Raw genomic sequence first — 43,164 nt, forward strand, 5'->3', positions numbered from 1 at the left:
ATTCCGACAACTACATCATGCGCAGGGCTTTTCCGTTCAGTGATTTTTCCTTGTTGTGAGGCGCATAGTTCACCATCAATGAGCATATGTCCTTGATATGGTTGTTCAATTACGGGAGTATGATTTGCTAAGTTTAAGAATTTCATTTTATATTCCTTTATATTCAGCTGGACGGCGTTCACTAAAGCTTGCTAAACCTTCTTTTGCATCTTCAGTGGTTGCCGCAAGAGCACCAGCCATTCCTTCTAAAACCGCTGCTAAATTATGCCCCTCACCTGCATCGATAAGCTGTTTCGTCAGTTGTATTGATATTGGTGCTTTGTGACTCATTTCTTCAGCGATACGCATAGCACTGGATAAAACCTCGCCAGAATGACTAATTTCTTGTACGAGGCCAAACTTTAAAGCTTGCTCGGCATTCATTTTTCGGCCAGTCATGGCTAAGTATTTAACCTGACTAGAACCGATTAAACGGACCAGTCGCTGTGTGCCCGACCAGCCAGGGCAAGTTGCTATCCCAGCTTCAGGTAAAGCAAATGTTGCATTTGGGTCAGTCACTCGAATATCAGCAGTGGCTAAGAGTTCTAACCCACCTCCGAATGCATGACCATTGATGGCTGCAATGACAGGTAAGCGTAAGCCTGCCCATAAATTAAAAACGCGATGACCTTTTCTGGTCCAGTGACGCCACATATCAATAGGTTGTAGCGCTGCCCATACATGAATATCAGCACCCACACAAAACGCGCGATCGCCAGTCGCCGTGATGATGACGGCTATAAGATCTGTTCGTTGATCAAGTGACTTTGCAATATCCTCAAGTTGATCAATCATTTCAGGTGTCAAAGCATTGAGTTTCTCTGGCCGCTCTAATTGAACAATGGCAATCGCATTTTCAAAACGGATACTGACTGAGCCTGATGAGGTATTCATGCTGCATACTCCTTAAGCTCTAGTCCCATGACTGCATCTGTGAATAAGCTCGGTCTCATGATTTTTAAATCAGCAGAGACGAGTAATGGAAATTCAGCTTGGGAAAGAATGTCTTTTTCTAAATTAATTCCAGGCGCAATTTCAGTGACAATTAAGCCCTCAGAAGTTAGTTTCATGACACAGCGTTCAGTGACATAAATGATGTTTTGCCCTCGTTCTAAGGCCATACGACCACTAAAAGTGACATGATCAACTTTATTGACCAACTTGCGTGATTTACCTTCTTGATTAATTTTTAATAAACCCGTACCAACGGTGAGTTTTGCCCCAGCAGTAAAGAAGCCAGAAAAAACAATATTTTTAGCATGCGTGGTAATGTCAACAAAGCCACCACAACCCGCTGTTAGATAGGGCTTGCTGGGAAGTTTGGAGACATTTACATTTCCTTCACGGTCTATTTGTAAAAAAGACAACAGTGCAAGATTAAAGCCGCCGCCCTGAAAATAGGTAAATTGTGCGGAAGAAGACATAATTGCATCTGCATTTACAGCACAACCAAATGCAAAATCGAGTAAAGGCATTCCGCCAACAGCACCTTGTTCAATCAGCCAAGTAACATCATCGTGGTATCCTTCTTCGAGAAGAATCCGTGGAACATTGGCAGAAATACCAAAACCTAAATTAACAGCCATTCCTTGCTCGACTTGCATCGCAGCTCTACGGGCAATGACCTTTTCAGCTCCCCAAGGCGTCATATCGAATACAGAGTCTGGTTGTTGAATTTCACCACTGATGGCTGGGTCATAGCTGATTTGGGTGGTTTGCATCTGATCTGGTGCAACCACAATATAATCCACCAAATTACAGGGTATATGGACATGGTGTGGTTTGATTGAGCCTGCTCGAACAACGCGTTTAACTTGTACGATCACAATTCCACCATTGTTGCGGACAGCAAGTGCTTGATCGAGTGCGCCGAGTAAACCACCTTCATGCTCAAATGAAAGATTGCCTTTTTCATCGGCTGAGGTTGCTCTAATAATCGCAACATTTGGTATGATTTTGGGAAAGAACAACCACTTTTCACCAGCAAAATTTACTTTTTCAACAATGGGTTGAGCTTCAGCCTTCGCATTCATCGCACAACCTTGTAAATCTGGGTCAACAAAAGTGTTAAAACCAACTTTTGTTAATACGCCTGGACGTTTTGCGGCAACATCTCGATGTAAATCAAACATGATGCCACTTGGAACGTTATATGCGGCAATTTCATTGTTTACGATCATTTTCCATATTTCTGGCATGGGGAGTGAAGATGGACCACTTGGGAAAGAGCCAGCAATCACTTTTTTGATTAATCCTGATTGGGCGAGATGTTCAATCCCCTTAATTCCATACATATCTCCAGCTGCAATAGGGTGAAGTAAAGTTAAGTCTTTGGGCTGAGCGGCATGTTGATAGCGCTTTCCAATCGCAGCAAGAATATGATCTGGACAGGCCAACCCACTTGATGAGCTCACCGTCACAACATCGCCATCGACGATTAATTTTGCAGCTTGTTCAGCACTAATAAGTTTGTTCATGACTTTTTCACTTTTACACAATAATTTTTAGATTGCTGCAAATGGTTCTGTTCAACGTGAATCAGCGCGATAAACCAGAAACCAAAACGATTTGAGCAGGTATTGTTAAAACAAAGAAGGAAATCTGGTATCTATTGGTTTTAAGCTGGGTGGTATATTTTTTAGCATCATAAGTTCCTTCTTATGTATTTATAGGAACGTTCCAAATATAATTGGAACGTTCCAAAAATATAGAATTACTCTCTGATGATGTCAATATATTTTTTTAGGAATAGAAAATTAAATAAAAAAGAAATGGTATGCTACTAACACTTCTATGCAGGTTAATGAGGTATCTCACTTGAGTAGCAAAGCGCCAAAAGGTAAAGCCACTATCATGGATATTGCTAAGGTTTCGGGTGTTTCCAAATCTACAGTCTCTTTAGTATTGAATAATAGTGAACTGGTCAAACCAGAAACCGCTGAAAATGTGCGAAAGGTCGCTGCTCAATTAGGTTATATCTACAATCGTAGTGCTGCCAATTTGCGTCAAGGTGTGAGCAATATTATTGGAGTGGTGGTTAATGACTTAACCAACACCTTCTTTGTTGAGTTATTAATTGGCGCTGAAAGAAAACTTCTAGAATCAAACTTTACCACCTTACTTGCGCATACTGCTGAAGATCATGCTTTACAGCAGCAAGTCATTGTCACCATGCGTGAACATAAAATTGCAGGTCTGATTATTTGTCCTACCTTTGATACCTCATCTGATCTCGTATCCATGTTAAAAAAATGGGGCGTGCCTTTCGTGACAGTGATGCGTTCTTTGGAAGGGGAAGTGTGTGATTTTGTGGGTGCAGATAATCGACTGGGTATTCAACTTTTGACCCAACATTTGATTGATTTAGGGCATAAGGATATAGGATTTATTGGTCGTCATACAGGCTATTCGGTGAGTCTAGAACGTTTACAAGGATTTAAGGAATGCTTAGAAAAGAATGGGTTAAATTATAATGAGCAGTGGATTATTGATGGACCCATTAGCCGCGAAGGTGGAAAATTAGGTATTGCTCAACTGCTTGATTTAGAAGACAAGCCTTCAGCCGTGATTTGTTATAATGATTTGATCGCAATCGGTGTTTTGAGTGAATTAGATCGCCGTGGTTTAAAGGCAGGGAAAGATATTGCTGTGGTTGGGGGAGATGGAATTTCTGAATCAGAATATTGTAGCCCACCATTGACCACAGTCGCACACCAGCCAGAAAAACTTGGTGAAATTGCGAGTGAATTATTACTGACTAGAATAAAAAAACCAGATGCACCACCTTTAAAATTCTTACTGAAGCCAAAATTAATTGTACGAGAGTCTTGTGGGAGTAAGAAATTAACGCCTCACACTGCGATCGATTGAATCTAAAAAAATCAAAAACCATCAATCAATCTGATATTAAGATCATGATTTAGATGGTCTTTTATTAGAAACGACCAACGCTAAAACTAACATGCTTCCATAAATAGATATTGACAGAATAAATTTGTATATTTATATTTTGGAACGTTCCAATTGATTATGGAACGTTCCAAAATGAGAAGTTTAACATGAATATTTCCATTGTTAAATTTATGCTCATTGAACTATAAGAATTTTATTAAAAAGGAATTTTAATGAAAAAATTAATTTGGTTGATCGGAATCACCAGCATTTTTAGCAGCTTTCCAGCACAGGCATTAGAACTACATGGCTATTTTCGTACCGGGATTGGAAACAGTGAAAAGGGTAATACTCAAGAATGTTTTCAATTAAGTGGTGCGCCGACCAAGTATCGTTTAGGAAATGAATGTGAACAATATGCCGAGTTCTCGGCTAAACAACCTATAACGAGCTTTCAAGATGGATCACAATTAAGCGTCAATGGTATGCTACAGTTTTATAACCCTTATGGACAATCACTCAAGTTTAGTGGGGAGGATGGTTATACGCGCTTGAATCAAATTTATCTCGATTGGCGCAATGTCTCATTCCTCAATGGCGGGAATATTTGGGCTGGGCGCAGATACTATAATCGTAATGATATTCATATGACTGACTTTTTTTATTGGAATCAAAGTGCAACTGGTTTTGGTATAGATAGTTATGATTTGAATGATTATAAAATCAGTTATTCATTTTCTCGGAAAGACAATCTATTCCAAGAAAAAATGATATCTAAGCATGATCTCACTGTAAAGGGCATAGAAATCAACCCTAATAATGAGTTGCAACTAGGTGTTTCTTATATTGATCATAAACAAAATAATGGGTGGTCGATGATTGTTCAAGACATCCAAAAACATCGCTTCAATGGCAAGAATACAATTGCTTTTCAATATGGAGAAGGACCGGGAACGGGGTTAAGTTATACGGGTGATCCCAATTTAAATCGAAATAATACAGTTTTTAGAGCGCTTGAAATGTTTGATTGGCAGTCACAGTCAAATCGCTTGAATGGGCAAATGCAAGCTGTCTACCAAAAAAGCAATTTTAAGGATTTGCCTGATATGGAGTGGATTTCAATTGGTTCACGAACTTCTTATGTGCTAAATGATACAATTAAAATTACTGGAGAAATTGGATTTGATCAGATCAAAGACACTGAGAATAGAAACTTAACCAAACTTACAATTGCCCCTACATGGTCATTAAAAGGGACTCAATATTACGACCGGCCTGAACTTAGGGTCTATTACACTTATGCAAATTGGAACAATGCTGAAAGAAAATTAAGAGATCAAATTGTGCCTAATAGTGATTTTTTTGCGACAAATCATGGCTCAAATTTTGGTATCCAGTTGGAAAATTGGTGGTAGTTAAGTTCAAACATGATCATAAGAGAACTTGATCGTTTTTACAGGCATTGCATAACCTATTGCAATGCCTGTTTTATTTAGTTTGATAAGTAAGAATCTATTAACTGTTTCATATGATCTATATGCTTAAGTTTAGTATTTTATTTACATTTTAATGTTCTCTATCTGATTCTAAGATTGAGTTCCATATCCTTTTAATAAGTATGATGTTAATATTAACTGATTTTTTTAATATCAATAGTATAATCAAGTGTATCAACCATATTTGAAATTTTTAGTGATATAAAATTATTAAATATTGAAGTTATTTGAAAAAAGAAAACTATAAATATTATAGCGTAAAAATAAAATTGAAAATTTGGATTCAACTTTAAAAAGTTTTGAACATTAATGTTACTTAATTGGGTTAGAACAAGTACGAAAGTAGCTAAAATTGTTGGAAAAATCCCTATCTTATCAATGCTACCAGTAATCATAGAAGTTCTTTTATCAAAATGTTCTTTTTCATGCATTATTTCTCTTTTTGATAATTCAAGATCATCTTGGTTAAATTTGATTAATTCGGGTAAAAATTTAATCTTTGATCTAGTATTTATTTCAGCATTACGTAATAACATGGAAGATGGATTTTTGAAAAATAGGAATAGATCTTTGCGTGAGTTATAAATTTCAACCAATGTACTTGCCAATAAAAATATTTCAGAAACTAAAAGAAATATTAATGAAGTTAAAATAATACCTTGATTTTTAGAGTACGCACCTATTCCTATTAAAACTAAGGAAAAAATAAAAGAAATAGCACATATAGATATCACACCATAATAAACTCCATTATTTTTTTTGTTTGATTTTTTTCTTAATAAATATTGATGATTTTCTATTTTTAATAGAATTTCTTTAATTTTTTTCTGATTTGAGTTTAACAAAATAATCTCCCTGCGGGGTATGGTGAAGAGTTGGAAATAGACGTTGTTGAATTTTGCCCATTTCTTAAAGTTAGATTTAGCATGTTATTTATCTTCTATACGTCATAGCTTTAATTCTAAGATTGAGTTCCCCGATATGACAAGGCTTCGGTTAAATGGGTACTTTGGATTTGCTCACTTTGAGCCAAATCTGCAATGGTCCTTGAAACACGTAAAATTCGATGATATGCCCGCGCGGATAAATTCAAACGTTGTTGTGCCATTTCCAATATTTGCTTGGATGTTTCATCTAAAATCACATATTTTTCTAAGTCTTTTGGCGATAAGTTGTGATTTAAATAGCCTTGTCTTTGGATTTGAAAATCGCACGCATCAATTACCCGTTCCCGTACAGTTGCTGAATCTTCGACAGGCGTTTGATCCTGCAATTCTTGGGCTTTTAATGGTGGCACATCGATATGTAAATCAATACGATCCAATAATGGACCTGAAATTCGATTTTGATAGCGCTTAATTGCTTCAGCCGAACATTGGCAGCGACTGTCTTGATTAAATGCATAACCACAAGGGCAGGGGTTCATTGCTGCAATCAATTGAAAGTTGGCGGGAAATGTAATTTGGCGTGATGCTCTAGAGATAACGATTTCTTTAGATTCAAGCGGTTGCCTTAAAACTTCGAGCACTTTTTTGTCAAACTCAGGCAGCTCGTCTAAAAATAGTACACCTAAGTGCGCCAGCGTAATTTCTCCGGGTTTTGGATTTGAACCGCCACCGACGAGAGCGATTGCAGACGCGGTATGGTGTGGGGCGCGAAATGGGCGCTGTCCAAAATGGTGTTTAGTCTTGGCAATTGAATAAATACTGGCAACTTCAAGATTTTCTTGTGGATTTAAAGCTGGCAAAATACTCGGTAAGCGTGACGCTAACAGGGTTTTACCTGTACCCGGTGGGCCTTTAAATAAAAGCGAATGTCCACCTGCTGCTGAAATTTCTAAAGCGCGTCGTGGGCGTAATTGCCCTTTGACATCTGCCAAATCAAATTTGTAGGTATTGTCTTGCGGTATTTTTTGCCGAGCAGTTGCATCAATTTTTTGTAGATTTAAGAAATGCTCACAGACTTGTTTTAAGTGCTGTGCAGCAAATACCTGAAATTCAGGCAATTGCGCTGCTTCAGCAGCATTTTCCTGCGGCAACATCAATTGATGCTTGGCCATTTGACATGCCATTGCAATGGTTAAGGTCCCTGTAATTGGTCTTAAGTGTCCATCCAGTGCTAATTCACCAATAAACTCAAAATGATCTGTGACATTTTCAGGAAGTTGCCCTGTGGCAATCAAGATACCGAGTGCAATGGGCAGATCTAATCGAGAGCCATCTTTGGGAAGATCCGCAGGTGCGAGATTGATGGTTAAGCGCTTGGTAGGGAATTGATAACCACTATTGATAATGGCAGATCGAACTCGATCCTTACTTTCACGAACTGCTGCTTCAGCTAAGCCAACAATTGTTAAAGAAGGCAGCCCTGCACTAACATGGACCTCAACTTCAATTAAAGGTGCATGTAGCCCGAGCAAACCTCGGGTATAAATTTTGGCTAAAGACATTGTTGTTTTCCACTTTTGCTTTATTTTTAATCATTATTATATTTTTTGCACCAATAATGTGCAAATTTAGTTTATTTTTTATCCTGAATCAGCACCTCAAGTGCTTTGACCTGTTCTTGTAAATCGGTCAAACGTAAATTGGCATTATTTAGTGCAGTCTTTTGACGTTCAATTTCGTCTTTTGAAACGATATCCATTTTAGAAATGGCTTCATTCAGCAAGGCGCGTAAATTATGTTCTATGTCTTTTTTAGGCTGATCAACCTGTTCCAAAATTGCTTGTAATAATGTTTCAATCATGAGGAATCCAAATGAGTAATGTTCTTTGCCTAGTGTAACATCGCGTATTGATTTTATTTAAGTAATTTTTTATCCGATGCGTAAAGCATGATGTCTCCTATAATTTAGCAATGAAATCTAAAAAAACACGCAATATTATGTGTTTTTTAAAGTTGCAACTTCACCTAAGTATATACAATAGGTTATAAAGGCAATGCATGTTGATTGAATTAATCACCCCAACCATTAATAAGATTGGCATGAAAATTGAACATAAAACCTTACTGGTGAAATAAGCCGAAGGAAAACAATATGAAGCTCGTAACTGCAATTGTAAAACCGTTTAAATTAGATGACGTGCGTGAAGCACTGTCTGATATAGGCGTTCAAGGGATTACCGTAACTGAAGTTAAAGGTTTTGGTCGTCAAAAGGGGCATACTGAACTTTATCGTGGCGCTGAGTATGTTGTTGATTTTCTGCCTAAAGTGAAAATCGAAATCGCAATCAGTGATGACATGGTAGATTCAGTGATTGAATCTATTACACGCGTTGCTAGCACTGGCAAAATTGGTGATGGAAAAATTTTCGTGACTAATTTAGAGCAAGTAATTCGTATTCGTACAGGTGAAACAGGTCCAGACGCTGTTTAATTTGGCACGAAGATTGCTGGTTATGTATATCAATACATAACTCACAAAATTAGGTTGGGGGATACGAATGAAAAAAATGCTATTAGCGCTCAGCCTGTCTGGCGCACTTCTTGGCGGATCAGTTGCGTGGGCAGAAGAAAACGTAGCTGAGCCTGCATCTACAGCTGTTGCAACGGCAAGTGATGTGACTGCAACAGTCGCCGATACATCGGCAACCGTTGCGCCTGAAACGGTGACTGCCGCAGCTGCGCCAGCAGCAGAAGCAGAAAAACCAACTTTAAATACAGGTGATACAGCGTGGATTCTTGTATCTACAGCACTTGTATTGCTAATGACAATTCCCGGTTTAGCATTGTTCTACGGCGGTATGGTTCGTAAGAAAAATGTGCTTGCCACCATGGCGCAAAGCTTTACTGCCGCAGCAGTGGTCAGCATCGTATGGGTGGTCATTGGTTATTCACTTGCATTTGGTTCTGGTAATGCTTTTATTGGTGGTTTCGATAAAATCATGTTATCTGGAATTACAACAGATGCGCTGAGTGGCACAATTCCAGAAATTCTTTTCGTTATTTTCCAAATGACTTTTGCGATCATTACCGTTGCCATCATCAGTGGTTCTGTGGCTGATCGTATGAAATTTAGTGCTTGGATCACATTCATTACGATTTGGGTCATTATTGTTTATGCACCGATTGCACACTGGGTATGGGGTGGTGGCTGGTTAATGAATGATGGCGCACTTGATTTTGCTGGTGGTACGGTTGTTCATATTAACTCGGGTGTTGCTGGTCTAGTTGCTGCGTATTTACTGGGTAAACGTATGGGCTTAGGCAAAGAATCTATGGCACCACATAACTTAACTTTAACTGTATTGGGTGCAAGCTTGGTATGGGTTGGTTGGTTTGGTTTCAATGGTGGTTCTGCTTTAGGTGCCAATGGTTCAGCAGCGTATGCTTTGGTCACAACTCAAATCGCAGCCGCAGCGGCAGCAATTGCTTGGTTAGTGGTTGAAAAAATTGTTCGTGGTAAAGGTTCAGTATTGGGTGCAGCATCTGGTGCAGTTGCTGGTCTGGTTGTGATTACGCCAGCAGCAGGTTTTGTGACAGTAAGCGGTGCGTTGATCATGGGCTTAATCGGTGGTGTAGTGTGCTTCTGGGGGATCTCTGGTCTTAAACGTATCCTTAAAGCAGATGATTCATTGGATGCATTTGGTTTACATGGTGTAGGTGGTATTGTTGGTGCGATTTTAACAGCTGTATTTGCCAGCTCATTCATTATGGGCGACAAAGCACCGACAGATGTTATGCATCAATTATGGGTACAAGTTGAAGGTGTGTTAGCAACAATCGCATACTCAGCAGTTGTGACCTTTATCCTACTTAAAATTATCGATGTGGTGATTGGGATCCGTGTTGAATCTGATGATGAACGTATGGGGCTTGATTTAAGCCAACATGGCGAACGTATCGAATAATCAATCTAATTAGAATAATAACTATATATAGTATAAAACAGTCCGTAAGGGCTGTTTTTTTTCCATATCTTGCGAAAGGCTCAACAAAATCAGGTTTTTTTGCTACACTAGCTGAAATCATGAATTTTGTTCAATAAAACCACTATGCATTGTCCATTTTGCAACGCTGCAGATAGTAAAGTAATCGACTCTCGTTTGGCCGCTGAAGGTAGCCAGATTCGTCGACGTCGTGAATGTATCAGTTGTGGCGAACGTTTTACGACATTTGAGAGTTATGAAGTGGTGATGCCACGCGTGACCAAGTCAGATGGTAAAAATGAACCGTTTGACGAAGCAAAATTACGACGCTCTTTAATGCACGCCTTACAAAAAAGACCCGTGACTCAAGAACAGATTGAAACCGTCATTAGTGATATTCAATTGCAAATTCGCCGCCTCGGTGAACGTGATGTACGTTCACGCACCATTGGTGAAATTGTCATGAAATCTTTGTTTGCATTGGATCATGTGGCTTATGTACGTTTTGCGTCGGTGTATCAGGATTTCCAAGATATTGATGCGTTTCGTCATCAAATTGAACAAATGCAAGATCGTGGGCAAGACCACTAATTTTATTTTTGAACGTTATTGATTAGGAATTTTATGTCTGAGTTTGATTCAAATTCTAAACCCGAAGATTATGTCAACATAGATCAGGTTTGGATGCAGAAAGCAATTGAGCTCGCGAAGCTTGGACAATATTCCACACGACCAAACCCGAACGTCGGTTGTGTCATTGTAAAAGATGGGCAATGGGTGGGAGAGGGTTTTCATCCTAGAGCCGGTCAGCCACACGCCGAAGTTTTTGCCATGCGTCAGGCTGGCGAGTCTGCCAAGGGTGCAACCGCTTATGTTACTTTGGAACCTTGTGCGCATTATGGTCGTACACCACCTTGTGCCAAAGGGCTGGTTGAAGCGGGTGTCAGCAAAGTTGTTGTTGCATGTGCTGATCCAAATCCTTTGGTGGCGGGAAAAGGCGTGGATATCTTACGTCAGGCAGGGATTGAGGTTGAAACAGGGGTTTGTGAGCAACAAGCGGCTCAACTCAATCAAGGCTTTTTAAAAGCAATGGCAACGGGTGTGCCTTATGTGCGTTTAAAGGTTGCGTCAAGTTTAGATGGCCGTACGGCAATGGCGTCTGGTGAGTCTAAATGGATCACTGGGGCTGAATCACGTCAAGATGTTCAGCATTGGCGGGCTATTTCAGGTGCAGTGATTACCGGTATCGATACCATTTTGGCAGATGACCCTCAATTAAATGTGCGTTCATTGGACGATATTGATATTGCAACGATTGTCCAGCCTAAGCGGGTGATTTTAGACCGACAAGGGCGTTTGCCACTCAATGCTCAAATTCTTAGCACGCCTGAAACAGTGATGGTCATGGGACCATTTCGTCAAGAACTTGCCAAGCTGGGCGTGGTACAATTAGAAGTGCAATCTTTAAAAGATTTGCTTGCAACTTTAAAAGATTTCCAAATTTATGATGTGTTGGTTGAAGCAGGTGCGACATTATCCACTGCATTTTTGCAGGAAAAACTGGTGGATGAATTAATCAGTTATGTTGCGCCAACCTTTTTAGGACAATCAGCACGTGCCATGTTCAATGCCGAATTTGAAACGATGGCACAACAATTACGTTTTAAGTTACAAGATGTTCATCAGTTTGGTGATGACATTCGCTTAAGACTTATCCCTTCACAAGAGTCAGTATGAATCCAGAGTCAACATCATCGGTTTACCATAAACGTCGTCATGCTGCGCGTACAACAGATGAATATCTTTTTCATCAGTTGGTTCCCTATCTGGGAAACAAACGTCGTTTGTTGCATCTGATTCTTGAAGCGCTTGAAATCACAGGTACTTTGAATCCTAAGGGTAAACGCGCCCCGATTTTTGCCGATTTTTTTGCAGGCAGTGGGGTGGTTTCACGTTTAGCACGTCAAAATGGCTATCGGGTGATTGCCAATGACTGGGAACCGTATAGTCATGCATTAAATCATGCCATTTTGGCATGCACAGATGCGCCTGCATTTAAAGAATTGGGTGGGTATCAAAAAGCTATCGATTATTTAAACCGTTTACCTGAAGTGAAAGGATGGGTTACGCATAATCTTTGTCCACGGAATGATGAAATTTATGACCCTGCACGAGACCGTTTGTTTTTTAAACGCCGTAATGGGATGCGTATAGATGCAATTCGCCAGCAAATTGCCACTTGGCAAGCACAGGGCGCAATTGACGATGTGGAAATGAGTGCCTTATTGGCACCTTTGCTCTATTCAGCAAGTTTTGTCAGTAATACCAGTGGTGTATTTAAAAGCTTCCATCATGGTTGGGGCGGTAAGACCCAAACTGCTCTGGAACGGATTGAGTCGTTATTGTGGCTTACCCCCAGCCGCTTTAGTGAAGTTGGGCAGAATAAACAGAAAACCCCGATGGCAGAAGTGTGGTGTGTAGATGCACAGCATTTGGCAAATCAAATGAGTGGTTTTGAAGTCGATGTGGCCTATTTAGATCCACCGTATAACCAACATGCTTATAGTAGTAATTATCATGTACTTAACTCGCTAACACTGTGGGATCAAGTTGATTTACCGACACCAGATACCAAGGGTTTTAAAAGCGGGATTGACCGTGCATGGCGTAAAGAACGCCCAAGTCCTTATAATTCTTCTAAGCATGCACAAGAAGCTTATGAGAATTTGTTGGAAACCATCAATGCGCGCTATATTCTCACCAGTTACTCAACTGATGGAAATATTGAGGCCAAAGACTTATTGGCAGCCAATCTGAAGCGTGGCAAAGTCACCTTATTGACTCAGGATGTGCCTCGTTATCGTGTCAGTAAGCAGCGTCAGTCTGAACGCGCACGTGTGCTTGAGTTTATTGTGATCACTGATACCCATGCCAAGTCTGGACCACCATTGCGTCAGCTGTTGGGACAACTTTATCATTTTGCGGAATTGGGTGGTGTGGATACTTCGGGGGTAAGTACACAACTGGCCTTATGGTAAGAATACGCCTTTGTCTTTAAAATATGGGGCGAGTGCAAAATAAACACGATTGAACTTCATCAGTTCCTCTCACTGCAGCAGTAGGTAGAATTATGTTTACAGGTATCATTGAAAGTTTGGGTAAAGTTGAGAGTTTACAAAATGTAGGCGGTGATGTGCGCTTGCGTATTCAGACAGACTTGGATATGTCTGATGTACATTTGGGCGACTCTATTGCAACCAATGGCATCTGTTTAACTGTAATTGACTGGGGTGAAAACTGGTACGCTGCGGATGTATCCCGTGAAAGCTTAAATCGTTCGACTTTAGCAAGTTGGAAAGCGGGGCAAGCGGTCAATGTGGAAAAAGCAATGTTGCCGACAACACGCTTCGGTGGACATATCGTCAGTGGACATGTCGATGCTGTGGGTGAAATCACTGTAGTGCGCTCAGATGCGCGTTCGCTATATTTTGAAGTCACTGCACCTGTTGAAATTGCTAAATATTTGGCTGAAAAAGGGTCTGTGACTGTAGATGGAATTAGCCTCACCATCAATCATTTACGTGGAAATATCTTAAGTTTAAATTTAATACCACATACTGCTGAACGGACCAATATTGCAACGTGGAAAGTGGGCTCTCAAGTCAATTTAGAAGTCGATGTATTGGCACGGTATATTGAAAGATTGTTGCTTGGTGATAAAGCTGCTGAGCCAAAAGCAGAATCTAAACTCAGTATGGAATTTCTCGCAGCCAATGGTTTTTTAAAGTAAATAAAAACCAAACCCGATTAAAAAAAGCCTAATTTATTTAGGCCTTTTAATATATACATGATTAAATTAGGCTAATATATCGTGAATTCTTCTGTAAGAGAGTTGAGTATTGCTTGAATTTTTATTGCATTTAGAACAATTATTGCCCACTTTTTTAGAAAATTACGGGCTGTGGATTTATGCCATTTTGTTTCTAATCATTTTTGCAGAAACTGGCTCAGTCTTTATGTTTTTTCTCCCAGGCGATAGTTTATTGATCGCTGTTGGTGCTTTATGTTCTACCGCTGAATCTGTGCATTTGCACTATATGGGTGTGTTGCTGATTATTGCTTCAATTTTGGGGTATATGGTGAACTATTATACTGGGCGTGCGCTAGGTTTTAAGTTTTTCCACGCGCATTCACGTTGGTTTAAGCCAGAATATATTAAAAAGACCAACCATTATTTTGAAAAGCATGGTGGGAAAACTATTCTGGTTGCCCGTTTTGTGCCTTTTGTTCGTTCTTTTGCTCCTTTTGCAGCGGGTGCAGGGCATATGAAAATGCCAGTATTCATGTTGTATAACATTTTAGGCGGATGGATTTGGATTGCGCTGTTGCTTGGTGCGGGTTATGGCGCGGGCAATTTATTATCTTTGCTGCTCGATTCATTTTAATCAGATTCAAACCGTCGTAAACTGCCCCGATGAATAAGCCGAATGCTGATCCTCAATATTCGGCTTATTTATATTGAGAGTAGAATAAAAACGCGAGTGGTTTCATTTAAAAAATCAGCGGTATTGCTCAAAATAATCTGCTGCTATTTTTACGCACTGACACAAAAAAATATCCAGAAAGTGCAAACAGAAAAAGCTTTCAAATCGCCAAAGTGCTAACATTTTGCAAGTTTTAAAATCTTAATGCTGGTGAGCAAAAATGTTAATACAACGTGGTGGGTTAAAAGTTGTGGCTGGGCTTGGAATTTCAGGCGTTTCAGCCGTAAATTTTCTTCATGAAAATGGCTACCGTGTTGCAGTCACAGATTCTCGTGAAGTTCCACCAGGACATGAGCAAATTCCAGCAGCAGTTCAAACCAGCTTTGGTCAACTCGATCAAGATTTACTTTTACAAGCTGAAGAAATTGTCATTAGTCCGGGGTTAGATCCTCAACAGCCAGCAATTCAAGCTGCGATTGCAAAAGGTATTCCCGTCATCAGTGAAATTCAAATTCTCCGCCGCGCTACAGATAAACCGATTGTGGCGATTACTGGTTCAAATGCAAAAAGTACCGTGACCACGTTAATTGGTTTAATGGCACAAGACGCAGGGGTTAAGGTTGCGGTAGGGGGTAACTTGGGGCGTCCTGCTTTGGATTTAACCCATGATGATCCAGATGTTTATATCCTTGAACTTTCCAGCTTTCAATTGGAAGCAACCTCAAGTTTAAATGCAGAAGTGGCTGTGGTCCTGAACATGAGTGAAGATCACTTGGACCGTCATGGGGATATGGCAGGTTACCATGCGGCAAAACATCGTATTTTCCAAGGTGTGAAAAAAGTCGTATATAACCGTGATGATTCATTGACGCGTCCATTGGTCCCAGATGTCACACCAATGCAAAGCTTTGGGCTCAATGCACCTGATTTAAAACAATACGGTATTCTAAGAGAAGATAACGGTACGATTTGGTTAGCGCGAGGTCGTGAGCGTCTACTCAAAAGTTCAGAGATGTATATCCAAGGAACGCATAATGTTGCCAATGCTTTGGCATGTTTAGCTTTGGGTGAAGCAATTGGTTTACCAATGGACAAAATGCTTGAAACCTTAAAAACCTTTAAAGGTTTAGAGCACCGTTGCGAATTCGTTAAAGAAGTGAATGGCGTTCGTTATTATAATGATTCTAAAGGCACCAATATCGGTGCAACTTTAGCAGCATTGGACGGTTTAGGTGCTGCAATTGAAGCCCAAGGTGGTCAGGTTGCTATTATTTTGGGTGGTCAGGGCAAAGGGCAGGACTTTACTGCACTACGTGAGTCTCTGCAAAAATATGCCAAAGTTGCGGTACTGATGGGTGAAGATCGCTCAATCATTGAAAATGCCATTGCAGGGACAACAACGCTGCTACATGCAGTATCTTTGCAACAAGCTGTAGAACTTTGTCAACAACATACGCATGCGCAAGATGTAGTGCTATTATCACCTGCATGTGCAAGCTTTGATATGTTTACAGGCTATCCTGAGCGTGGTCATCGCTTTGTTGAATATGTAAATGCTCTAAACTAAAAAGAATCATAAGGAAATAAAGTATGGCTGGGTTAGCTCAGACGACTATAAGTAAGATTCACCAAGTGTATGATCGCTGGATGCCAAAATTGCCGGCAGAGATTACACCGCGTAATGTACTGATATTTTGCGTCATTTCATTGTTGTGTATTGGTACGGTGATGGTGGCTTCGGCTTCAATGCCTTATGCCGAACGGATGCATGAAAACGAATTTCACTATGTGATTCGTCATGCAATTTCGATCGTGGTGGCTTTTGTTGCGGCGGCAATTACCTATCGAGTTTCACTCAACCTTTGGTTTAAAAATACCTTTCCATTGTGGTTGATCACCATTGCTTTATTACTCGCCGTCTTGGTGGTGGGTACAGAGGTCAATGGTTCAACACGCTGGATTCGTGTAGGTGGATTTACCTTGCAGGCAACTGAAGTCGCCAAGGTGATGATGGCCATATTTACCGCAGACTATGTGGTTCGTCGTGCTGAAGAAGTCCGTAATAATATTAAGGGCTTGGTACGTCTAGGTGTGGTGATGTTGCTGACGGTCGGACTGATTATTGCAGAGCCTGACTTAGGGGCAACAGTGGTGATTGCTGTTTCGATGCTAGGTGTGTTCTTCTTGGCTGGCGCACCCATGATCCAGTTCGGCTTTGCATTCGGTGCGATTCTGGTGGCATTTGTATCCTTAATTGTGTTTGAACCATATCGTTATGAACGCTTAATGTCATTCTCAAACCCTTGGGCTGATCCGTTGGGCTCAGGTTATCAATTGTCGAATGCCTTGATGGCCTTTGGTCGTGGTGAATGGTTTGGGGTGGGCTTAGGACATAGTATTCAAAAAATGTCTTATTTGCCTGAAGCACATACTGACTTTATGTTGGCAATTTTAGGTGAAGAATTCGGTTTCTTTGGTATTTCGACCGTTTTGCTGCTCTCGTTTGTGATGTTGATTTGCTGTATTCGTATCGGTCAGCGTGCGCTCAATCATCAATATTTGCGCGCAGGTTACTTGGCTTACGGGATCAGTATTATTTTCTTATTACAGATCTTGGTGAATGCGGGTATGAATATGGGCATGTTACCGACCAAGGGGCTAACGCTTCCATTTATTAGTTATGGTGGTTCATCTTTAATTATGTGTGCGGTGATGATCAGTTTAATTCTCAAAATTGATGCAACCACCAAGGATGCCAATCCAGCGCGAGAAGAGTCTAGTTTTTAATTTTTTATTGAACTTAAATAGACAAGCCATTTGATCACAAATGGCTTTTTTTATGGGTAATTTATTTTGGATTTTGCGTATTGCAATATTTTAATGCTGATCGGGTGGTCTTAAATTTTACCCAATCCCAAGTTTGATAACCGGACTCACTCAGTCGTAATACATCTATCACTGTTGGGGAATAATAAAACGAAGTTTCCAATACACCATTGGCATAAATCTTGATCTGATGTTTTCCAGAGGTATTTGCAAGTTTAAGTTTGATTGGGGTTTTGTGATCGACCTTGATGATTGCAGAGTGATCAACTTGAACTGAATAAGTTGGTAATGGTTTACCCCATTGTTCACGTGGCGCGCCACTCATTTCATCAACAACAGCAGTTTTAGAAATCGGGGAAATACATAAAATTGCCATTTGTGCATAGACCTGTGTAAGGCCCATGAGCATGAGAAAACTCAGCGTTATTAGTTTTTTTAAAAGGTTCATCTCAATCCTGAATGATGTTGGTATTCTTATGTTGGTATTGTTGCTTAATCAGGGATTACTGATAAATGGATTGTAGCGTTGTCCCTTGAGGAATGCGAGAGATATCCCATTGAGCGACAGCTTGAGCCAACATGAGATCTGGCTGATCTAGGTCTACTGGAGCTTGTCCAAGTGCTATAATCGCTTGTAACAGCAATTCAGGTGCATGTTTGAGATCAAGTGCTTGTGCAAGGTTTTGTTTAGAGAGTTTTTGCCCCAAATGATTCATGGCGAGGGGTAAGTGCATATATTCAAGAGCTGGATAACCCAAAAGCTGTCCTAGCCAAATTTGACGTTCAGTATTATCCAATAAATCCGCACCACGCACGACATGGCTGATTTCTTGTAAATAATCATCGACAACGACTGCCAGTTGGTAATTGATAATGCCATCACGACGCTTTAGTACAAAGTCACCCAAATCGCGTTGTAGGTTGGCGCAATGTTGTCCTTGTAAGCGGTCATTGAAACAAATGTTTTGATCAGAAACTTTTACACGAATGGCTTGGTTTTGAAAGTCGAGCTGTTTGTCTCGGCAGGTGCCAGCATAGATATGATTTGAGCCTAATATTTTACGAGTACATTCACAGGCATAAACGCAATGTTTTTGTTTGAGTTGTTCGATTACAGATTGATAAATATCTAAGCGATGTCTTTGATAAATGATTTCAGCATCGGATTGGAAGCCAAAAGCATCTAGGCACTTTAAAATATGCTGTTCACTATCTGGGTAAATACGAGGGATATCCGTGTCTTCGATGCGGACGATCCATTGCCCATGATGCGCTTTCGCATCGCAATAGCTCGCGACAGCGGTCACTAAGGAACCAAAATGTAACGGCCCTGTGGGGGAGGGTGCAAACCGACCTTTGTATACGGTACTCTTCCTCCCTCCCTTTGGAAAAGAGAGGGTTGGGGAGGAATTTGACACAGTATTAACCGTTATTTTGCTTCTCTTTGATCTCTGCAAGGGTTTTACAGTCGATACATAAAGTTGCAGTTGGTCGTGCTTCTAAACGGCGTAAACCAATTTCGATACCGCAAGTTTCACAGAAACCATAGTCATCATTTTTAATCGCTTCAATAGATTGCTCTATTTTACGAATAAGTTTACGTTCACGGTCACGGGTACGTAATTCGATGGCAAACTCTTCTTCTTGCGTCGCACGGTCATTTACATCAGGTAAAGAAGAAGATTCATCTTGCATTGTATTTAGGGTGCGATCCACTTCCGACATCAATTCTGCTTTCCATGCCAGCAAAATTTTACGAAAATGTTCGAGTTGCCCCTCAGACATGTATTCTTCATTTTTCTTTGGCTGATAAGGCTCGATACCGAATAGACTTGCTGTAGTACCGTTTTCATTGGTCTTCGGCTTGGTTTTACGCACTCGCTTTACAGACTTATCATCTGCAATTGCTGTTTGTTCTTCCAAGACTTGATTTTGGTTGTCATTCGCCATAAAGGGCATTCCTCATCATATACGTATTATCTATACGCAAAAAATATGGTGATATGCAAGTATTTTTATCACTACCAACAGAATGAATCTATCGGGGGCGTCATCATATAGATTTTTTTACCAAGATGAAAGTCACCTAACCCTGAATTCGACTTTCTGCATATCTCGTTGGACGAATAACTTAATAGAAAAAAACCAAAATGAAAAGCTAGTAACCTGAAATTTCTTCATTAATTGTAACTTTGAAGTGATCCAAGCGGTGTACAGAGGTCTCAAATTCACCATTGGCTTTTAAATGTAAGCAACGGTAACCAGGCGCAATCGGATCAAATGAAAACTCTTGGCTGAGGGGTTTAAATTGTACACACGTCGCAGGAGTAGAAATAAACTGTATTCCATTCCACACATTGTAGGATTCTTGATGGACATGACCATGTAACACGGCTTTGATGTTATCAAAGGGTTCGAGTACGGCCTTTAATTCATCGGCATTTTTGAGCTTATGTTGATCGAGCCATTTGGAATGCATATCAAAAGGATTGTGATGACAGGCGATAAGGATAAACTTATCACGCAATTGTTCCAATAGCCGTTTTAGATGGGCCAATTGTTCCGTTTGAATATTTCCATCGGTACGTCCACCCACAGCACTATTCAGCAAAATGATACGCCATTGATCTAACTCAATCACTGCTGGAATAGGTTCTGGCGAATGGAACGGGAACAAGTTGAGATTGTCGTGATTTCCCGGAATTTGGTAAAAATCGACACCAAAACGTTGCATATATTCTAAATAGCGCGCATAAGTTTCTGGAAATGCAGCTTGAGCCAAATCACCAGTATGTAAAATCAGATCGATATTTTTATAACGTTGCTGAATATCATCCATGACGGCATGAAAGCTTTCTTCAGGATTAATCCCGACAAACTCTGCATCAGGCTTATCCATCAGGTGTGTATCTGTGATTTGGATAATCACTCTATCTTTATCTGTTTGCGGCAATATCTCTGATTGCATGCCTTTCCCCTAGACATCTTCAAATGCATGCAAGTGCTGTTGTAGCCATTGCAAAGCCATAATCACAGGTGCATTTTTTAAACGATTACTTTTTAATAATAGACTCAGATCTGAATAATCAATGATATGAAGTTGGATATTTTCACCTTCATCTGGCATACCAAACACACCACCTTCAGCAGGTAATGCGGCTTGCGCTACATAGAGATGAAAGATTTCATCACATGCACCAGCAGATGGATAGAAGCTAAACAGGTGTTTGATTTGGTTTAATTCACATCCAGATTCTTCGATGCTTTCCCGTCGAATGCAACTTTCTGGAGATTCATCTCCATCAAGTACGCCTGCAATGATTTCGAGTTGCCAAGGTGAAATTTCATCATCAATTGCCCCCACACGAAACTGTTCAATCAATGCAAATTTTTGTTGTTGATCATTATAAATCAGTACACCAGCAGCTTCTTTACGGCGAATTAATTCACGTTGAATGGCTGAGGTATATTCAGTTTGATTAAATAATCGGTGTCGCAAGCTCACTTTTTCGACTTGAACAAAACCTTTAAAAGCATATTCACGAGATTGTATTTCTACATCATTATGGGTGTAGGTTGCTTGCTGAATGATGTTCATGTGCACAGTTAGGATGAAACATATTCACTTCATCCTAACTGAGAAATAGGGAAAGACAAAAGTTTTTTTTAATCTTTACACTTTATGGTACAACTTTTGCCCTTGTTCCTGATAAACGGATTTCATGGTTTTGAGACCATCTTCTATAAGCGTTTCGCTATTTACAGGGTGGGCTGCATTTTGTTGATTTTGTGCATAATCTCGCACGTTTTGGGTGATTTTCATTGAGCAGAACTTAGGTCCGCACATTGAACAGAAGTGTGCAGACTTATGTGCTTCTTTAGGCATAGTCTCATCATGCATCGATCTAGCAGTATCTGGATCTAAGCTGAGATTGAATTGATCTTCCCAACGGAACTCAAAGCGTGCCTTAGATAAAGCATTGTCACGAACTTGTGCGCCTGGATGACCTTTGGCTAAATCCGCTGCATGGGCTGCGATTTTATAGGTGATAATCCCGTCTTTAACATCTTTCTTATTGGGCAGACCCAAATGTTCTTTAGGGGTCACATAACATAACATTGCAGTGCCGTACCAACCAATCATCGCTGCACCAATTGCCGAGGTAATATGGTCATAGCCCGGAGCAATATCGGTGGTGAGCGGACCAAGGGTATAGAAAGGTGCTTCCTGACAAACTTCAAGTTGCAAGTCCATATTTTCCTTGACCATATGCATTGGAACATGGCCTGGTCCTTCGATCATGACCTGAACATCATGTTTCCATGCCCGATGAGTCAGTTCACCTAAAGTGCGTAATTCGGAAAATTGCGCTTCATCATTGGCATCCTGAATACAGCCCGGACGTAAACCATCGCCTAAGCTGAAAGACACATCATAGGCTTTCATGATTTCGCAGATTTCATCAAAATGCGTATAGAGGAAGTTTTCTTCATGATGCGCCAAACACCATTGCGCCATGATCGAACCACCGCGTGATACGATCCCCGTTAAACGATTGGCTGTCATCGGCACATAACGTAATAAGACCCCAGCGTGAATGGTGAAATAATCGACACCTTGTTCAGCTTGTTCAATCAGGGTGTCTTTAAAGATTTCCCATGTCAGGTCTTCAGCAACACCATCGACTTTTTCAAGTGCTTGATAAATTGGTACTGTACCAATTGGAACTGGTGAGTTGCGGATAATCCATTCACGGGTTTCATGGATGTTTTTACCCGTCGATAAGTCCATGATGGTGTCAGCACCCCAACGGGTTGCCCAAGTCATTTTCGACACTTCTTCATCAATCGATGAACCCAAAGCTGAGTTGCCAATATTGGCATTGATTTTTACCAAGAAATTACGCCCAATGATCATGGGTTCGCATTCAGGATGGTTAATATTGGCTGGAATAATGGCACGGCCTTCAGCGACTTCTTTACGCACAAATTCAGGGGTAATCTCCATGAGGTTGTGTGCACCAAAATTTTGTCCTGCATGCTGGCGCATATCGACACCTTCATGCTGGCGCTGATTTTCACGAATCGCAATGTATTCCATTTCAGGCGTGATGATGCCTTGTTTGGCATAATGCATTTGTGTGACATTGTTGCCTGTTTTTGCACGACGTGGTTTTTGAATATGGGCAAAACGGATTTCAGCAGTACGAATATCTTTCAGACGTTCTTGGCCAAATTTAGAGGTTAAGCTGGCTAAATGCTCAGTATCGGCACGTTCTTCAATCCAAGTTTCACGGACATTGGGTAAGCCTTTATTCAAATCAATGTGTACGTTGGGATCGGTATAAACACCTGAAGTATCGTAGACCATAATCGGTGGGTTTTTTTCACCCCCAAGGCCTGTCGGTGTATCCGTGAGTTCAATTTCACGCATCGGTACTTGAATATCTGGGCGTGAACCTTGAATATAAACTTTTTTAGATGCGGGTAAAATTCGAGTCAGATCTTTGGCTTCTTGCTCGTGTTGAGCCAATTGATCAGCAGGGGATAGATTCGTTAATTGGTTCATTACAATGATCCTTATGAATGACATCAACGAATCAAGCACGACCAAAAACGGTGGCAAATTTAGTCTATTTTATCTGCTAAATCCATCATCAGAATAAAGCGCTATTGCGAAAAAATAGATAAATTATGGGCTGTCAGTTTTTAGATGCTTGATTCCTACGCAGGTCTTAACCTGATCAGGTTCAACGGTACTTTAGTTTAAGTTTTGGCAAGGAGATGCAAAACTGACTAAATCTCAGCGAGGAATTACTCGCGCTCCGTCAAGCGATGTTTAAATCTTAGCATGTTCTCATTGAAAATATGCTGGCATGCCGATATCAATTTCAATTATTTTTTTGAGTCAGAATTTCCTCGACAGATTTTCTAATTTTTTGTTCAAATGCCTCACGTTGTCCTCGGATCTCTTGCTGTTCAGGTGAGTTATCTTCAGGATACTGCCTAGATGGTTTTGGCATTTGTTGCCAAAGCGTTTCACTTGCGTTGATTAAATTCACAAATTTCTGTGCAGTTTGGCTACTTGCAGTTTTACTTTTTGCAATTTTTTCAATCGCTTTGATTGCTTGTTCATCTGCAATTTTATCGTCATCGAACCAGAGCGTGCGGGTGTTATCATCGCCTTGAAAAAGTGCACTACGGTATTGTTCAATGTTCTCTATGACTTGAGGCTTAAAATGGTTGTTGGGGTAATCTTTATTGAATTTTTCCCAATATAACAATCGATTGGCCACCTCATCAAAACTAATTGCTAGCCCTGCGTCCATAATATAGTTGGCGCCTGTATACTCTTTACGGATCTGTTTAAAGTAGACCTGATCTGATTTTTCTAAATAGGGTGCAAAAATATCCAGATCATATTGTGGATGCTGTACAAAGGTGTATTCACCTTCACCGATATAAAATTTTGCTAAATATAAGTCCTTTGCGTGATCAACTAAATATTTCTCACGCGGTTTTAACTTTTTATACAATTCTTGTTTTTGTTGAGCTGTCATAGACTGACCGTCTGCAAGTGTATCGGTCATATATTGGAAGACTTCAGGCGAGGCATCGGTGATGAGTTTTTGATATATGTCTTTAATTTTTGCTTGCCATTGATAACGTGTTTTTAACGGCGCAGATGTGAGGCATTTCTTTAGTAATTGATTGAGGTCATTTAAATCTTCAACGATGACCGTTTTTTCTAATTTTTTGATGCTTGTATCTATCTCATTACAGTCTTGTGGAAGTGCTGATATTTCAGTTGTACCGGTCTGAGTCGCTTCAGAAGCTGCTTTAGTTGTCTCAATTGTTTGATTATTCTCGTGCTTTTGGCAGGCGCTGAATAGGGTACACAGGCAGAGTGTTGTGAGTGATAGATGTTGTTTTAAAGCTTTCATAGTATGACTGTTGTTGTATATTTTTGAATGCTACAAGGATAATAAAAATTGAGCTAAAATAACATCTAACTGTTAGAACAAATCGCATCACTAAAGCAATCTTTTTTAACATGCTTAAAGTCGATCGGGCTTAAATTTAGATATTGATTGAGCTGGGACAGCGCCAATAATTGAGGGATATTTTCCAGTTTAGTGCGTTCTTTTTCACTAATTTGAATTTTTTGCTGTCTTTGCTCTTTGCTCATTGCTAAAAAATGAACAAACTTCTTGGCCTGAGCTGAAAGCTCACCATCATTGGATTTTGCCAAGCGTTCAATCACCAACCAGCTGGCTGCATCGATATCAGTTTGATTTTCAAAACTGCTCGATATAGGTGCTTCTTCAGTACCTAAAAACAATAGACTGCTATATGCATTTTTTAAGAACTGTGCATCATGTAAAAAAGGGCTATTGGGATAAGTTTGCAGATATTCTTGCCAAAACTTAGCTCTTTTTGCAATTTCTTCAGCCTCAATATCGGGTTTATGGTTTTTAAAAAGCGGTTGGGTATTTTGTTGTGCAAGATTTTCGATAAAAACTTGTTCAGGCGCAGTTAGATAGGGTGCGAAAACTTTTGCTAAATATTGCGGGCTTCTCCGATAGACAATTTTATCATCTGTTTGTTCGGTCAATTCGATATACGCTTGGCCTTTGTGACGTAATAAATATTGGTCACGTAGATTAAGTTGTTCAAATTTACTCTGTTGAATAGTGGGATATGCAGCTTGATCTAAAGCATAGTTTTCAAATGCTTGCTGTTGTTCTGAAGTGCGCTCAATCTGTAAAAATTGTTGATACATACGTTTCGACTGATGCATCAATTCCATTTGTTCCGCAGGTTTCATCAAAGGTAAACACATACGAATATCTTGATTGACTTGTTCTATCGCAAGCGTGGTTCTTTTTGCGTTGATTGCCAGCATCTCATTTTTGAGATTTTGGCAAATTTGGGTTAAATCAGGAATAGGATTTTCTTTTTGTGGCGCTTCTTTAGATTCTTTGACAATGTCGGTTGTGGGTTTTTGACACGCGATAACCACCATGCAACTCAAGATAACGAGTATGCCTGAAATGAGAAAATGAAGGATATTGCGAGGAAATTTCATTCGACCAGCATTTAAAAGAAGCTCAATTTTGTTCGATGCCATTGTCGCTGAATCGAGGCTAAATAAATGAAATATTTTGTAGTTTTGTGATAATGAAACGTTACTTTTTGCAAGAAACTGAGTCATGTGTCTGATTTAAGATCTGCAAAAATTAAGCTGAGTACAGCATCGTGAATTTGCGATAAATGGATCCTCACAGCAAAGTTACATATGTAAATTCAGCAAATTGTAGTAGTATCTTTACTCTAAATTGCTTTGATCAGAATTGAAATGAGCGATATTGAGAAATTAATTTGAAAGAAAAATACTTGTCATAAAACATTCATAATGAATATGCTTTAATATTAACCCATAAAAATAGTTTTTGTTGCGTGTGGAGCATCTGACCTTGAGCCCAAGTAATCCTGTATTAAACCATCATATATCTTCTCAATTTAATGAGGACTTACAGGATGTGAATACCAAATTTATGACCATGGGCGGTTTGGTAGAACAACAAGTCGCAAATGCAGTGCATGCTTTATTGGATACCAATGCCAATATGGCGATTGATGTTCAATTTCAAGACAATACAGTTAATCGTTATGAACGAGAAATTGATGAAGCACTGACTTTGATTTTGGCGCGTCGTCATCCTGCTGCAATCGACTTACGTATGGTAATTGCCATGAGTAAAGCCAATACCGATTTAGAGCGTATTGGTGATGAAGCTGCAAAAATTGCCCGTATTGCACAGACTTTATGTGAAGAGGGCGAATCGCCACGTGGCTATATGGAAACAAGGCATATTGGCAATCAAGTGCGTGTCATGATTCATGATGCTTTAGATGCTTTTGCGCGTGTGGATGCAGAACAAGCATTAAAAGTTTTGTTGGCCGATGCAGATATTGACCGTGAATATCAATCCGCGACACGCACACTGATGACCTATATGATCGAAGATCCACGTCATATTAGTCGTGTTATCAATGTGATGTGGGTATTGCGTTCACTGGAACGGATTGGTGACCATGCACGTAATATCTCAGAACAAGTGATTTATATGGCAAAAGGTTTTGATGCGCGACATACCAGTGTTGAAGAGATTGAACAAAAAGTTCAAGGTAAATAATTGAATTTATAAATAAAAAGACCTGATGATTCAGGTCTTTTTATTTGGAAAATTTAGGGCCTGTTGATATTTCATAAATGGCTTGCGTTGTAGGTTAAAATTGAGCATGAGACGTATACGTCGTAAAGCATGAATGAGAATAGCGAGACTATTTTCGAGTTTCATAACGTAGGATGAGATAATTTTAGCCACAACCCTGAGCAAAAACAAAGCACTGCTTTGTTTGCAGCGCAAGGCGCAGCGGGGGGCTAGCGTATTTTTTGCCGCTACGTCGTTACGAACTACTTATTTAGAATGACTAAATTTCGTATTTCGCGCCTAGTATCGCCTAAAAAATACAGGTAGTCGCAAACCTAGACGAATTGTCAACAGACCCTAAGATCACAAAAAGAAAATTACACTTGAGCGAGTGCTTGTTCTAAGTCTGCAATCAAGTCATCAATATGTTCAATCCCCACAGATAAACGCACCATATCAATACTCACGCCTGCTGCTTTTAACTCTGTTTCATTCAGTTGACGATGGGTGGTGGTTGCTGGATGACAGGCTAAACTTTTTGCATCGCCAATATTCACTAGGCGAGTAAACAGCTGTAATGCATCGATAAAACGGGTGCCACCTTCACGACCATCTTCAACACCAAAAGACAGAATTGCAGACGGTTTACCTTTGACGTACTTTTGTGCCAAAGCATGTTGTGGATGATCTTTTAAACCAGCATAGTTGACCCATTTTACTTTTGGATGTGCCTGTAAATATTCAGCAACTTTTTGTGCATTTTCAGTATGGCGTTCCATACGCAAATTGAGTGTTTCTAAGCCTTGTAAAATTAAGAATACACTGAGCGGGCTGATCGCTGCGCCTGTATTTCTTAATGGAACAACACGTGCACGGGCGATATATGCTGCAGCACCTAAAGCTTCTACATAGTTCACCCCGTGATAACTTGGATCAGGGGTATTTAAGACTTTGAAGCGCTCGGGATATTTGCCCCAAGGGAATTTACCGCTATCGACAATCGCGCCACCAATCGAATTACCATGACCGCCAATATACTTGGTCAATGAATGCACCACGATATCTGCACCATGTTCAAAAGGTTTCAGTAGGGCAGGTGTTGCAACGGTATTATCCACAATCACGGGTACACCATATTCGTGTGCGATTTTAGCAATGGCATCTAGGTCAATAATATTACCCAGCGGATTACCAATCGACTCAACGAAAACCAATTTGGTTTTTTCATCAATCAAGCCGCGCAATGCTTCAGGATCTTGGTAATCAAAGAAACGCACTTCAATGCCTTGTTTTGGCAAAGTGTGGGCAAATAAATTATATGTTCCACCATAGAGTGTTGAAACTGATGCAATATTGTCACCCGCTTCTGCGATGGTCTGGATAGAATAGGTAATCGCAGACATACCCGAAGCCAATGCTAAAGCACCAATACCACCTTCAAGCGCACTCAGACGTTGCTCAAGCACAGCGGTCGTTGGATTCATGATCCGTGTATAAATATTACCCTGAACTTTCAGGTCAAATAGATCCGCACCATGTTGGGTATTATCAAAGGCATAAGAGGTGGTCTGATAAATTGGAACGGCGACCGCTTTAGTGGTTGCTTCTGGTTCATAGCCTGCATGTATGGCAAGAGTTTCGTCTTTATATGTCATGTTCTTCCGTCAACTTTTTATTAAATTTCAATAGAGTGTAACAAATAAATATATGAAGTAAACAAGGGTTTATATATTTTAAAATCATAAAAACAGATAAAGCCAACAATGCAGCCCGAGATAAATTGAGTTTCAACGAGGAAAAACAGACCGAATATCGCTGAGTTTGTGAGCTGTCATTGTGGTGTCATTTGCTGAAACTAGCATAACAAATTCCACAAATTCAGTTATTAAAAACACAATGAAAAAAGCAGCAATAAATAAACTGACCCGCCATAAAAGCACTTTAACTTTAGTCCTCTGTAGTTTACTGGGTTTGACCGCATGTTCTGATGATGATCAAGATTCAACAACACAGAAGACCTTAACCCAAAATATAACATTGGCATTTGGTGATGAAGCCTGTGTAATGGGGGGAACACGTATGCAGAGCGGTTTAGACCGCAATGGTAATGGCAAACTTGAAGCCAGTGAAATTACTAAAACCGAAAACAGTTGTAAGCCCAATTTGTTTGCACAAGGTGTAGCGTTGCCATTTAACGTACTGGGACGTTACCCTGCGAATGGTACGACCATTGATAGCACGTTTGATATTCGTCAGGGTGGTTTTGGTTCTGATGTTGCTGCGCATCCAAGCAATAAAAAACAATTCTATGCATTGACCGATCGGGGGCCAAATGCAGACTTTACTGATAAATTATATGGTGCTGGTAAGGTTTTCGCCATTCCAGACTATGTGCCGAAAATTGGTTTATTTGAAGTTCAAGACAATGGTACTGTGAAATTAATTAAAACCATCAATTTAAAAGATCGCGATGGAAAAGATATCACTGGATTACCCAACACTTCTGCTTTAGGCGGCACAGGGGAAACACCGTATGATGTCAATGGAAAAGTGATTACCGTAGATCCAACCAAACCTTACGATGTGGTGAGTAATCCAATTCGATTGGATGATTATGGTTTGGATAGTGAAGGGCTCACTGCACTTAACGATGGTACGTTCTGGGTCAGCGATGAATATGGACCGCATATTGTGCATTATGATGCCAATGGTAAAGAAATAGGGCGTATCAACCCATTTAAGGCTGATAAACGCAACAATTGGACTTTGCCGAATGAGTTTAGCTATCGCCGTGCCAATCGAGGGATGGAAGGCTTAACCATTAGCCCAGACCAAAAAACTTTGGTTGGGATTATGCAATCGACCATGAGTTTACCGAATAAAAATGTCAATAAATCAACGTTGACGCGTATTGTGACGATTAATCTTGAAACAGGCAAAGTCGCACAATATTTATATCAGCAAGAGATAGCTGAAAATTCAAACTCTGCCATTATTGCCCTCAGTGCAACACAATTTCTGGTTTTAGAACGTGATGGATTGTTTTATAAAGATACGCCCAATGTGATGAAAAATGTCTATCGTATTGATTTAAGCAAAGCCACCAATTTAGAAGATATTCAAACACAAAATGATGTCAAACAAGATGAAAAGCTTGGTTTAACCATTGCGGGCAAGACCTTAGAAGAATACCAATTGGATAAAGGCTGGGATGGTTTAAAAGCATTTAATATTGTTCCAGCACCTAAAATATTGGTACTGGATATGGGGAAAGCGGTTAAATATCCACATGATAAAATGGAAGGTCTGTGGTTGATCAATAGTACGACACTTGGGATTTTAAATGATGACGATATGGGACTTTGGAATAATGCCAAAGGTATGGAGCCAAAGTATCTGGATGCGGCGCGTACACGTATTGATATCAATACCTTATACATCATGGATAAATTAAATTTAAAAGGCCAATAATTGCATAGCAACAGCCGCCCAAGAGGCGGCTTTTTCTATCAGCATCATTTAAAATAATAGGTTCCTCAATGAAAAAAATAGCAATTCTCACCATTCTAACAAGTTTAATCACTACAACTGCTTGGTCTCTACCGCAAGTGACATCGCGTGAATATAAATTGTTGTTACAGCCAGACAAATTTAGCTATGCCAATGAGTCCGCTAACGTAAATAGCTATATGCAACAAGCCAAAACGGTTATTGCACAACAAATTAACCGTACAGTTTCAGGAACGATGATCTTAGACAAGCAACGCCAAATACGTTTTTATGATTCACCCAGCAGCTGCCTACTCAATAATATGGGCTATAGCTTTCGAGAACGGATTGAAAACGGAGCATCTGAAGTGACGCTTAAATTTAGAAGCTATGATCATTATCTGTCTGATTTTTCCGATTTGAGTAGCTCAACTGCGGGAGCCAAAACCAAGCTTGAAGATGATATTACTCAAACAGCAACACAAGGATTTTTGGTGGGTTCCAGTAAATCCACCACAGTGGTAAATACACGGACAATCAATAAGTTTTTAGATATCCATACGCATTTTCCAAAATTTAAAGAAACTTTTGCTATCAGTGATAATCAGCTGTTATCACCTGTAGGTGGACTCACCATTTATGAACGAAGTTATCGTGGGGTTAGCATTGATTTAGGCGAGTTTGATGCAGAGGTAGATATGAGTTTATGGTATACCCAATCACCCTATGCAGGATTAAAACCTGCTGTAGTTGAAGTCTCGTTTAAGTACCAAGACCCAAATGCAAATTACACCAATAAGGTTGTACAACGTGCTGCCATTAGTTTTTCTGCTTTGAAATCATTGTCAAACTACAATGCACCAAGTTCAACTCAAACCAAGACGCAATTTGTATATCAGTATCAGCCGAATTTTTGTTCGTGATCATGTTTGAGATCGCGATTTGATTACGTGTATTGGTGTGGAAAAATGTTTTCTTGATGCTTTTAAAATATCTCAATCAATTGGACAAATCTGAACAAAAATAGATAAATTCAGCGTATAATTGACGGTATTTATTTATTCGCATTTTGCGAATTTCTATTCATTATAGAGGAGTCCTACGTGGCCCAATATATTTACACGATGAACCGTGTGTCTAAGATGGTTCCGCCTAAGCGCGAAATCCTAAAAGACATCTCTTTATCATTTTTCCCAGGTGCAAAAATTGGTGTACTTGGTTTAAACGGTGCAGGTAAATCTACCCTACTCCGTATTATGGCTGGCGTAGATAAAGATTTCTCAGGTGAAGCTCGTGCGCAACCAGGTATTAAAATCGGTTATCTAGAGCAAGAACCACCATTAGATCCAAATAAAGATGTACGTGGAAACGTTGAAGATGGTTTACGTGAACCATTAGATGCATTGGCACGTTTAGATGAAGTTTTTGCTGAATATGCAGCTGAAGATGCTGACTTTGATGCACTTGCAAAAGAGCAAGAGAAATTAGAAGCAATTATTCATGCTTGGGATGCACACAACCTTAGCAACCAAATGGATCAAGCTGCAGCAGCATTGAATCTTCCAGCATGGGATTCTGACGTAAGCTTACTTTCAGGTGGTGAGCGTCGTCGTGTAGCATTGTGTCGTTTGTTATTGTCTAAACCAGACATGTTATTGCTGGACGAACCGACTAACCATTTGGATGCAGAATCTGTATCTTGGTTAGAACGTTTCTTAAAAGACTTTGCTGGTACAATCGTTGCGATTACCCATGACCGTTATTTCTTGGATAACGTTGCAGAGTGGATTCTTGAGCTTGACCGTGGACATGGTATTCCTTATCAAGGTAACTATTCTTCTTGGTTGGAACAAAAGAATGCTCGTTTAGAGCAGGAAAATAAACAAGAAGAATCTTTTGCTAAAGCATTGAAAAAAGAATTGGAATGGGTTCGTTCAAATGCTAAAGGTCAGCAAAAGAAAAACAAAGCACGTATGGAGCGCTTTGAAGAGCTTAACTCACGTGAGTTCCAACAACGTAATGAAACCTCTGAAATCTATATTCCACCTGGTCCACGCCTAGGGAATAAGGTTGTAGAAGTTGAAGGCATCAGCAAATCGTTTGATGGCCGTCTACTTTATGAAAACTTATCGTTCACAGTACCACCAACTGCGATTGTCGGTATCGTTGGTCCAAACGGTGCAGGTAAAACCACTTTATTCCGTATGATGACTGGCGAACAGCAACCAGATACAGGTACAGTTGTATTGGGTGAGTCTGTAAAAGTTGCTTATGTTGGTCAGATTCGTGACACTTTAGATAACAATAAAACAGTTTGGGAAGAAGTTTCTGGCGGTTTAGATATCTTAAGAATTGGCGAATACGAGATCGCATCTCGTGCCTATATCGGTCGCTTTAACTTTAAAGGCCAAGATCAGCAAAAACGTGTTGGTGAATTGTCAGGTGGTGAACGTAACCGTTTACAACTTGCGAAGATCCTTCAGATGGGCGCCAACGTAATCTTACTGGATGAGCCATCAAATGACTTGGATATTGAAACTTTACGTGCGCTAGAGGATGCAATTCTTGTATTCCCTGGTACTGTCATGGTGGTATCGCATGACCGTTGGTTCCTTGACCGTATTGCTACACATATCTTGTCATTTGAAAATGAACAGCCAGAATTCTACGAAGGTAACTATGCTGAATATGAAGCATATCGTTTAGCGCGTTTGGGTGATGCTGCTGTGCAAAAACGCACCAAATACAAAAAAATTGGTGGTTAATCACTAGTTTTGTAGATCAAAAAAACCAGCTTTCGAGCTGGTTTTTTATTGTAAATAAAGCCGATAAAGTTGGTGTTGTGCTTCGAGATGACCTTGATTTGCAGCAAGTAATAACCATTTGTATGCATTCTTTTTATCTGGCGATAGGCCGAGCTGGCCTTGTAGGTAAATCATGCCCAATTTATATTGTGCTGTGCTATATCCTTTGAGTGCTGAATGTAAAAAATACCAAATCGCGTTACGTTGATATTTTTGAATTTTTTCATTTAATCGCTGATCTAAATCAAGTGGATCGTGCTGGTTAAGCGCCAGATGTTCATAACTGGTTGCACGGTGGTAAGTATGCATTGATTCAGACATTTTAAATGTAGGGTAGGGGCTGGAATAATAGTATTTATAGCGAATGATTTGGTTGAGGCTTCGTATTATTTTTATTAAATCCATAATGTCTCACACTTATTTTTATGAAATTACCCTTACAAGATTAAAGCAAATAACCAGAATAAGTAATCCCAATAACCATGATTTTTTTTCATATAGAAGCATTGATAAACTGATTCGAGATAAATCATTTGATCTCTTTTATAAATCAAAAAGTGATTATGTTGAGTGAGTCATATTGGTATTAAAAGTTCCTTTTCCCTCTGGGAGAAAGCTAGGATGAGGGTGGATTTATGTTGATTGATCAGTTTTATCTTGGTGTTTTAATTCTCGATATTTTAATTTTTGCTATTTGAATCAGACTAAATCAATTGCATATATAAAAGAATGCCAAAATAACATTCTTCTATATATGTGCGCTCACAATCAATTAGAGGCGCATTTCAATCCCTTGTTCAGCAAGGTATTGTTTCGCTTCAGGAATAGAGTATTGACCAAAATGGAATATCGAGGCTGCCAATACAGCATCGGCACCACCTTTTAAAATACCATCTGCTAAATGTTGTAAATTACCCACACCGCCTGATGCAATGGTCGGAATGGTGACACGATCATTGATTTGACGCATTAGACCAATGTCATAACCCGCTTTCGTCCCATCCGCATCCATAGAGGTAACCAATAATTCACCTGCACCGAATTCTGCCATTTTGACCGCCCATTCAATTGCATCTATGCCTGTTGGTTTACGGCCGCCATGGGTGAAAATTTCCCATTTATTTTCACCCGTTCTTTTCGCATCGATTGCTACAACAATACATTGTGCACCAAAGCGCTGAGATGCTTCTTGAACGAACTCAGGATTAAATACTGCAGCAGAGTTGATGCTGACTTTATCTGCGCCTGCATTTAATAACAAACGAATATCTTCAACTTTACGAACACCGCCACCGACTGTAAGTGGAACAAACACACTTTCAGCCATACGTTCAACAGTACGGTAAGTGGTATCTCTGCCATTTGATGTTGCAGTAATGTCTAAAAAGGTGATTTCATCTGCACCTTGCTCATTATAACGACGGGCAACTTCTACAGGATCTCCTGCATCACGGATATCCAGAAACTGGACACCTTTCACCACACGACCATTATCTACGTCCAGGCAAGGAATAATACGTTTAGCGAGCATAATTTTTTCCAAAAATAACAGGCGATTATGAAAGTTCGTGACTTAGGTGCTACACCTCGATAGTCGAAGCGGTTATTCTATCAAACTTATGTAAGTTTTTTCGCAGGTTTTCTATGTCGGTTTATACCACTTTGAGTTTAAAAGAAGTTCAACACTTTGCAGCACCTTATGGATTAGAGGTGGTTGAACTTAAACCAATTCAAGGCGGTGTGCAAAATACCAACTATTTTATCATTTGTGCTGATGGAACACAGTTTGTATTAACATTATTTGAAAATATGGATGCACAAGCAGCAGGGGAGTTAATTCCTGTCTTAGAACACTTGGGGCAACAAGGTTTGGCAGTTCCTGTTCCGTTAAAACATAGTGGTCAGTCGATTCATAGCTTAAAAGATAAGCCTGCACAAATTGCGCCACGGATGTCAGGTAAACATCCCATGCCTTCTACAATCGCTCAAGTTGAGCAGATTGCTGTAGCACAGGCCAAAATGCATGTGGCGTTACAAGACTTCCCATTACAGCGTCAAGTGGCGCGTGATCATGCCTATTGGTATAACGTTGCTCAACAAATTAAACCAACGTTGGATGTGGCGGATAGTGCTTTGTTGAATAACCTTTTAGGTTTATATGAAGCACTGACCATGATGTATCCAAATCGACCGAAAGGTTTTATTCATTCGGATTTGTTCCGTGACAATACTTTGTTTGAAGGTGATGAGTTAAAAGGCATTCTTGATTTTTATGAAATGAATCAAGATGAATTACTTTTTGATATTGCGATTACCTTAAATGACTTTTGCACAGAATATCCGAGTGTTGCTTTGAATGAAGCCAAAGCAACGGCTTTCTTAAATGCATATACTTCGATTCGTCCTTTGACTGAAGATGAAAGAGCTTGTTTAGAGTTATATTTGGCGATGGCCGCAGGTCGCTTTTGGATGATGCGTTTACAAATTGCTCAGATGAATGCTGCTGAAGCACGCACAGGTGATGATATTTTGCAGAAAAATCCGCAAGAAATGCGTAATATGTTGATTGAAAGATTAAAGTTCGTGACTGCTTAATAGTTTTTTGTGGGAAATAAAATGCGTGATCAAGGTCGTTTAGTTGAATGGTTCGATGATAAAGGCTATGGCTTTATTCAACCAAATGATGGTGTAAAAGATCGCGTATTTTTACACATCAAAGATTTTGCACAAAAAGGGCCACGCCCAATCGTGGGCTGTGCCCTTGAATATGTGGTGCAATTAGACGGCCAAGGGCGTTATAAAGCAAAACAAGTCACGTATTTAAAAGCCACACAAATGGCGAAAGTGACAAGCCAGCAAGCGGCTAAAGCCAAGCAGTTGCATACAGCAAAGCAGGCTAAATTACAGCCGATGCAAATTTTGTGCGCTGTTTATATTATTGCTTTGGCAATTTTGACCATAAGCGGTTTGCTCAATGGCATGTTTATTCTTTTTGTCAGTATTATCAATGTGATGACCTATTGGTTTTATGCACAAGATAAAGAAGCCGCGCAGAGCAATCAGCGTCGTGTTCCTGAAAATACTCTGCATATTTTAGCTTTTTTAGGTGGTTGGCCTGCAGCTTGGTTAGCACAGCAACGCTTACGACATAAAACACAAAAACAACCCTTTAAAAAGATTTATTTGTGTACCATATTCTTTAATATTTTATTGATTTTATGGTTAATTTCGCCTTTGAATATGTTTAAGATTTAAACGGGCGTTAGCAAATTGAAAAGGGCTTACAATGAATAATTATGTTGATCCAAATAATAGTAAATCTCTGACTTTAATTTTATATATCCTTTATATTGTTGCAATTTTTTCTGCGGGAATTCTTGCAATCATTGCATTGATTATCAATTATGTAAAATTGAATTCAGTCCGTGGTACGATTTTCGAAAGTCATTTTAGATGGCAAATTCGCACTTTTTGGTGGTATTTAGTCTGGACGGTAATTGCATTTATTCCGTTTATTTTTCTATTTTTCACCATGGATAATGTCAATGCCTTTGCGGGTGTTGCCGTGGGTGCTACGATTTTTTGTGCTGCCACTTTATTTATTTCTTGGATATGGATTGTCTATCGCGCCATTCGAGGCATTATTGTGCTGAATGATGATCAAGCCTTACCGATATAACTGAATAAATCACCCTTGATGGATCTTGTTGCCGAGCAATACAGCTTGATCAAAGCGTAATTTTAGTGAAAACAGCGTTCTGATCAAGAACGCTGTTTTTCTATCTCAACTGAGTTTTCTTTAAGCTGTCGTGTGTATAAAAATTTGGGTCTCCATTCACTGATGATCACCCCCAATACCACAAGTAAACCACCAAAAAGAGCCAGCAATGGCAAGCGTTCACCTGCAATTCTGCCAAATAAAGCTGCCCAAACTGGTTCGCCAGCATAAATCACGGCCGCTTGAGAAGGATCGACAGAGCGTTGTGCCCAATTCATCGTCAATTGTAATAAAGCACTGGTTAAGCCCAGTCCAACTGCAAGCATCACCAATTGCCATGAAAAGGGTGGAATATGCAGCTCACCGACAAAAGGCATACTGGCAAATGAAATCAATGAAGCAAAGGCAAGCTGAATCACCGTTACACGCTGAATATTGACCCTCCCTGCAAAGTGCCCGATGAGAATAATCTCCATAGCAATTGCAAACGAACCAACCAATGTAACGATTTGCCCCGTATTTAAATCAATGTGATGAAAACCATTTCCTGTCAAAAAAATTAAACCGATAAACGCCAGTAAAACACCGAGCCAAGTCATGATATGTGGTCTTTTGCGAAAAATCACCCAGATAAGAATCGGTACAAGGGGGACATATAATGCTGTTAAAAAGGCAGACTCACTGCTGCTGATGGTTTGCATACCGACAGTTTGCGAGCCATACCCTGCGGCAATCATACCGCCAATCAGTGCACCAGCGATGAGTTCTTTTAAATTGATACCTTTTAGATATTTATAAGACAGTAATCCAACAGCAATAGTCGCTGCAGCAAAACGACAACCGACAAAAAACATAGGGGAACTATAGTTTAGGGCATAATGTACAATGACAAATGTACCACCCCAAATCATGGTCATCAGAATCAGTGCAATTTGAGGCGTTCTGGACTTTAAAAATAAAGCGAGGGGAGAGGAAGACATAAAATAAAGTAATGTAGAAGAGCAGGGCTATTTTACGCGAAAGCACAGTATTATGCAGATGTTAAGCTGAGTAATCGGGTATTTAAATCACTCAATTGTCATGCAGTCGTGTTAGCATATTGAATCAAAATTTTGATAAAGAGAAATAAATCATGGTGATCGAACAGGCTTTATTTCATATTGTTGATGGTCAACAAATGGCTTTTGAAAAGAAATTTTATGAATTATCAGACACCTTCCGGAATGCCCAAGGTTGTGAAAAATTTAAATTGATTCGTGGTATAGAAGACAATCAAAAATATATTCTACAAATTCACTGGATTGATCTTAAAACCCATACAGATGTTTTTATGAAAACAGATGAATTTAAACAGTGGTTTACGGCAATGAAGCCCTTTTTAGCAAGTAAAATTGAAATGCAACATTTTGAAAATACATTGGTTTAAATCTGGATGTAGTGATTTAAATACCTTGTTTAACACATAAAAAAGAGAACAGCTCGGTTCTCTTTTTTAATCCAATCTATACTGGGAACTTAAAAGCCTTGTTCATCCAATAACAGCTGCGCTTCACGTAGGTTTAATGTGCCTTCGTAAATTGCACGTCCTGTGATCGCACCTAAAATACCCGGTTTACCTTTTAAATTACGCACATCATCCAGATTGGTTACACCGCCTGAGGCGATCACTGGAAGACCTGAGTATTGCGCAAGGTTTACCGTCTGTTCAACATTGACACCCTGCATCATACCATCACGTGCGATATCGGTATAAACAATGCTAGACACACCGGCATCCGCAAAACGTTTTGCAAGATCAGTGGCTTTTACATCAGTGACATTTGCCCAGCCATCAGTTGCAACCATACCATTGATCGCATCAATACCGACAATAATGTGTCCCGCAAACTTCTTACAGGCTTCTTCAACAAATTCAGGATTTTGAACTGCTTTGGTGCCGATGATGACAAAAGAAACGCCCGCATCTAAATAATGTTCGATTGTTTCCAAAGAGCGAATACCACCGCCAATCTGGATTGGCAGTTCAGGCTGTGCTTTTGCAATTGCTTCAACGACAGGTTTATGAATTGGTGTTCCAGCAAAAGCCCCATTCAAATCAACCAAATGCAAACGACGAGCGCCTTCATTTACCCAATGCTGTGCTGTTGCAACAGGATCATCAGAAAATACGGTATCGTCTTCCATACGACCTTGTTTTAAACGAACACATTTACCATCTTTCAGGTCAATTGCCGGGATGATCAGCATGCTTTCGCTCCTTGCTTAATCTCAATGAAGAATTTATTGATCTTCATCTTAGCAAAAACTTGATCAATTTCTAAGTGTCAGTTTAGGCTTTTATTGGCGCGAATGCTCAATTTAAGCTGAGTATGTGCAATCGTGTCAGGTATTAAGTCTAAATCCAGTAAGGCTTCGAAAATTAAAAGTGCAGCATAGGCATCGGCTGCTGCATATTCAATTTGTGGTGTTGTGAGAATTTTACGTGCCCAATTTGAGGTGCTAATAGATTTACTTTTAGGGAAATTGACTTGGAATAATAATGCCATGGCATTTTTAATTCCTAAAGGATTATTGAAGCCAAAACTCGAAAAGCATTTAGAAAGTTCGATGACACTGTTGAGTTGCATGCCTTTTTTACGAAATAAATGAGCATCATTTTTTAAGCCAAAACCGACTTTAATCTGATCAGGATTTTCAAAAAAGGTCGCTAGAAAAGCCAAAATATCTGCTGAAACTTGAAATAAATAGGCTTTTTCAAATGTCGCCAGTTGAATAAGATGTGGGCCAGTTTGTATTTCACCTTTATTAAAGGTAGGTTTTGACTCCGTATCGAAACCAAAAATGTGCGCCGTTTTTAATTCTGCTTCAATTGCTTGGCATTGTTGCAAGCTATTGACCACAACAATGTTACTCAAAGGCAAATTTTGAAAACGGGGAAAGCTCTGAATTTGTTCTTTACTAGGAAGTTGCTGAGTTTGAATATTCACAAATTTAAGCTCACAAATTTTAGTCGACCAGTTTAAGCATTAAAAATATTAACCATATTGTGTTATAACAAACTTTGAATAAAAGATGATAGTTTTGTGGGTCAAAAACACAGGAATAAATTGTATGGTTGAAAAAGATGATGATCTTTTTATAGAAGGCGCCAAGCGTTTAAAGCAATTAATTCAGGATAAAAATATAAAAGCCAGTGATATTGTTAACGTACTCGAAACTTCAAAAGGAACCATGACCAAATGGTTGCAAAACTCAACACCGTCGAGTGCGCAAAGCTTAATTGAATTGGCGCGTTTAGTTGGGATGACTGAACGCTGGAATATGGAATCTAAACAGCAAGATAAAGCAGATCTAGTGACCAAAGCATATGCTGAGTCTGAATTGGATTTAAGCCATGTCACCATGGAACAGTTGATCAACGAAATTAAAGACCGTTATGCAGCTTTAAATTTAAAAGCGGATATTAAAATTAGTGTTGAGCCATTAGAAGGTGGTTTTGTCACCAAAGAGTAAAATAACCACCTTATAAAAATAGGGTGGTTATTTCGGCTGATTTATTCAGACTGATTGATTTGTTGTTGATATTGCTGAAACTGTTGCGCTTGGTCAAGGTAGCTTTGATAGGCTGGGATTGCTGTAACTGCCAGGATTAGAATACTAATCGGGAAGATCACAATATAAATCCAAGCCAATACTTTTTCCCAACCACGGGTAATCCGAGGTGCGCCATAGTTATTTGTCCCAGCATCTCCTTTTGCACAGCTTAAATAAACAAAAAAGAATAAATTCACCAAAGGTAAAAGCATAAGAAGAGATAACCAACCACTTTGGTGTTTGTCATGTAAGCGACGAATTGTAAAAATAAAGCTAAAGTAGATCACTGCGATATAAATAATAATCGCAACTGTGCCGAGAATAAAGATGAGCGTATTTGAAGGGGAGTTACTTAAAGCTGGGATGAATAGTGCAGCGATAATACCCAGTACAAACATAGATAGACCCAACAGCATATTCCAGCCCAAATAGGATAATCGACCAAAACGGCCACTGGCACTTAAAGCTGAATCATGGGTTTGAAAATTAGAAGACATTGTTATGTTCCTAGAATGAATTAAGGTTTTTAAATCAATTTTTAAAATCAATTGTTGGATTTTTATTCAATTTGGTTGAATCATAATAAACAGACGATAAAAAATAAAGTCCAAATAAAATAAAAAAATCAAGCCAACTGCAATTGACTTGATTTTTAGAGATATAAATCGGGATGAAATTGACCTGAATGAATCAGATTTTCCATTCCACAAAGTTTTTCAGTAACTGTAAACCTGCTGTATGGCTCTTTTCAGGATGGAACTGTGTCGCAAATAAATTTTCTTTATGAATAGCCGTACAGAACTGCAAACCATAATCACATGTTGCAGCAACAAGAGACGGGTCTTTGGGTTCGACATAATAGCTATGTACAAAGTAAAAACGACTATCTTGATCAATATCTTTCCACATCGGATGATTTGGATCTGCCTGATGGACTTGGTTCCAGCCCATATGAGGGACTTTTAAGCCGTCCATATCTGGAAAATGTTTTACCACACCTTCAAAAATACCCAGCGCTTGAGTACCCGCATTTTCCTCTGATGATTCAAGCAAAGCTTGCATGCCGACACAAATGGCAAGTACTGGTTTATTAAACGCAGCATGGCGCACAACCTCATCAATACCTGCTTCATGCATCCCCTGCATACAATCACGCATTGCCCCTACACCCGGAAATACGATTTTATCTGCCTGAGCGATTAATTTTGGATCATTTGTGACATCTACAGTTGCGCCAACATGTTCGAGTGCTTTGGCTGCTGAATGAAGATTTCCCATGCCATAGTCAAGAAGGGCAATACGGGTCATTACAAGGTTCCTTTCGTCGATGCAACAGTATTTTCTGCACGCGGATCAACTTCACAGGCCATGCGAAGCGCACGTGCAAATGCTTTAAAAACACTTTCAATTTGGTGATGGCTATTTTTGCCTTTTAAATTGTCAATGTGTAAAGTCATTAAAGCGTGATTTACAAAGCCTTGGAAAAACTCGGAAAATAGATCCACATCAAAACTGCCGATACGGGCACGTGTAAATGGGATATCCATCCATAAACCTGGACGACCTGATAAATCAACCACGACACGGCTTAAAGCTTCATCAAGTGGTGCATAGAAATGACCATAACGTTTTAAGCCTTTTTTATCACCGAGTGCTTGCGCAAATGCTTGGCCTAGTGTGATTCCACAGTCTTCTACAGTATGGTGATCATCGATTTCTAAGTCGCCATCACAATGAATATCGATGTCAAATAAACCATGACGCTTGATTTGATCAACCATATGGTCTAAAAAGGGAACACCTGTATTGAGCGTGCCTTGACCAGTACCATCAAGATTCACACGAACTCGAATTTTAGTTTCGTTGGTGTTTCTTACCACTTCACTGATACGTTGCGCCATAGACACGTTCCTCAAAAAACGTCAAAAATTAAAAGTTTGATGTAAAGATATTTCGCTGTGACGAAAGTGACAGCATATTAGATTGCTCAGGAGGGTTAATCAATGCCTATTACCGTACATGCTAAAACTTCACTAGAAAATGAAGAAGTTCGCGATCAGCTTGAGCGATTATATGACACCAGTCCCGAGTTTGGGGATGGTCATGATGCCATAGAACAACTTGAGCAAAACTTGGCTCATTATACCTTACTTTATGTCGCAGAATTTAATACAAAGATTATTGGTGCGTTATGGTGTACTGGACAAGGTGAAAGTCGGACTTTGGAAAATATTGTGGTACATCCTGCTAACCGCGGACGTGGCGTTGCAGAGCGTTTGGTCGAAGAAGTTTGTCGTATCGAGGAAGAAAAGGGCATTAAAAACTTTGAGCCGGGCTGTGGAGCAATCCATCGTTGTTTAGCTCACTTAGGTAAAATCTAAGGTGATCTTGGATCTTTGACTAATTTAAGCAACCTGATCAGGTTGCTTTTTTATTTGGCTCTTTTTCCACAACTATAAAGTTAAGCTGATCTCAGTAGCATATTGCAGTCACGAGCAAAACACTTTGGGAAAAAATTAAATCGAGTTTGCAAAACTTAAAGCAAGGAGGAGTACCTTCGCTCAGCAAATTGAGCATGCCAAAATTTGCGTTCCAAAGCTGAAAAATGTATAAAAAACAGCCTTATTTAGAATAAATAGGCGATTTTTGTTGTAAAAATAAACTATTGAATGATTTTAGTGATTTCAATGCTTGACGACTAAACCATTAAATTGTTTAATACGCCCCATCGGCGG

The 43,164-nt window shown here is 39.7% G+C and carries 44 protein-coding genes and 1 riboswitch (1 of these 45 cut by a window edge); of the genes, 21 read left to right on the plus strand and 23 right to left on the minus strand.

The window, feature by feature from the left end; translation table 11 throughout:
* The 3 genes in view from AC07WY_RS11995 to AC07WY_RS12005 are tightly spaced (at most 1 nt apart) and all read right to left on the minus strand, a layout consistent with a single transcriptional unit that may run on beyond the window.
* Positions 1 to 146, minus strand: partial view of an aldehyde dehydrogenase family protein gene (locus AC07WY_RS11995; protein WP_494736442.1) — the 5' end (the start) only. It extends 1,369 nt beyond the left edge of the window; only the first 146 of its 1,515 coding nucleotides appear in the window; its start codon is at positions 144 to 146; the stop codon falls past the left edge of the window.
* A 1-nt stretch (position 147) separates the two neighbouring features.
* Positions 148 to 933 (minus strand): enoyl-CoA hydratase/isomerase family protein, encoded by a 786-nt coding sequence (locus AC07WY_RS12000; RefSeq protein ID WP_494736443.1) that lies wholly within the window; start codon positions 931 to 933, stop codon positions 148 to 150.
* The gene (locus AC07WY_RS12005; RefSeq protein ID WP_494736444.1) at positions 930 to 2,516 is read right to left on the minus strand and encodes an acyl CoA:acetate/3-ketoacid CoA transferase; all 1,587 of its coding nucleotides are present in this window, start codon (positions 2,514 to 2,516) and stop codon (positions 930 to 932) included. Before AC07WY_RS12005 ends, AC07WY_RS12000 begins: the two co-directional genes overlap by 4 nt.
* A gap of 340 nt (positions 2,517 to 2,856) precedes the next feature.
* Here AC07WY_RS12005 and AC07WY_RS12010 point away from each other — a divergent pair, with 340 nt between their 5' ends.
* Together AC07WY_RS12010 and AC07WY_RS12015 are read left to right on the plus strand one after the other, a co-directional pair.
* Positions 2,857 to 3,909, plus strand: coding sequence for a LacI family DNA-binding transcriptional regulator (locus tag AC07WY_RS12010; RefSeq protein ID WP_494736445.1), 1,053 nt, complete (start codon positions 2,857 to 2,859; stop codon positions 3,907 to 3,909).
* 254 nt (positions 3,910 to 4,163) lie between these two features.
* A complete protein-coding gene (locus AC07WY_RS12015) occupies positions 4,164 to 5,345 on the plus strand; it encodes a maltoporin (RefSeq protein ID WP_494736446.1) in 1,182 nt (393 codons plus the stop codon).
* Between the two features lie 215 nt (positions 5,346 to 5,560).
* Here AC07WY_RS12015 and AC07WY_RS12020 read toward each other — a convergent pair whose 3' ends face one another.
* From AC07WY_RS12020 to AC07WY_RS12030, 3 genes are all read right to left on the minus strand, one after another.
* Positions 5,561 to 6,271, minus strand: a complete 711-nt coding sequence (locus tag AC07WY_RS12020; protein WP_494736447.1) for a hypothetical protein — start codon at positions 6,269 to 6,271, stop codon at positions 5,561 to 5,563.
* Positions 6,272 to 6,387: 116 nt separating this feature from the next.
* Positions 6,388 to 7,875, minus strand: a complete 1,488-nt coding sequence (locus AC07WY_RS12025; protein WP_262087255.1) for a YifB family Mg chelatase-like AAA ATPase — start codon at positions 7,873 to 7,875, stop codon at positions 6,388 to 6,390.
* Between the two features lie 71 nt (positions 7,876 to 7,946).
* Complete coding sequence (locus tag AC07WY_RS12030; protein WP_004725282.1) at positions 7,947 to 8,174, minus strand: accessory factor UbiK family protein; 228 nt, start codon at positions 8,172 to 8,174, stop codon at positions 7,947 to 7,949.
* A gap of 291 nt (positions 8,175 to 8,465) precedes the next feature.
* Here AC07WY_RS12030 and glnK point away from each other — a divergent pair, with 291 nt between their 5' ends.
* The 9 genes from glnK (at position 8,466) to ftsW (ending at position 17,567) form a co-directional block, all read left to right on the plus strand.
* Positions 8,466 to 8,804, plus strand: a complete 339-nt coding sequence (gene glnK, locus AC07WY_RS12035; protein WP_004725283.1) for a P-II family nitrogen regulator — start codon at positions 8,466 to 8,468, stop codon at positions 8,802 to 8,804.
* 67 nt (positions 8,805 to 8,871) lie between these two features.
* Complete coding sequence (locus AC07WY_RS12040) at positions 8,872 to 10,278, plus strand: ammonium transporter (RefSeq protein ID WP_262087254.1); 1,407 nt, start codon at positions 8,872 to 8,874, stop codon at positions 10,276 to 10,278.
* A gap of 144 nt (positions 10,279 to 10,422) precedes the next feature.
* Positions 10,423 to 10,887: a transcriptional regulator NrdR gene (gene nrdR / locus AC07WY_RS12045; RefSeq protein WP_004725286.1), complete on the plus strand. Its 465-nt coding sequence runs from the start codon at positions 10,423 to 10,425 to the stop codon at positions 10,885 to 10,887.
* A gap of 33 nt (positions 10,888 to 10,920) precedes the next feature.
* Positions 10,921 to 12,033 carry a bifunctional diaminohydroxyphosphoribosylaminopyrimidine deaminase/5-amino-6-(5-phosphoribosylamino)uracil reductase RibD gene (gene ribD / locus AC07WY_RS12050; RefSeq protein WP_209827792.1) on the plus strand — a complete coding sequence of 371 codons (1,113 nt, stop codon included), beginning with the start codon at positions 10,921 to 10,923 and terminating at the stop codon, positions 12,031 to 12,033.
* Positions 12,030 to 13,334, plus strand: a complete 1,305-nt coding sequence (locus AC07WY_RS12055; RefSeq protein ID WP_004725289.1) for a DNA adenine methylase — start codon at positions 12,030 to 12,032, stop codon at positions 13,332 to 13,334. The genes ribD and AC07WY_RS12055 overlap by 4 nt, the downstream gene beginning before the upstream one ends.
* Positions 13,335 to 13,426: 92 nt before the next feature.
* A complete protein-coding gene (locus AC07WY_RS12060; protein WP_096735324.1) occupies positions 13,427 to 14,086 on the plus strand; it encodes a riboflavin synthase in 660 nt (219 codons plus the stop codon).
* Between the two features lie 109 nt (positions 14,087 to 14,195).
* On the plus strand, positions 14,196 to 14,741 hold the full coding sequence (locus AC07WY_RS12065) for a VTT domain-containing protein (RefSeq protein ID WP_004725292.1): 546 nt from the start codon (positions 14,196 to 14,198) through the stop codon (positions 14,739 to 14,741).
* A 259-nt stretch (positions 14,742 to 15,000) separates the two neighbouring features.
* A complete protein-coding gene (gene murD / locus AC07WY_RS12070; RefSeq protein WP_494736448.1) occupies positions 15,001 to 16,347 on the plus strand; it encodes a UDP-N-acetylmuramoyl-L-alanine--D-glutamate ligase in 1,347 nt (448 codons plus the stop codon).
* 23 nt (positions 16,348 to 16,370) lie between these two features.
* Positions 16,371 to 17,567, plus strand: coding sequence for a putative lipid II flippase FtsW (ftsW, locus tag AC07WY_RS12075; RefSeq protein ID WP_004725295.1), 1,197 nt, complete (start codon positions 16,371 to 16,373; stop codon positions 17,565 to 17,567).
* A gap of 61 nt (positions 17,568 to 17,628) precedes the next feature.
* On the opposite strand, the gene AC07WY_RS12080 is transcribed toward ftsW, so the two are convergent.
* The 8 genes from AC07WY_RS12080 to AC07WY_RS12115 form a co-directional block, all read right to left on the minus strand.
* Complete coding sequence (locus tag AC07WY_RS12080) at positions 17,629 to 18,015, minus strand: hypothetical protein (protein WP_333666194.1); 387 nt, start codon at positions 18,013 to 18,015, stop codon at positions 17,629 to 17,631.
* A 94-nt stretch (positions 18,016 to 18,109) separates the two neighbouring features.
* A complete protein-coding gene (gene gluQRS, locus AC07WY_RS12085) occupies positions 18,110 to 19,024 on the minus strand; it encodes a tRNA glutamyl-Q(34) synthetase GluQRS (protein ID WP_262087250.1) in 915 nt (304 codons plus the stop codon).
* Between the two features lie 4 nt (positions 19,025 to 19,028).
* Entirely contained in the window at positions 19,029 to 19,556 is a 528-nt protein-coding gene (gene dksA, locus AC07WY_RS12090) for an RNA polymerase-binding protein DksA (protein WP_004725300.1), read from the minus strand.
* Positions 19,557 to 19,764: 208 nt separating this feature from the next.
* Positions 19,765 to 20,574, minus strand: coding sequence for a 3',5'-cyclic-AMP phosphodiesterase (gene cpdA / locus AC07WY_RS12095; RefSeq protein WP_419335990.1), 810 nt, complete (start codon positions 20,572 to 20,574; stop codon positions 19,765 to 19,767).
* Positions 20,575 to 20,583: 9 nt separating this feature from the next.
* Positions 20,584 to 21,204 (minus strand): NUDIX domain-containing protein, encoded by a 621-nt coding sequence (locus AC07WY_RS12100; RefSeq protein ID WP_004816566.1) that lies wholly within the window; start codon positions 21,202 to 21,204, stop codon positions 20,584 to 20,586.
* 75 nt (positions 21,205 to 21,279) lie between these two features.
* On the minus strand, positions 21,280 to 23,175 hold the full coding sequence (gene thiC, locus AC07WY_RS12105) for a phosphomethylpyrimidine synthase ThiC (RefSeq protein ID WP_034612636.1): 1,896 nt from the start codon (positions 23,173 to 23,175) through the stop codon (positions 21,280 to 21,282).
* 135 nt (positions 23,176 to 23,310) lie between these two features.
* Positions 23,311 to 23,444, minus strand: a riboswitch (TPP riboswitch).
* A gap of 53 nt (positions 23,445 to 23,497) precedes the next feature.
* Complete coding sequence (locus AC07WY_RS12110; RefSeq protein ID WP_494736449.1) at positions 23,498 to 24,550, minus strand: hypothetical protein; 1,053 nt, start codon at positions 24,548 to 24,550, stop codon at positions 23,498 to 23,500.
* A gap of 65 nt (positions 24,551 to 24,615) precedes the next feature.
* Positions 24,616 to 25,821, minus strand: coding sequence for a hypothetical protein (locus AC07WY_RS12115; RefSeq protein ID WP_494736450.1), 1,206 nt, complete (start codon positions 25,819 to 25,821; stop codon positions 24,616 to 24,618).
* 262 nt (positions 25,822 to 26,083) lie between these two features.
* Here AC07WY_RS12115 and phoU point away from each other — a divergent pair, with 262 nt between their 5' ends.
* A complete protein-coding gene (gene phoU, locus AC07WY_RS12120) occupies positions 26,084 to 26,806 on the plus strand; it encodes a phosphate signaling complex protein PhoU (RefSeq protein WP_004725313.1) in 723 nt (240 codons plus the stop codon).
* Between the two features lie 395 nt (positions 26,807 to 27,201).
* Here phoU and AC07WY_RS12125 read toward each other — a convergent pair whose 3' ends face one another.
* Positions 27,202 to 28,479, minus strand: coding sequence for an O-acetylhomoserine aminocarboxypropyltransferase/cysteine synthase family protein (locus AC07WY_RS12125; protein WP_004725315.1), 1,278 nt, complete (start codon positions 28,477 to 28,479; stop codon positions 27,202 to 27,204).
* A 241-nt stretch (positions 28,480 to 28,720) separates the two neighbouring features.
* Here AC07WY_RS12125 and AC07WY_RS12130 point away from each other — a divergent pair, with 241 nt between their 5' ends.
* The 3 genes from AC07WY_RS12130 to ettA all read left to right on the plus strand — a co-directional run bounded on the left by AC07WY_RS12130 (position 28,721) and on the right by ettA (position 33,078).
* Positions 28,721 to 30,295, plus strand: coding sequence for an esterase-like activity of phytase family protein (locus tag AC07WY_RS12130; protein WP_494736451.1), 1,575 nt, complete (start codon positions 28,721 to 28,723; stop codon positions 30,293 to 30,295).
* A 68-nt stretch (positions 30,296 to 30,363) separates the two neighbouring features.
* Positions 30,364 to 31,236, plus strand: a complete 873-nt coding sequence (locus AC07WY_RS12135; protein ID WP_494736452.1) for a hypothetical protein — start codon at positions 30,364 to 30,366, stop codon at positions 31,234 to 31,236.
* 180 nt (positions 31,237 to 31,416) lie between these two features.
* Positions 31,417 to 33,078 (plus strand): energy-dependent translational throttle protein EttA, encoded by a 1,662-nt coding sequence (gene ettA / locus AC07WY_RS12140; RefSeq protein WP_004816581.1) that lies wholly within the window; start codon positions 31,417 to 31,419, stop codon positions 33,076 to 33,078.
* A 45-nt stretch (positions 33,079 to 33,123) separates the two neighbouring features.
* On the opposite strand, the gene AC07WY_RS12145 is transcribed toward ettA, so the two are convergent.
* Positions 33,124 to 33,426 (minus strand): SEL1-like repeat protein, encoded by a 303-nt coding sequence (locus tag AC07WY_RS12145; RefSeq protein ID WP_262087242.1) that lies wholly within the window; start codon positions 33,424 to 33,426, stop codon positions 33,124 to 33,126.
* 463 nt (positions 33,427 to 33,889) lie between these two features.
* Positions 33,890 to 34,648, minus strand: coding sequence for an imidazole glycerol phosphate synthase subunit HisF (gene hisF, locus AC07WY_RS12150; protein WP_004725324.1), 759 nt, complete (start codon positions 34,646 to 34,648; stop codon positions 33,890 to 33,892).
* Between the two features lie 113 nt (positions 34,649 to 34,761).
* Between hisF and AC07WY_RS12155 the strand changes: the two genes are divergently transcribed.
* The 3 genes from AC07WY_RS12155 to AC07WY_RS12165 are packed head-to-tail and all read left to right on the plus strand — an operon-like array spanning position 34,762 to position 36,796.
* Positions 34,762 to 35,712 carry a homoserine kinase gene (locus AC07WY_RS12155; RefSeq protein ID WP_244014317.1) on the plus strand — a complete coding sequence of 317 codons (951 nt, stop codon included), beginning with the start codon at positions 34,762 to 34,764 and terminating at the stop codon, positions 35,710 to 35,712.
* Between the two features lie 21 nt (positions 35,713 to 35,733).
* Positions 35,734 to 36,372, plus strand: a complete 639-nt coding sequence (locus tag AC07WY_RS12160; protein ID WP_333664727.1) for a DUF1294 domain-containing protein — start codon at positions 35,734 to 35,736, stop codon at positions 36,370 to 36,372.
* Positions 36,373 to 36,403: 31 nt separating this feature from the next.
* The gene (locus tag AC07WY_RS12165) at positions 36,404 to 36,796 is read left to right on the plus strand and encodes a DUF4870 family protein (protein ID WP_494736453.1); all 393 of its coding nucleotides are present in this window, start codon (positions 36,404 to 36,406) and stop codon (positions 36,794 to 36,796) included.
* A gap of 83 nt (positions 36,797 to 36,879) precedes the next feature.
* Here AC07WY_RS12165 and AC07WY_RS12170 read toward each other — a convergent pair whose 3' ends face one another.
* Positions 36,880 to 37,815, minus strand: a complete 936-nt coding sequence (locus AC07WY_RS12170; protein ID WP_244014315.1) for a DMT family transporter — start codon at positions 37,813 to 37,815, stop codon at positions 36,880 to 36,882.
* Positions 37,816 to 37,967: 152 nt separating this feature from the next.
* Between AC07WY_RS12170 and AC07WY_RS12175 the strand changes: the two genes are divergently transcribed.
* Positions 37,968 to 38,261: an antibiotic biosynthesis monooxygenase family protein gene (locus AC07WY_RS12175; protein ID WP_004725336.1), complete on the plus strand. Its 294-nt coding sequence runs from the start codon at positions 37,968 to 37,970 to the stop codon at positions 38,259 to 38,261.
* An 89-nt stretch (positions 38,262 to 38,350) separates the two neighbouring features.
* Here AC07WY_RS12175 and hisA read toward each other — a convergent pair whose 3' ends face one another.
* Together hisA and AC07WY_RS12185 are read right to left on the minus strand one after the other, a co-directional pair.
* Positions 38,351 to 39,082 (minus strand): 1-(5-phosphoribosyl)-5-[(5-phosphoribosylamino)methylideneamino]imidazole-4-carboxamide isomerase, encoded by a 732-nt coding sequence (gene hisA / locus AC07WY_RS12180; RefSeq protein ID WP_004725338.1) that lies wholly within the window; start codon positions 39,080 to 39,082, stop codon positions 38,351 to 38,353.
* A 77-nt stretch (positions 39,083 to 39,159) separates the two neighbouring features.
* Positions 39,160 to 39,822, minus strand: a complete 663-nt coding sequence (locus AC07WY_RS12185; protein ID WP_262087236.1) for a 3'-5' exonuclease — start codon at positions 39,820 to 39,822, stop codon at positions 39,160 to 39,162.
* 124 nt (positions 39,823 to 39,946) lie between these two features.
* On the opposite strand from AC07WY_RS12185, the gene AC07WY_RS12190 reads away from it, so the two are divergent.
* On the plus strand, positions 39,947 to 40,348 hold the full coding sequence (locus AC07WY_RS12190; RefSeq protein WP_004725342.1) for a transcriptional regulator: 402 nt from the start codon (positions 39,947 to 39,949) through the stop codon (positions 40,346 to 40,348).
* Between the two features lie 41 nt (positions 40,349 to 40,389).
* On the opposite strand, the gene AC07WY_RS12195 is transcribed toward AC07WY_RS12190, so the two are convergent.
* The 3 genes from AC07WY_RS12195 to hisB form a co-directional block, all read right to left on the minus strand.
* Positions 40,390 to 40,926, minus strand: coding sequence for a DUF805 domain-containing protein (locus AC07WY_RS12195; protein WP_494736454.1), 537 nt, complete (start codon positions 40,924 to 40,926; stop codon positions 40,390 to 40,392).
* 193 nt (positions 40,927 to 41,119) lie between these two features.
* On the minus strand, positions 41,120 to 41,737 hold the full coding sequence (gene hisH / locus AC07WY_RS12200) for an imidazole glycerol phosphate synthase subunit HisH (protein ID WP_096735307.1): 618 nt from the start codon (positions 41,735 to 41,737) through the stop codon (positions 41,120 to 41,122).
* A complete protein-coding gene (hisB, locus tag AC07WY_RS12205; protein ID WP_004725347.1) occupies positions 41,737 to 42,330 on the minus strand; it encodes an imidazoleglycerol-phosphate dehydratase HisB in 594 nt (197 codons plus the stop codon). The genes hisH and hisB overlap by 1 nt, the downstream gene beginning before the upstream one ends.
* Before the next feature lie 102 nt (positions 42,331 to 42,432).
* Here hisB and AC07WY_RS12210 point away from each other — a divergent pair, with 102 nt between their 5' ends.
* Positions 42,433 to 42,810, plus strand: coding sequence for a GNAT family N-acetyltransferase (locus AC07WY_RS12210; RefSeq protein ID WP_004816597.1), 378 nt, complete (start codon positions 42,433 to 42,435; stop codon positions 42,808 to 42,810).
* Positions 42,811 to 43,164: the final 354 nt, after the last annotated feature.

It is taken from the genome of Acinetobacter sp. GW821-FHT01C12, assembly GCF_059422625.1.

Bases quoted from the DNA above. Each gene is read 5' to 3' on its own strand.
- AC07WY_RS12110 (WP_494736449.1), bottom strand. From the start codon at position 24,550: ATGAAAGCTTTAAAACAACATCTATCACTCACAACACTCTGCCTGTGT.
- AC07WY_RS12030 (WP_004725282.1), bottom strand. From the start codon at position 8,174: ATGATTGAAACATTATTACAAGCAATTTTGGAACAGGTTGATCAGCCT.
- ftsW (WP_004725295.1), top strand. From the start codon at position 16,371: ATGGCTGGGTTAGCTCAGACGACTATAAGTAAGATTCACCAAGTGTAT.
- AC07WY_RS12145 (WP_262087242.1), bottom strand. From the start codon at position 33,426: ATGCATACTTACCACCGTGCAACCAGTTATGAACATCTGGCGCTTAAC.
- thiC (WP_034612636.1), bottom strand. From the start codon at position 23,175: ATGAACCAATTAACGAATCTATCCCCTGCTGATCAATTGGCTCAACAC.
- AC07WY_RS12130 (WP_494736451.1), top strand. From the start codon at position 28,721: ATGAAAAAAGCAGCAATAAATAAACTGACCCGCCATAAAAGCACTTTA.
- AC07WY_RS12000 (WP_494736443.1), bottom strand. From the start codon at position 933: ATGAATACCTCATCAGGCTCAGTCAGTATCCGTTTTGAAAATGCGATT.
- AC07WY_RS12125 (WP_004725315.1), bottom strand. From the start codon at position 28,479: ATGACATATAAAGACGAAACTCTTGCCATACATGCAGGCTATGAACCA.
- nrdR (WP_004725286.1), top strand. From the start codon at position 10,423: ATGCATTGTCCATTTTGCAACGCTGCAGATAGTAAAGTAATCGACTCT.
- hisA (WP_004725338.1), bottom strand. From the start codon at position 39,082: ATGCTGATCATCCCGGCAATTGACCTGAAAGATGGTAAATGTGTTCGT.
- cpdA (WP_419335990.1), bottom strand. From the start codon at position 20,574: ATGCAATCAGAGATATTGCCGCAAACAGATAAAGATAGAGTGATTATC.
- AC07WY_RS12170 (WP_244014315.1), bottom strand. From the start codon at position 37,815: ATGTCTTCCTCTCCCCTCGCTTTATTTTTAAAGTCCAGAACGCCTCAA.
- AC07WY_RS12210 (WP_004816597.1), top strand. From the start codon at position 42,433: ATGCCTATTACCGTACATGCTAAAACTTCACTAGAAAATGAAGAAGTT.
- AC07WY_RS12155 (WP_244014317.1), top strand. From the start codon at position 34,762: ATGTCGGTTTATACCACTTTGAGTTTAAAAGAAGTTCAACACTTTGCA.
- AC07WY_RS12005 (WP_494736444.1), bottom strand. From the start codon at position 2,516: ATGAACAAACTTATTAGTGCTGAACAAGCTGCAAAATTAATCGTCGAT.
- AC07WY_RS12190 (WP_004725342.1), top strand. From the start codon at position 39,947: ATGGTTGAAAAAGATGATGATCTTTTTATAGAAGGCGCCAAGCGTTTA.
- AC07WY_RS12100 (WP_004816566.1), bottom strand. From the start codon at position 21,204: ATGAACATCATTCAGCAAGCAACCTACACCCATAATGATGTAGAAATA.
- AC07WY_RS12160 (WP_333664727.1), top strand. From the start codon at position 35,734: ATGCGTGATCAAGGTCGTTTAGTTGAATGGTTCGATGATAAAGGCTAT.
- hisH (WP_096735307.1), bottom strand. From the start codon at position 41,737: ATGACCCGTATTGCCCTTCTTGACTATGGCATGGGAAATCTTCATTCA.
- hisB (WP_004725347.1), bottom strand. From the start codon at position 42,330: ATGGCGCAACGTATCAGTGAAGTGGTAAGAAACACCAACGAAACTAAA.
- AC07WY_RS12025 (WP_262087255.1), bottom strand. From the start codon at position 7,875: ATGTCTTTAGCCAAAATTTATACCCGAGGTTTGCTCGGGCTACATGCA.
- AC07WY_RS12055 (WP_004725289.1), top strand. From the start codon at position 12,030: ATGAATCCAGAGTCAACATCATCGGTTTACCATAAACGTCGTCATGCT.
- dksA (WP_004725300.1), bottom strand. From the start codon at position 19,556: ATGGCGAATGACAACCAAAATCAAGTCTTGGAAGAACAAACAGCAATT.
- AC07WY_RS12015 (WP_494736446.1), top strand. From the start codon at position 4,164: ATGAAAAAATTAATTTGGTTGATCGGAATCACCAGCATTTTTAGCAGC.
- AC07WY_RS12040 (WP_262087254.1), top strand. From the start codon at position 8,872: ATGAAAAAAATGCTATTAGCGCTCAGCCTGTCTGGCGCACTTCTTGGC.
- hisF (WP_004725324.1), bottom strand. From the start codon at position 34,648: ATGCTCGCTAAACGTATTATTCCTTGCCTGGACGTAGATAATGGTCGT.
- AC07WY_RS12080 (WP_333666194.1), bottom strand. From the start codon at position 18,015: ATGCTCATGGGCCTTACACAGGTCTATGCACAAATGGCAATTTTATGT.
- AC07WY_RS12165 (WP_494736453.1), top strand. From the start codon at position 36,404: ATGAATAATTATGTTGATCCAAATAATAGTAAATCTCTGACTTTAATT.
- ribD (WP_209827792.1), top strand. From the start codon at position 10,921: ATGTCTGAGTTTGATTCAAATTCTAAACCCGAAGATTATGTCAACATA.
- AC07WY_RS12115 (WP_494736450.1), bottom strand. From the start codon at position 25,821: ATGACTCAGTTTCTTGCAAAAAGTAACGTTTCATTATCACAAAACTAC.
- AC07WY_RS12060 (WP_096735324.1), top strand. From the start codon at position 13,427: ATGTTTACAGGTATCATTGAAAGTTTGGGTAAAGTTGAGAGTTTACAA.
- AC07WY_RS12195 (WP_494736454.1), bottom strand. From the start codon at position 40,926: ATGTCTTCTAATTTTCAAACCCATGATTCAGCTTTAAGTGCCAGTGGC.
- glnK (WP_004725283.1), top strand. From the start codon at position 8,466: ATGAAGCTCGTAACTGCAATTGTAAAACCGTTTAAATTAGATGACGTG.
- AC07WY_RS12175 (WP_004725336.1), top strand. From the start codon at position 37,968: ATGGTGATCGAACAGGCTTTATTTCATATTGTTGATGGTCAACAAATG.
- murD (WP_494736448.1), top strand. From the start codon at position 15,001: ATGTTAATACAACGTGGTGGGTTAAAAGTTGTGGCTGGGCTTGGAATT.
- AC07WY_RS12135 (WP_494736452.1), top strand. From the start codon at position 30,364: ATGAAAAAAATAGCAATTCTCACCATTCTAACAAGTTTAATCACTACA.